This is a genomic window from Geomonas sp. RF6 (genome assembly GCF_021044625.1).
GTDB lineage: Bacteria > Desulfobacterota > Desulfuromonadia > Geobacterales > Geobacteraceae > RF6.
The window spans coordinates 2,047,931-2,103,383 of record NZ_CP087999.1 but is presented as its reverse complement, the minus strand read 5'-3'; the positions used below and the strand labels follow the sequence as shown (position 1 = coordinate 2,103,383).

General features: G+C 61.8%; 57 protein-coding genes (1 of these 57 only partly in view). 22 read left to right on the top strand and 35 right to left on the bottom strand.

All coding sequences use genetic code 11. The features are described 5' to 3' along the window. From LPW11_RS09040 to LPW11_RS09010, 7 genes are all read right to left on the bottom strand, one after another. Positions 1–1,823: the 5' portion of a tetratricopeptide repeat protein gene (locus LPW11_RS09040; RefSeq protein ID WP_230997795.1), read on the bottom strand. 304 nt of this gene lie to the left of the window's left edge; the window shows 1,823 of its 2,127 coding nt (coding positions 1–1,823); its start codon is at positions 1,821–1,823; its stop codon lies off the left edge, out of view. Between the two features lie 206 nt (positions 1,824–2,029). After that, the gene (locus tag LPW11_RS09035) at positions 2,030–3,058 is read right to left on the bottom strand and encodes a response regulator (protein WP_230997794.1); all 1,029 of its coding nucleotides are present in this window, start codon (positions 3,056–3,058) and stop codon (positions 2,030–2,032) included. A gap of 10 nt (positions 3,059–3,068) precedes the next feature. Beyond that, on the bottom strand, positions 3,069–3,575 hold the full coding sequence (locus LPW11_RS09030; protein WP_230997793.1) for a chemotaxis protein CheX: 507 nt from the start codon (positions 3,573–3,575) through the stop codon (positions 3,069–3,071). Next, a complete protein-coding gene (locus LPW11_RS09025) occupies positions 3,572–3,934 on the bottom strand; it encodes a response regulator (RefSeq protein ID WP_230997792.1) in 363 nt (120 codons plus the stop codon). Before LPW11_RS09025 ends, LPW11_RS09030 begins: the two co-directional genes overlap by 4 nt. A gap of 149 nt (positions 3,935–4,083) precedes the next feature. Continuing rightward, on the bottom strand, positions 4,084–5,118 hold the full coding sequence (locus LPW11_RS09020; RefSeq protein WP_230997791.1) for a sensor histidine kinase: 1,035 nt from the start codon (positions 5,116–5,118) through the stop codon (positions 4,084–4,086). Between the two features lie 374 nt (positions 5,119–5,492). Continuing rightward, entirely contained in the window at positions 5,493–6,326 is an 834-nt protein-coding gene (locus tag LPW11_RS09015) for an MBL fold metallo-hydrolase (protein WP_230997790.1), read from the bottom strand. Between the two features lie 102 nt (positions 6,327–6,428). Then, entirely contained in the window at positions 6,429–6,857 is a 429-nt protein-coding gene (locus tag LPW11_RS09010) for a C-GCAxxG-C-C family protein (RefSeq protein ID WP_230997789.1), read from the bottom strand. A 275-nt stretch (positions 6,858–7,132) separates the two neighbouring features. On the opposite strand from LPW11_RS09010, the gene LPW11_RS09005 reads away from it, so the two are divergent. Both LPW11_RS09005 and hemL read left to right on the top strand, forming a co-directional pair. Beyond that, a complete protein-coding gene (locus LPW11_RS09005; protein WP_230997788.1) occupies positions 7,133–7,672 on the top strand; it encodes a DNA-processing protein DprA in 540 nt (179 codons plus the stop codon). A gap of 75 nt (positions 7,673–7,747) precedes the next feature. After that, a complete protein-coding gene (hemL, locus tag LPW11_RS09000) occupies positions 7,748–9,031 on the top strand; it encodes a glutamate-1-semialdehyde 2,1-aminomutase (RefSeq protein WP_230997787.1) in 1,284 nt (427 codons plus the stop codon). A gap of 216 nt (positions 9,032–9,247) precedes the next feature. Here the strand turns inward: hemL and LPW11_RS08995 are convergent, their stop codons facing one another. Further along, complete coding sequence (locus LPW11_RS08995) at positions 9,248–10,294, bottom strand: general secretion pathway protein GspE (RefSeq protein WP_230997786.1); 1,047 nt, start codon at positions 10,292–10,294, stop codon at positions 9,248–9,250. 274 nt (positions 10,295–10,568) lie between these two features. Between LPW11_RS08995 and LPW11_RS08990 the strand changes: the two genes are divergently transcribed. The 5 genes from LPW11_RS08990 (at position 10,569) to LPW11_RS08970 (ending at position 13,076) form a co-directional block, all read left to right on the top strand. Continuing rightward, entirely contained in the window at positions 10,569–10,814 is a 246-nt protein-coding gene (locus LPW11_RS08990; protein WP_230997785.1) for an AtpZ/AtpI family protein, read from the top strand. Further along, the gene (locus LPW11_RS08985; protein ID WP_230997784.1) at positions 10,795–11,172 is read left to right on the top strand and encodes an ATP synthase subunit I; all 378 of its coding nucleotides are present in this window, start codon (positions 10,795–10,797) and stop codon (positions 11,170–11,172) included. Before LPW11_RS08990 ends, LPW11_RS08985 begins: the two co-directional genes overlap by 20 nt. Before the next feature lie 5 nt (positions 11,173–11,177). Then, entirely contained in the window at positions 11,178–11,867 is a 690-nt protein-coding gene (atpB, locus tag LPW11_RS08980) for a F0F1 ATP synthase subunit A (protein ID WP_230997783.1), read from the top strand. 96 nt (positions 11,868–11,963) lie between these two features. Continuing rightward, on the top strand, positions 11,964–12,239 hold the full coding sequence (atpE, locus tag LPW11_RS08975; protein WP_230997782.1) for an ATP synthase F0 subunit C: 276 nt from the start codon (positions 11,964–11,966) through the stop codon (positions 12,237–12,239). A gap of 123 nt (positions 12,240–12,362) precedes the next feature. Next, positions 12,363–13,076: a phosphatase gene (locus LPW11_RS08970; RefSeq protein WP_230997781.1), complete on the top strand. Its 714-nt coding sequence runs from the start codon at positions 12,363–12,365 to the stop codon at positions 13,074–13,076. Positions 13,077–13,246: 170 nt separating this feature from the next. Here LPW11_RS08970 and LPW11_RS08965 read toward each other — a convergent pair whose 3' ends face one another. Further along, positions 13,247–14,824, bottom strand: coding sequence for a peptide chain release factor 3 (locus tag LPW11_RS08965; RefSeq protein ID WP_230997780.1), 1,578 nt, complete (start codon positions 14,822–14,824; stop codon positions 13,247–13,249). Between the two features lie 130 nt (positions 14,825–14,954). On the opposite strand from LPW11_RS08965, the gene LPW11_RS08960 reads away from it, so the two are divergent. The 3 genes from LPW11_RS08960 to LPW11_RS08950 all read left to right on the top strand — a co-directional run bounded on the left by LPW11_RS08960 (position 14,955) and on the right by LPW11_RS08950 (position 17,078). Beyond that, on the top strand, positions 14,955–15,671 hold the full coding sequence (locus LPW11_RS08960) for a PilZ domain-containing protein (protein ID WP_230997779.1): 717 nt from the start codon (positions 14,955–14,957) through the stop codon (positions 15,669–15,671). Between the two features lies 1 nt (position 15,672). Continuing rightward, a complete protein-coding gene (locus tag LPW11_RS08955) occupies positions 15,673–16,446 on the top strand; it encodes a TatD family hydrolase (protein WP_230997778.1) in 774 nt (257 codons plus the stop codon). 134 nt (positions 16,447–16,580) lie between these two features. Continuing rightward, the gene (locus LPW11_RS08950) at positions 16,581–17,078 is read left to right on the top strand and encodes a ferritin family protein (protein WP_230997777.1); all 498 of its coding nucleotides are present in this window, start codon (positions 16,581–16,583) and stop codon (positions 17,076–17,078) included. Between the two features lie 173 nt (positions 17,079–17,251). Here LPW11_RS08950 and LPW11_RS22400 read toward each other — a convergent pair whose 3' ends face one another. Further along, positions 17,252–18,010 (bottom strand): lytic transglycosylase domain-containing protein, encoded by a 759-nt coding sequence (locus LPW11_RS22400; RefSeq protein WP_331001607.1) that lies wholly within the window; start codon positions 18,008–18,010, stop codon positions 17,252–17,254. Between the two features lie 17 nt (positions 18,011–18,027). Further along, positions 18,028–19,431, bottom strand: a complete 1,404-nt coding sequence (locus tag LPW11_RS08940; RefSeq protein WP_230997776.1) for a sigma-54-dependent transcriptional regulator — start codon at positions 19,429–19,431, stop codon at positions 18,028–18,030. A 281-nt stretch (positions 19,432–19,712) separates the two neighbouring features. Between LPW11_RS08940 and LPW11_RS08935 the strand changes: the two genes are divergently transcribed. From LPW11_RS08935 to LPW11_RS08915, 5 genes are read left to right on the top strand one after another with little or no spacing between them, the layout of a single operon-like run. Next, positions 19,713–20,207 (top strand): chemotaxis protein CheW, encoded by a 495-nt coding sequence (locus LPW11_RS08935; RefSeq protein WP_230997775.1) that lies wholly within the window; start codon positions 19,713–19,715, stop codon positions 20,205–20,207. 23 nt (positions 20,208–20,230) lie between these two features. Beyond that, positions 20,231–22,105 (top strand): chemotaxis protein CheA, encoded by a 1,875-nt coding sequence (locus LPW11_RS08930; RefSeq protein WP_230997774.1) that lies wholly within the window; start codon positions 20,231–20,233, stop codon positions 22,103–22,105. Between the two features lie 10 nt (positions 22,106–22,115). After that, entirely contained in the window at positions 22,116–22,991 is an 876-nt protein-coding gene (locus tag LPW11_RS08925; RefSeq protein ID WP_230997773.1) for a CheR family methyltransferase, read from the top strand. A 10-nt stretch (positions 22,992–23,001) separates the two neighbouring features. Further along, complete coding sequence (locus LPW11_RS08920) at positions 23,002–23,904, top strand: HDOD domain-containing protein (protein WP_230997772.1); 903 nt, start codon at positions 23,002–23,004, stop codon at positions 23,902–23,904. Positions 23,905–23,911: 7 nt separating this feature from the next. After that, positions 23,912–24,985 carry a protein-glutamate methylesterase/protein-glutamine glutaminase gene (locus LPW11_RS08915; RefSeq protein ID WP_442899821.1) on the top strand — a complete coding sequence of 358 codons (1,074 nt, stop codon included), beginning with the start codon at positions 23,912–23,914 and terminating at the stop codon, positions 24,983–24,985. 5 nt (positions 24,986–24,990) lie between these two features. On the opposite strand, the gene LPW11_RS08910 is transcribed toward LPW11_RS08915, so the two are convergent. The 12 genes from LPW11_RS08910 to LPW11_RS08855 form a co-directional block, all read right to left on the bottom strand. Beyond that, on the bottom strand, positions 24,991–25,272 hold the full coding sequence (locus LPW11_RS08910; RefSeq protein WP_230997770.1) for a hypothetical protein: 282 nt from the start codon (positions 25,270–25,272) through the stop codon (positions 24,991–24,993). 44 nt (positions 25,273–25,316) lie between these two features. Further along, entirely contained in the window at positions 25,317–26,327 is a 1,011-nt protein-coding gene (locus tag LPW11_RS08905; protein ID WP_230997769.1) for a retropepsin-like aspartic protease, read from the bottom strand. Between the two features lie 95 nt (positions 26,328–26,422). After that, entirely contained in the window at positions 26,423–27,799 is a 1,377-nt protein-coding gene (locus tag LPW11_RS08900) for an MATE family efflux transporter (RefSeq protein WP_230997768.1), read from the bottom strand. Positions 27,800–28,070: 271 nt separating this feature from the next. After that, positions 28,071–28,484: a F0F1 ATP synthase subunit epsilon gene (locus tag LPW11_RS08895; RefSeq protein ID WP_230997767.1), complete on the bottom strand. Its 414-nt coding sequence runs from the start codon at positions 28,482–28,484 to the stop codon at positions 28,071–28,073. A 68-nt stretch (positions 28,485–28,552) separates the two neighbouring features. Next, the gene (gene atpD / locus LPW11_RS08890; protein WP_230997766.1) at positions 28,553–29,965 is read right to left on the bottom strand and encodes a F0F1 ATP synthase subunit beta; all 1,413 of its coding nucleotides are present in this window, start codon (positions 29,963–29,965) and stop codon (positions 28,553–28,555) included. Between the two features lie 47 nt (positions 29,966–30,012). Beyond that, entirely contained in the window at positions 30,013–30,879 is an 867-nt protein-coding gene (gene atpG, locus LPW11_RS08885) for an ATP synthase F1 subunit gamma (RefSeq protein WP_230997765.1), read from the bottom strand. 18 nt (positions 30,880–30,897) lie between these two features. Then, positions 30,898–32,406, bottom strand: coding sequence for a F0F1 ATP synthase subunit alpha (gene atpA / locus LPW11_RS08880; RefSeq protein WP_230997764.1), 1,509 nt, complete (start codon positions 32,404–32,406; stop codon positions 30,898–30,900). Positions 32,407–32,415: 9 nt separating this feature from the next. Continuing rightward, positions 32,416–32,958, bottom strand: a complete 543-nt coding sequence (gene atpH, locus LPW11_RS08875; RefSeq protein WP_230997763.1) for an ATP synthase F1 subunit delta — start codon at positions 32,956–32,958, stop codon at positions 32,416–32,418. Then, the gene (locus LPW11_RS08870) at positions 32,955–33,554 is read right to left on the bottom strand and encodes an ATP synthase F0 subunit B (protein WP_230997762.1); all 600 of its coding nucleotides are present in this window, start codon (positions 33,552–33,554) and stop codon (positions 32,955–32,957) included. Before LPW11_RS08870 ends, atpH begins: the two co-directional genes overlap by 4 nt. Position 33,555: 1 nt before the next feature. Beyond that, a complete protein-coding gene (locus LPW11_RS08865) occupies positions 33,556–33,981 on the bottom strand; it encodes an ATP synthase F0 subunit B (RefSeq protein WP_230997761.1) in 426 nt (141 codons plus the stop codon). Between the two features lie 437 nt (positions 33,982–34,418). Next, positions 34,419–35,258, bottom strand: a complete 840-nt coding sequence (locus LPW11_RS08860; RefSeq protein WP_230998267.1) for a ParB/RepB/Spo0J family partition protein — start codon at positions 35,256–35,258, stop codon at positions 34,419–34,421. Further along, positions 35,251–36,027: a ParA family protein gene (locus tag LPW11_RS08855; RefSeq protein ID WP_230997760.1), complete on the bottom strand. Its 777-nt coding sequence runs from the start codon at positions 36,025–36,027 to the stop codon at positions 35,251–35,253. The genes LPW11_RS08860 and LPW11_RS08855 overlap by 8 nt, the downstream gene beginning before the upstream one ends. Before the next feature lie 225 nt (positions 36,028–36,252). On the opposite strand from LPW11_RS08855, the gene LPW11_RS08850 reads away from it, so the two are divergent. The 4 genes from LPW11_RS08850 (at position 36,253) to uvrC (ending at position 39,940) form a co-directional block, all read left to right on the top strand. Continuing rightward, on the top strand, positions 36,253–36,501 hold the full coding sequence (locus LPW11_RS08850; RefSeq protein ID WP_230997759.1) for a cytochrome c3 family protein: 249 nt from the start codon (positions 36,253–36,255) through the stop codon (positions 36,499–36,501). A gap of 190 nt (positions 36,502–36,691) precedes the next feature. Beyond that, entirely contained in the window at positions 36,692–37,552 is an 861-nt protein-coding gene (locus LPW11_RS08845) for a LysM peptidoglycan-binding domain-containing protein (protein WP_230997758.1), read from the top strand. Between the two features lie 84 nt (positions 37,553–37,636). Further along, positions 37,637–37,981, top strand: coding sequence for an RNA recognition motif domain-containing protein (locus LPW11_RS08840; RefSeq protein WP_230997757.1), 345 nt, complete (start codon positions 37,637–37,639; stop codon positions 37,979–37,981). A 90-nt stretch (positions 37,982–38,071) separates the two neighbouring features. Beyond that, entirely contained in the window at positions 38,072–39,940 is a 1,869-nt protein-coding gene (gene uvrC, locus LPW11_RS08835; protein ID WP_269145398.1) for an excinuclease ABC subunit UvrC, read from the top strand. Positions 39,941–40,012: 72 nt separating this feature from the next. Here uvrC and LPW11_RS08830 read toward each other — a convergent pair whose 3' ends face one another. The 3 genes from LPW11_RS08830 to LPW11_RS08820 all read right to left on the bottom strand — a co-directional run bounded on the left by LPW11_RS08830 (position 40,013) and on the right by LPW11_RS08820 (position 42,816). Further along, a complete protein-coding gene (locus LPW11_RS08830; protein ID WP_230997756.1) occupies positions 40,013–40,597 on the bottom strand; it encodes a GTP-binding protein in 585 nt (194 codons plus the stop codon). 146 nt (positions 40,598–40,743) lie between these two features. Next, entirely contained in the window at positions 40,744–41,235 is a 492-nt protein-coding gene (locus LPW11_RS08825; protein ID WP_230997755.1) for a roadblock/LC7 domain-containing protein, read from the bottom strand. A gap of 171 nt (positions 41,236–41,406) precedes the next feature. After that, positions 41,407–42,816, bottom strand: coding sequence for a phosphoglucomutase/phosphomannomutase family protein (locus tag LPW11_RS08820; protein ID WP_230997754.1), 1,410 nt, complete (start codon positions 42,814–42,816; stop codon positions 41,407–41,409). Positions 42,817–43,563: 747 nt separating this feature from the next. Between LPW11_RS08820 and LPW11_RS08815 the strand changes: the two genes are divergently transcribed. Next, positions 43,564–44,139, top strand: a complete 576-nt coding sequence (locus tag LPW11_RS08815) for a peptidylprolyl isomerase (RefSeq protein ID WP_230997753.1) — start codon at positions 43,564–43,566, stop codon at positions 44,137–44,139. Positions 44,140–44,734: 595 nt separating this feature from the next. Here the strand turns inward: LPW11_RS08815 and LPW11_RS08810 are convergent. The 9 genes from LPW11_RS08810 to LPW11_RS08770 form a co-directional block, all read right to left on the bottom strand. Continuing rightward, positions 44,735–45,415 carry a cytochrome C biogenesis protein ResB gene (locus tag LPW11_RS08810; RefSeq protein ID WP_230997752.1) on the bottom strand — a complete coding sequence of 227 codons (681 nt, stop codon included), beginning with the start codon at positions 45,413–45,415 and terminating at the stop codon, positions 44,735–44,737. Positions 45,416–45,424: 9 nt separating this feature from the next. Then, positions 45,425–46,144: a cytochrome c biogenesis protein gene (locus LPW11_RS08805; RefSeq protein ID WP_230997751.1), complete on the bottom strand. Its 720-nt coding sequence runs from the start codon at positions 46,142–46,144 to the stop codon at positions 45,425–45,427. A 73-nt stretch (positions 46,145–46,217) separates the two neighbouring features. Continuing rightward, a complete protein-coding gene (gene def / locus LPW11_RS08800) occupies positions 46,218–46,724 on the bottom strand; it encodes a peptide deformylase (RefSeq protein ID WP_230997750.1) in 507 nt (168 codons plus the stop codon). Continuing rightward, positions 46,724–47,290, bottom strand: a complete 567-nt coding sequence (locus LPW11_RS08795) for a glycine cleavage system protein R (protein WP_230997749.1) — start codon at positions 47,288–47,290, stop codon at positions 46,724–46,726. Before LPW11_RS08795 ends, def begins: the two co-directional genes overlap by 1 nt. A 244-nt stretch (positions 47,291–47,534) precedes the next feature. After that, on the bottom strand, positions 47,535–49,880 hold the full coding sequence (locus LPW11_RS08790; protein WP_230997748.1) for a DNA translocase FtsK: 2,346 nt from the start codon (positions 49,878–49,880) through the stop codon (positions 47,535–47,537). Between the two features lie 229 nt (positions 49,881–50,109). After that, positions 50,110–51,786, bottom strand: coding sequence for a ribonuclease J (locus LPW11_RS08785; protein WP_230997747.1), 1,677 nt, complete (start codon positions 51,784–51,786; stop codon positions 50,110–50,112). A gap of 127 nt (positions 51,787–51,913) precedes the next feature. Further along, positions 51,914–52,309: a soluble NSF attachment family protein gene (locus LPW11_RS08780; RefSeq protein WP_230997746.1), complete on the bottom strand. Its 396-nt coding sequence runs from the start codon at positions 52,307–52,309 to the stop codon at positions 51,914–51,916. Between the two features lie 67 nt (positions 52,310–52,376). Then, a complete protein-coding gene (locus LPW11_RS08775; protein WP_230997745.1) occupies positions 52,377–52,559 on the bottom strand; it encodes a hypothetical protein in 183 nt (60 codons plus the stop codon). Then, positions 52,560–53,255: a lysophospholipid acyltransferase family protein gene (locus LPW11_RS08770; RefSeq protein ID WP_230997744.1), complete on the bottom strand. Its 696-nt coding sequence runs from the start codon at positions 53,253–53,255 to the stop codon at positions 52,560–52,562. Positions 53,256–53,713: 458 nt separating this feature from the next. Between LPW11_RS08770 and LPW11_RS08765 the strand changes: the two genes are divergently transcribed. Then, a complete protein-coding gene (locus tag LPW11_RS08765) occupies positions 53,714–54,580 on the top strand; it encodes a glutaminyl-peptide cyclotransferase (protein WP_230997743.1) in 867 nt (288 codons plus the stop codon). Between the two features lie 196 nt (positions 54,581–54,776). Further along, positions 54,777–55,220, top strand: coding sequence for a single-stranded DNA-binding protein (locus LPW11_RS08760; RefSeq protein WP_230997742.1), 444 nt, complete (start codon positions 54,777–54,779; stop codon positions 55,218–55,220). Positions 55,221–55,453: the final 233 nt, after the last annotated feature.

Sequence of the window (55,453 nt, the reverse complement as noted above, 5' to 3'; positions counted from 1 at the left end):
AGCGGCGAGGCGGGGGCCGCGGCGGCGAAGCGGGCGAGGGCGCGCTCGGCGCCCCGGTAGTCGCTGGCGGAGAGAAGCGCTTTCCCGAGATAGTAGTCGCTCTCTGCATGGACCGGGGGGGGGGAGCCTTTCGCGGAGAGGAAGCGCAGCCAGCCGGAGGTCTCCTTCAGGTTGCCGCGGTCAAAGGCGAGGCGCCCGAGGAGCTCCTTCATCCTCCCCGTCGCCGGGTGCGCCGGGTAGCGGGCCACGAAGGCCCTCGCGTTCCCCTCCGCCACGCTTTGCCTCCCCAGCGCCATGCCGTCCTCCACCAGGTGCTGCATGAGAAGGGGGGCGGCCTGGGCGGCGAAGGTGCGCTCGGCGAGAACGGCGAAGAGGTCGAGCTCGCGGGAAAGCTGGCCGCTGTCGTGGAAGGCCCGGGAGACCTTCGGGGCGAACTGCGGGTCCTGGAAGGCGCGGGAGAGGTAGTCGCGGTTCTCCGTCACGAGCTTCACAATCCCTTCGCGCCCCTCGCGCCCCCCGTCCTGCGCCAGGCCGTTGGTGAGCTCGTGGTAGGCGATGTACACCAGTTCCTCCCGCATGTTGCGGACGATGGTGACGAAGATCCCGCGGGGGTACATCTTCTCGTAGGTTGCGGCGTGCTCCAGCGCGTCCTGATACGGGCCGTAGAGCGCCTGCAAGAGGGCGACCTTGAAGAGCGCCTCGTCGCGCAGCGGCAGCGATGCCGCCTCGCTGGCGATAGTGCGGTACTTCTGCAGAAGGGGCTTCAAGCCGTCGCGCGGGATGGTGAACATTTCCCGGTCCGCGAGCTTCATGCGCGCGCTCGAAGCCGCGACGCTTCCGGGGAAGCGCTCCGCGACGAGCTTGTACAGGTGCAGGGCGATCTCCCCGTCCCCGTGGCGGGCGGTCATCTGGGCCAGGTGATTGATCAGTGCCGGCTGGTAGGCGTCGCCGGAGTAGGCGGCGATCAGCCGCCCCATGAGGTGGCGCCCGGCGAGGTACTCGCCGCTGCGGGCGAGCGCCTCCGCGTACTCCTCCGTAAGGGAGGGGACCTGCGCCAGGAACTCGGGGCAGAGGAGCTCCCCTTCCCGGTACGACTTCAGCGCGGCGTCGTAGCGCTCCATGAGGGAGTACGCCTCCCCGATGCGGTACGCCGCGAGCCCCTTCACCTGCCCTGTCTTCGCCAGAAACGGCGTCAGCACCTCGAGCGCCTCCGCCCCCTTCTCGCGGTACAGCAGCCCCTCGCCACCCTCGAACTGCTCCACCTCCGCAGGACTCAGGAGCTTCTGCAGTATCTTCCGGTCGGTCGGCGCAAAGGGGAGCGCGGAACGGGAGGGGGGAGTAAAGTCGCGCACGAAGCGCTCGGTGCCGGAGAGGATCGGCTCCCGCCCGGGAAGTATCTCCGGCGGGGGCGCCGTGGAGCTCTGCGGGCCGATGTCGAGGGAAAGGGAGAGGGCTCCGTAGTAGAGAGGGCGCACCGCGCCCCCCCCCTTCAGCGGAATCTCCACCTGCAGGTCCGGACCGTGCTGCGAGAAGTGCAGCCCGGAGAAGTACGGACCGGAGACCCCCCGCAGCTTCTTGAACGCGGGGGAGTCGGTCCCGGAGAACTTCAGCCGTCCCGCGGCAGGGAGGCGGCTCACCTGATAGGAGGGGGGCTCCAGAAAGTAGAGGGTGACCCTGGTGTATCCGGAGCGCGGCACGACCTTCACGCGCAGCAGACGGTTTTCTCCCTCTGCCTGCGCAGGGCGCGGGTACGCTCCCAGGAGCAGGATAAGGAGAAGCCACAGGTAGCGGCCGGGAAGAGGTAGTTGCCTATCGGTAAGCATGAGGTGGGTAAGGCAAAAGGCGTGCCGACGCTGGAGGAATGGGGATTTGCGCGGCAGCAAAGGGAAAAGGGGGGGGAGAAGCCCCCCTCTCCGGAAACGGCAGTCAAAAAAACCTCGATGACGATATTTTTTTGACAAAGGGTTCGGAAACCGCTCCGCAGGCGCTGTCGGGGCGTGTCACGGTCCGGGGGAGATGGGGAGAGGCCTCAGAACGGCGAAAGGACTTTTCCGAGCTTCGACTGGAGCTCCTCAGCGGTGAAGGGGTGCATGAGGATGCCGCGGGCTCCCGCCTTCATCGCCTTCATAAGGGAGGTGCGAGTCCACTGCGGCGCGCAAAGAAGAACGGAACCCCCTCCTTTGCCGACCAGCGGCACCACCTTGTCGCAGATCGCCAGATCCGGGTCCGCTGTCTGCCGCAGCGAGATCACCGCCGCCCTCACATCCGAGGCTGCGCAGAGGGCGGAGACGTCCGCCATGAGGGGGGCATCGATGAGCTCCAGGCCGCACGCCCCGAGGTGCCCCATGATCGTCCTGCGCTCCCCTTCGTCTGCTGCGAGGACGAGGACCGTCTTCGCAGGCTGCGGCTCCCCCCCCTCTTCCGGCGCTCCCTCCTGGGCCTCTTCGGCCGCTACCTCCTCCTGGGGCGCTGCCTCCTCCACCGGCTGGGGGTCGAAGAGTTCCGCGAGCGCGTGGGGGACCATGATGTCCACCCGGTTCATCTCCTGCCCGGCGATCTCCAGGGGGGCGCGGAACATGAGGTACCCTCCCTCCGGAAAGGGGAGCTCGTCGGTGAGCTCGTCCACCTCCGGCACGTACTTCTGCGGGGGGAGGAGTTTCAGGTGCACCTTCTGGGGGAGCTTCGGCTGGAAGATGGAGTTGAAGGAGCCGATGATCTGGTTGGCGATCTCGCCGAAGGCGTCGGTGTCGTCCGGCTCCTGGATGCAGAGCCGGCGCTTCTCCTGGATGCGCGCCGGCGGGATCCCGAGCAGGATCGAGCTCATGACGATGGAATCGGCGAGGGCGAAGATGAGGTAGAAGTGACCGGGGTAGGCCTCGCGGGACTCTACCCCCACCACATACAGCGCATCGTCCATCCCCCCGAGGTAGCTCTTGCGGTCCGTGTTGAGGACGTCCGAGGGCTGGACAGACATCGGCTGTCCGAGCAGCATGCTGCTCTCCTCGCTCGCCTGCGTCATGGCGGCATCGAGCATCTCCTGTAACTTTTGATACGCCATGGAGAACCCGCTACCCTTCCTTCTGCAGTTTCAGCCCGACCAGGAAGCGCTCACCCTCGTTTATGAAGGGGATGATGACGCACTCGCTCTCGGACATGGAGTTGATGGTGTAGTCCTCCCCGGCGATGACGGTCGGGATGGAGAGGTTGATGTCCAGCCCCCCCTTGGAGAGGATCTGCTTCACGTAGCCGCCGAGCATGTTGGCGATCTCGCCGAGGGCGTCGTTCACGTCCTCGCCCACATCGTCGACATCCATCCCGAGCATGTTGGAGGTGATGCGCAGTGCGAACGGCTTCGGGCAGTGGATGGAGAGGATCCCGGTATAGGTCCCCGCCAGTCCCACCATCCCGGTCACGCTGCAGTGAAAGGAGGTGACAGGCTCCTTCAGGGGGTAGGAATCCTGCAGTTCCATCATCACCATGGTGTTGAACACCTCTTTCGTGGCGTTGATGACGTAACCGGCGAGATCCTCCTCCTCGATGCTGACGGCTTCGCAAATCGTCTTGTTGAGGGTCATAACAGTCCTCCGAGCTTCTCATGGAGCTGGTCGGGGGTGAAGGGCTTCTTGATGGAATCGCTGGCGCCGTTGGTGAGCGCCTCCTTCAGGATGTCCTCGCCACCCTCCGTGGTAATCATCACGATGGGAACCTTGCTCCCCTTCGCCCGGACGCTCTTGATGAATTCCAGACCGTCCATGTTCGGCATGTTGATGTCGGAGAGGATAAGGTCGATGGTCTTCCCCTCCATGGCGTTCAGCCCCTCGATGCCGTCCCCTGCCTCGTAGATCTCGTCCACCGCGAGACCTGCCTGGCGCAGGCTGCGGGAGATGATCTTCCTCATTGTGGAGGAATCGTCCACAATCAATACGTTGCCCATGCTCTCCTCCTTCATAGCTGTCGATTGCCCCCGGGGTCCCGGGCGGCTGCTTGTTTTGGTGCCGGCAGCCGCCGCGGCGCCCTCGCTCCCGGCGCGCCGTCAGGTGCGGCTTCTTGGAAGCTAATCGGCGGCTGTGCCGGAAACTTTAGTCAATTACCGTTCGCTTCGTTCCCCTCCAGCGGGATGCGCACCGAAAAACGGCTCCCCCCGCCGCTCTGGCTCTCCACGCTGATGCTACCCCCGTGCGCCTCCACTATCGCCTTGCTGATGGTGAGCCCCAGCCCGGTCCCCTTGAATCCCTGGGCCGACGAGGAACGGTAGTACTTGTTGAAGATGAGAGGGAGCTCGTCCTGGGCGATACCGATGCCGGTATCCTTCACCTCCACTACCAGATCCTTCTCCTCCACCGCGCTGTGCACGGAGATCGATCCGCGCCGGGGGGTGAATTTGACCGCGTTTCCGATGAGGTTCGCAAAGACGCGGCCGATCTGCTTCCCGTCCAGCCTGAGCACGGGGAGGTCGTGGGTGATGACCTTTTCAAAGGAGGAGCCGTGCACCTGGGCGTCGCGCGCACCGTCGCTGCAGCACGCCTCGAGAATCCCGCCGAGGTCGCAGGGACTCTTGTCGATTTGCAAAAGACCCGCCTCGAGCCGGTAGGCGTCGAGGACGTCGTCGATCATGGCGAGCATCTTCCCGGCGCTCTTTTCCATCTCCTGCACGCACAGGTGCAGGGTCGGATCGATCCTCTCCTCCTTTTGCGCCGTGAGGGTCTGGATGTAGCCGGTGATGACGGTGAGGGGGGACTTGAGGTCGTGGGTCATCATCGCTACGAACTCCTCGCGCTGCCGCATCTCCTGGCGCACGGCGGTGATGTCCCGAAGCTCGTACATCTCCCCCGCCGACCCGTTGTCCCCCAGCGGGGTGGAGTGCACAGCCACGATGGCGCCGTCGACACTCATCTCCACAGGGATGTCCCTGCAGTTCTCGCTCAGCATCCGGTAGATGTGGGTGCGCAGCGGGAGCATGTCCACCCTCCTGCCGACGACCTCCCCCCGGGGTACCTGGAGTATCTCCTCCGCCCTGCGGTTCAGGAGCACGATCGTCCCCGTCTGGTCCGTGTACACGACTCCACTGTCGACCTTTTCCAGGAGCATCGCGGCCACAGCATCTCCTTGCGCGCTCATACAAGACCCTCCTCGTTACCTGATGTTCGCTGTCGCTTATCGGATGCGGCATCGGGAGCTTGAGCCTTAAAGCGTTATGCCAGATGAAGTTTACCAGAAATTAAGTAAGGTCCCATGAGGAGGAGGGTGCTGCTCCTTCATTGGGTGTGGGGGGATCCGGAGAAGGGGAGGGGGTGCCGCTGGGGGAAGGGTAAGAGCTCCAGCTTACGGCTAGGCGTGCTGACAATGTAGGCCGGATAAGCGGTAGCGTTTCCGGCATTCGCTGCCGCGCGGCTGCGTCGGTGGTGGAGTGCCGGGAACGCCTGGCGGCTTATCCCGGCCTACATTGACCACATTGACGCGCGAGGCTCAAACCCCATCACAGGGTGAAGCTGCTACAGCTCGCACTCGATGGTGTAGCCGACCTGGGCGGGGCGGAATGCGCCGGGGAGGTCGCGCTCCAGACGCGCGGCTGCGCTGAATCCGGTGCAGTGGCCGCCGCAGACTTTCCGCACTCCGTAAGCGCGCAGCGCCTTCACCGTCCCCTCAAGCTGCTGTGCGGAGGAGAACGCGAGGTGGCAGCCGCCGATGATCCCGTACACCTCGGCCACACCGGTGCGCTCGCGGGCGAGTTCGATGGTGTTCACGACCCCCGCATGGCAGCAGCCGAGGAGGAGGAGAAGCCCTTTGCGCGTCACCAGGACGAGGGACTGGTCGTCCGGCACGGTGTCGCGCTCGACGCCGGCGGCATCGCAGCAGAGGGAGGGATCCCCCTCCTCGAAGGGGGTGCGGCGCGGAACTTCACCGGTGCAGTAGAGCCCGGGGAGGAGCTCGCGAAAATCGCGCTCGAGGGAAAAGGTGGCGCCAAGGCCGGCGAGAAAGTCGCGACTGTAGGGAATCCCCACGGAGCGGCACTCACCTTCGTGGATGGTATAGCGGGGGGTGAAAAGGGCGGGGTGGGCGATGAGCTCCTTGCGGCCGCAGCTTTGCAGGAGGGGATAGAGGCCGCCGGTATGGTCGTAATGGCCGTGGGAAAGGACGACGCGCTCGACGCGCCGCAGATCGAGATGCATGCGCTGGGCGTTGTGCAACAGCGTGAGGCCTCCTCCGCTGTCGAAGAGGAGCATTTCGCCGCCGCACTCCAGGAGGGCACAGAAGCCGTTTTCGCCGAGCGTCCCGGAGAGGCGCCCTGCGCTGTTCTCACATATGACGGTGATGCGGCATTTCATGCTCCCTCCGATCTGCCGAAAAAGGTGACTCTTCCAGCTTTAGGGAGGTATCATCTTTCGCCGCCCCTGTCGAGACCGGCGACGCAGAATATGGGCAATTGACTACAGCGGGGCGTGCCCCATAAGGAGCTCCGCCACCTTCGCTGCCACATTGGCGGTAAGGGCCTGGCAACCGCTCTTGCCGTTGGCGGTAATGCTCCTGCAGCAGGTGGTGCGATATTCCGCTTTGAACCAGGTATGAAGATCGGTGGTCAGCTTTGCCACAGCCTTTCTGTCGCCGGACAAAACAAGACCGAAAGCAATGGTACCGCCGGAAACCGCTCCGCAAAGGCAACCGGAGGCGGAACCCCCGCCGAATCCGCTGGCAAGCCGCACCACATGATCCGGAGTCTCGGGGGAGAAACGCTCCCTCACCGCGGCGAGGACCGCCTCTGCACAGTTCATCTTACCGGAACGAAATAAGGCATCTGCCCGTGCGCCGACCCGGGCCACTACGTCATTAATCTCACCTGCCGCCAGCCTGCTGAACATCTGCTTCTCCAGCCTCCTTGCCGTCTCCGGTTTTGTAGCTGCCCCCGTGCATCAGCGCTCTGCTCAGGGGCTTAGACGGGGGCCAAGATTACACGTTGCAGAGATGGCGGTAAAGCATTTTCCCGACGTAAACATTTAAATTCCTGTCATTGTTTCTGCCTCACACCCGCCGGCGCCTGCGCTTGCCAACTCCGCACTCGCAACAGCTAGATGCCATTGTGACACCTATCCCATGTGGTAACGTTACGCTCTGAAGCTCAATGGGGGGGTGCACAATGGATCTTAGCCTCATGCACAGCGTCGGGAATCTGAAATTGCTCTCCCTGCACAAGGTGGCCTTCCTCTGCTCGCGCCACTGTCCTGCGGCTGTCAGGGAGAGAGCAGTCGCGTGGGCGGCGCGGGAGAGGGAGCGCGGCACCTGCGTCCTCTCAGGATTCCATTCGTCGATTGAAAAGGAGGTGCTGCAGCAGCTGCTGAAAGGGACCCAGCCCCTCGTCGTGGTCCTTGCCAGGGGGTTCGGCAGGGCGCTCCAGGAGGACTTCGACGTGCCGCTCGCGGAGGGGCGCCTGCTCCTCCTGACCCGCTACGCAGAGAGCGTCACCCACGCCTCGGAGGAGTCGTGCTACCAGCGAAACCGCCTGATGATCGAAGTTGCGGAGGAGACCGTCGTAGGGTACGCCGCCCCCGGCGGAAAGCTGGAGAGACTGGTACGTGACTTCGCCGCTCTCAAGCCGATCCACTTTCTCGAGGAGCACTCGCCTCCTGCCCCATCGACTGAGCCTCCGAAGCCCCTTCCCGCCGACCTTATTTCTTGACAGATCTGCGCAAGCTGTGCTACCAGACCGCAGATTAAGCACTCAATTTCCCAAGCCAGGTGAGGAGTCTCGACCATGCAAAACAGCCGATCCAGTCAACTTTTTCAAAAGGCGCAGCAATCGATCCCCGGTGGGGTTAACAGCCCCGTGCGTGCCTTCAGGTCGGTAGGCTCCGACCCCCTCTTCATCAAGAAGGCCCTCGGTCCCCGGATCTTTGACGAGGACGGCAACGGCTTCATCGATTACGTCGGCTCCTGGGGTCCGATGATCCTCGGCCATTGCCACCCCCAGGTCGCGGCCGCCGTGAAAGCTGCAGTCGACAGCGGCTGCTCCTTCGGCGCCCCGACCGAGCTTGAGATCACCCTCGCCGAGATGGTTATCGCAGCGGTCCCCTCCATCGAGATGGTGCGCATGGTGAGCTCCGGCACCGAGGCGACCATGAGCGCCATCAGGCTCGCCCGCGGCTACACCGGCCGCGACAACATCATCAAGTTCTCCGGCTGCTACCACGGCCACTCCGACTCTCTTCTGGTGAAGGCCGGCTCCGGCGCCGCCACCTTCGGGGTACCCGACTCCCCGGGGGTACCGGCGGACTTCGCACGCCACACACTCACCGCCACCTATAACGACCTCGACTCGGTGCGCGCCCTCATCGCGGAGAACAAGGACACCGTCGCCTGCATCATCGTGGAGCCGGTCGCGGGGAACATGGGAACCGTTCCGCCGCGTGAGGGATTCCTCGAAGGGCTGCGTGAAGTGTGCACCCAGGAAGGAATCGTACTGATCTTCGATGAGGTCATGTCCGGCTTCCGCGTCGCCTACGGCGGAGCACAGGAAGTGTACGGGGTCACCCCCGACATGACCACCCTCGGAAAGATCATCGGCGGCGGTCTGCCGGTGGGCGCCTTCGGCGGGAAGAAGGAGATCATGAGCCTCCTCTCCCCGGCAGGTGGCGTGTACCAGGCGGGCACCCTCTCCGGGAACCCGCTGGCTATGACGGCGGGGATCGAGACGCTGAAACTGCTGCAGCAGGACGGGTTCTACCAGAAGCTGGAGGAAAAGAGCGCATTCGTGGCACAGGGGATCGCCAAGGCAGCGCAGGACGCCGGGGTGCCGATCTATTCCACCCGCGTCGGGAGCATGTTCTGCGCCTTCTTCTCCCAGAACCCCGTGTACGACTGGGAAAGTGCCGCGGCCTGCGACACCGCCGCCTTCGGAAAGTACTTCCGCGCCATGCTCGGCGAGGGCGTGTACCTTGCTCCCTCCCAGTTCGAGACCGCCTTCGTTTCCATCTCCCACACCGAGAAGGACCTGGAAGATACCATCGCGGCAGCTGCGCGCTGCTTCAAGGCGCTGTAACTGATTGAACGATGAAGGTAAAAAGGCGGCGTCCCTCTCCGGGGCGCCGCCTTTTTTTGGTTCTTCCAACCGCTGCCTGGGGTCCCCCTCCCTTGACGGGAGGGGGACAGGGGGTGGGTGAAGCTGCCATCTGCTGGAATGGTGGCACCTTCCCCCCCACCCTGTCCCTCCCCCGCAAGGGGGGAGGAGAGGACGTCCTGCACCCGGCTCTTCTGTTCACGATCCCATGATTTTCTTCCGCAATGCCTGCACCTTGAAAGCGAGCGCCCCTTTTTCCGCGACCTGCTGCAATTCCTTCATCCCGCCGCTCAGCTTGCTACCACGGTCTTCCGCATAGATGAAGGCGACCACCTCCCCGTCGATGAGGAGTGGGAGGAAAAGGACCGTCTGCGGCACCTCCCCGCCGAGCTTCTCGAGGAGGCGCGTGTCGATGCATTCCTGCGGGAGTTCCCCCAGGTAGAAGTGCTTCTCCTGGACCGCCTTCTGGAGGAAGGGGAGCCTGGAGAGGTCCGCGACGTACCCGCTGAAGCCATCGATCTCGCACCCCTGCGAAATGGCGCGCACCCCGGCAACGCTCCCGCTGCGAAGGATCAGGAAGGCCGCCCGGCGGTACTCCCCCGTGAGGTAGTCAAGAAGCGCCGTCACCACGTCGCGCCGCTCCTTCACCTCGGCGAGCCGCTCGCACAGGGCATGGAAGGAGACCCGCCATTCCTTCCCTCCGGGGGCGACGGAGCCGCAGGTCGCAGCGCCCTTCCCCTCGGCACCTTCCCCTTCGGTCTGGGCGATGTACCGGGACCGCAGCCCGCCGGCAACGGGAATGTAGCGCACTTCCCTCTTGATGCCGTAGTAACGCTCCAGCGCCATGGAGAGACTGAGTTCGGTGGCGACGCAGGGGACGATCACCAGACCGGTGACGAAGCCGATTTCCTCTATCGCCACGAAGTCGCTCGGATCAACCATCGCCAGGGTCAACCTCTTGTTGTTCAGCGCGACCGGCAGCACGCGGTGCTTGATCACCAGCTCACGCGGCACCAGCGCGACGACTTCCTGCGACACGCTGTTCAGCGCGCTCCCGTCCACGCAGGTGACACCGAGTTTCTCGTGCAGCAGGCGGACAAGGTCCCGCTCCTCGATGAGCCCCATCTCCACGAGATTGGTGCCGAGCCTCCCGCCGAACGCCGCCTGCGAGCGCAACACCTCCTCCAATTGGGACGGGGTGAGCATCCCCGCATGCAACATCATCTCGCCAAGTCTCACAGCCATGAAGCACCTCCTCGAGCGCCTCTGGATTGGGAATCTTGCCAACCGCAAGTTTATCAAAGGAGAAATGTGGCACCATAAAATATTTTAATGGAATTCCAACTTCGGCTCTCTCACGGAGCGCCGGACAGGGGTATGACAACAGGGGCGGAGCCTTGCTTGACGCGGGGCGCCGCCTTGCCTCATAATCAAAAACGATTGACAGTACAGCTGTTACTGTGCTATTTAGCCTAGGTTTTCTTCCGCCCCTTTAACAAAGGGTGGCATGGGAGCAGACATGGATGAGGAAAAGAAGAGCCTGCTGAAGACTCTTGGGATGGTCTCCACCATGGGGATCTCGTTCGCGGTGGCGATAGCCATCGGGGTCTGGGCAGGGCTGAAACTGGACGCGTGGCTTGGAACAAAGCCGTGGTTTTTCTTCATCTTTCTGTTTTTCGGCATTGCGGCCGGCTTCCGCAACATCTACATAATAGCCGGAAAAGAAATGCGCAGTGACGGAACGGATGAAGATAAACGAGGATAACATTTTCCCGGTTCTGGTAGCCGGGACGCTCATAGTTACAGCAGCAGTGAGCGCACTTTCAGCGTTTGTGGCATCCGGAAGGTTCGCACTTTCGGTCCTCGCGGGAGGGGTGCTCGCAACAGCAAACTTCTGCTGGCTCCGCGCGGGGCTGGCGGCGGTACTCGGGATGGCCGAAGGGCCTGCTGCCCGCTTCGCGGTGATGAGGTACCTGCTGCGGCTCGCCATCGTGGGACTTCTGCTGTACGTACTGGTCGTACCCCTCAGGGCCGATGTCATCGGCCTCCTGCTGGGGCTCTCGATCCTGGTTTTGACACTGATCACGTTTTCCCTATATATCTGCACCCGTAAAGGAGGCTAGCCGCAATGGTTCACCCGTATTTATTTCTCCAGCCCGCCCGCGAGATCCTGGAGCCGCTGCACGTATCTGAGGCGGGGGCTGATGCCATCGCCTATACCTGGCTCATCATGATTGCCCTGGTGGCGGTGTCGGTGATCACCACCTCCGCACTCAAGTCTGTCCCCTCCGGGATGCAGAACTTCATGGAAGTCGTGGTCGGCGGGATTGAAAACATGCTCAACGAGACGATGGGAGAGCACGGCAAGCCGTACTTCATGCTCATCGCCTCGCTGGCCCTCTTCATCCTGGTCTCCAACCTGATCGGCCTGATCCCGGGCTTCTATCCGCCGACCGCCAACATCAACACCACTGCGGCCCTGGCCGTGGTCGTGTTCATCACCACCCACATCGTCGGCGTCAAAGAGCACGGCGTGAAATACGTGAAGCACTTCATGGGGCCGATCATCTGGCTTGCCCCGATGATGATCTTCATCGAGGTGATCGGCCACCTGAGCCGCGTCATCTCCCTCACCCTCCGTCTCTTCGGTAACATGAACGGCCACGAGATGGTTCTGATCATCTTCTTCGGTCTGGCTCCGTTCCTGGTACCGGTACCGATGCAGCTCATGGGGGTTCTGGTTTCCTTCATCCAGTCCTTCGTCTTCATGCTGCTCGCCATGATCTACATCCAGGGCTCCCTGGAGCACGCGCACTAAATTTGACGACTGCGGAGGGGCCGCACGGTCCCTCCGATAAAATTTCAATTCCTATACTGTTTAGGAAAAATCAAACCCACAGAAGGAGAAGTAAAGATGAACTTTTTCACTTGGTGCATCATCGCAGCAGGCTTCGGCATGGCAATCGGTACCCTCGGCACTGCAATCGGCCAGGGCCTCGCAGTAAAGAGCGCTGTTGAAGGCGTTTCCCGCAACCCGGGCGCTTCCGGCAAGATCCTCACCACCATGATGATCGGTCTCGCGATGATCGAGTCCCTCGCGATCTACGCGCTGGTTATCTGCCTCATCATCCTCTTCGCTAACCCCTACACTGCAACCGTTCTGCAGAACCTGGGCGCTGTAGCGAAGTAAGTAACGCCTCCAGCTTGCTGGTATAAAGGGATGGGTCTCGCGACTCATCCCTTTTTTTATTCCTCTTTCTCGAGCCTTTTCCCTGCCTTGACTTTTGCCAGGCCGTATGGAACCATTCCGCCCATGAAGATCATCGCCGACCTGCACACCCACACCGTCGCCTCCGGGCACGGCTACTCCACCGTCAACGAGCTCGCCCAGGCCGCAGCAGAAAAAGGGCTGCAGGCTCTAGCCGTCACCGACCACGGCCCGGCCATGCCGGGGGGCCCCCACCGCTACCACTTCATGGCCATGCGCTTTATCCCCCGCTCCATAGCCGGCGTCAGGATCCTTCGGGGAGTGGAGGCGAATATCCAGGACGTGCAGGGGGGGCTGGATCTGGAGGACGAGATCCTGGAGTCACTCGATTTCGTTATGGTCGGACTGCATGAGAGATGCGGATATGAGGAGGGGGGGATGGCGCGCAACACGGAGGCGGTCCTCGCTGCGATGGAGAACCCGCGGGTGCGCTGCATCTCCCACCCGGGAAACCTCCTCTACCCACTCGATTACGAGGCTATCGTGCGCGGCGCGGTGGCAACGGGGACGGCCCTGGAGCTCAACAACTCGTCTCTGGGGCCGAGCAGGAAGGGGAGCTGCATGAACTGCCGGGAGATCGCCAGGCTCTGCGCAAGACACGGGGCGCCGCTCCTCATCGGCAGCGATGCCCACATCGCCCAGGGGGTCGGCATTTTTGACGATGCCGTGCAGATGGCGGTGGAAGAAGGGGTCCAGGAGAGCCAGGTGATGAATGCCTCGCTGGAGAGGCTTCTGGTTTTCCTGGGGCTGGAGGGGTAGACATCAGCTTGTGCCGGAAACGCTTCGCTTATTCCGGCCTACATGTACACGCCGTCACAGTGAGATGCCTGCGGCGGGTTTTTGACAGCAGCTGCAGTGCGCAAACAGAAAAAGGCCCCGGGAATGACACCGGGGCCTTTTTCTGTTTATGGAGATCAGGAGATCAGGTTCTAGCTGTGCTCGCTCGTTGCCTGGAAGGTGAGATCCTTCCAGTTCTCCATGGTGTTATCCAGGCGCCACTGGCTCCCGGCCAAGTAGGCGAGCTTCCCTTCCCCGTCGGTATAGAGGCTCATCGCCTCCCTCTTCTGGAATTCATCGAGCTTTTTCCTGTCGCCGCTCACCCAGCGCGCCGTGACGTAGGAGACCGGTTCGTACACGGCCTTCACGCCGTACTCATGCTCCAGGCGGTGCATGACCACGTCGAACTGCAGCACACCCACCGCTCCGACGATCCAGTCGGCGCCCATCAGGGGGCGGAAAACCTGCGTCGTCCCTTCTTCCGCGAGCTGCACCAGCCCCTTTTCCAGCGCCTTTGACTTCAGCGGATTCAGGATGCGCACCTTCCTGAAGTGCTCCGGAGCGAAGTTGGGGATTCCCGTGTACCTCAGGTCCTCCCCCTGCGTGAAGGTGTCGCCGATCTTGATCGTCCCGTGATTGTGGATGCCGATGATGTCGCCGGCATACGCCTCGTCCACGTTGGTGCGGTCCTGCGCCATGAAGATCGTGGCGTTGGCGATCTGCACCTCGCGCCCGAGCCGGAGGTGCTTCACCTTCATGCCGCGGGTGAATTTGCCGGAGCAGATCCGGAAAAAGGCAATGCGGTCGCGATGCGCCGGGTCCATGTTGGCCTGTATCTTGAAAGTGAAGCCCGTGAACGGCTCCTCGTACGGAGAAACGGTGCGGGAAGCGGACTCACGCGGCAGAGGCGCGGGGGCGTTCTCCACGAAGCTGTCCAGGAGCTGCTGGACCCCGAAGGTGTTGATGGCGCTGCCGAAGAAGACGGGGGTCTGCAGCCCGGCGAGATACGCCTCAGCCTCAAACGGGTGCGCGGCCGCTTCCAGGAGTTCCACGTCGGCGCGCAGCTCGTCGACCTGGCTCCCGAGAAGCTCGTCGAGCCGCGGGTCGTTCAGACCGCTCAGCGAAATGACCTCACCGACGCCATGGTGAGCCTCCGGGTCATAGACGGTCAGTTCGCCGCTGTAGAGATGGTAGGTCCCGCGGAAACGTTTACCCATCCCCACCGGCCAGGTCATCGGCGCGCACTGGATCCCGAGATTGCTCTCTATGTCGTCCAGAAGCTCCAGCGGCTCGCGCCCTTCACGATCGAGCTTGTTGATGAAGGTCATGATCGGGGTATGACGCAGGCGGCACACCTCGAGGAGCTTCTTCGTCTGGCTCTCCACCCCTTTCACGGAGTCGATGACCATGAGGACGGAGTCGACGGCGGTAAGGGTGCGGTAGGTATCTTCGGAAAAGTCGTTGTGGCCCGGAGTGTCGAGCAGGTTCACCTCGTAGTCCCGGTAGGTGAATTTCATGACGGAGGAGGTGACGGAGATGCCACGCTGCTTCTCCATCTCCATCCAGTCACTGGTCGCGTGACGCGCCGACTTCCTCGCGCGAACCTCCCCCGCCTGCTGTATCGCCCCTCCGAAGAGGAGGAGTTTTTCGGTAATAGTCGTTTTACCCGCGTCCGGGTGGCTGATGATGGCGAAGGTACGCCTCTTTTCGATCTCCTCGCGGTAGCTCACTACTGACGACTCCTTGCTTAAAAAACGCTGGACAAAAGAAAGGCGAAGAGGGTATCTTCGCCGCTAAAACTGCCCAATAATCGCATGCCTGCCTCAAAAGGGCAATGATTTTTTTCCCAGGATAGACCATATGGACGAAGACTACCAGCGGTTCCAGATTGCCGGCGAGACAGAAGACAGCGCCCGCATTCTCTCGATCCTCAGCGCGATACAAGAAGGAAAATTGAAGAACGACCTGAGACTGGTGAACTACTTCCACGAGGTTCCCCTGAGCTACGCGGCGACCGTCGTCTCGGTCGCTCCCGGCGCTGTGGAGCTCGAGGTGCACCAGCACCAGGCCGTGGCGATATCCCTCGCGAAGCTCACGGTGCTGAAGAGCAGCCACTTCCCGCAGGACGTCATCGCCTCCGTCGTCGACGTGAGCGTGAAGCACTCCCTGGTGCGGATGAACCGCTTCGCCTTCGGGATCCTGCGGGCCGAGCGGCGCATGTCGGTGCGGGTGCGGCTCGACGACCACATCCGGGCCGACTTCTCCTCCCCGGACGAGCAGGCTTCGGGGACCCTCGAGGACATGTCGCTGAGCGGCGTCTCCGTGGTGATCGACGGGACGTCCCGCCCCTTCGCCGGAAGCGTCAAGGGCGATCTCACCGTGGAGCTACCCACCGGCACCGTAACTGTGCAGGCTTCCCTCCTGAAGCTCCGCCAGGTGCCCAAGGGGTGGCGCGCCGTCTTCCAGATCAGCGCCGGACGGGTGGAGGAGGAGTCGATCGCGAGATTCATCATGCAGCGCCAGGTTGCGATCATCAGGGAGCTCAAGGACCACCCAGAACTGAAGCGCTCGGCATGACATGCTCATAGACACCCACTGCCATCTCGATGACCCGTTGCTGAAGGAATCGCTGCCGCTCCATCTCCAGAGGGCGAGCTCAGCGGGAGTCATCGCCTGCGTCATACCCGGGATCGCGCCGGCCGGGTGGAAGGCAATCCTCTCCCTCTCCCGCGACTGCGACGCTGCCCCCCGCCTCTTCCCCGCCTTTGGGGTGCACCCCATGAACGCCCACCTGCTCGACCAGAAAGCTCTCTGGGAACTGGAAACTCTCGCCCCCTCCGCAACCGCGATAGGGGAAATAGGGCTCGACTACAGCGAAGGGATGCCGGCCAGGGAGGTGCAGCAGCACGCCTTCCTGACGCAGCTGCGCCTCGCGCGGCGACACGACCTTCCGGTGCTGATCCACTGCCGCAAGGCCTTCGGAGACCTTCTCGAGCTGCTGCGCGGGGAGGGGGTGGCGCAATACCGCGGTGTCATGCACGCCTTTTCCGGCAGTGTCGAAACCGCCCTCCAGTGCGTCAAAATCGGCCTCGCCATCTCCGTCTGCGGCACCATTACCTACCGGAATGCCGTAAAGCCGGTTGCGGTGGCCGCCGAAATCCCGCTGCAGCACCTCCTCATCGAGACAGACGCCCCCGATCTCCCCCCCGAGCCGCACCGCGGCGAGACGAACCTCCCGGAAAACCTGCGCCTTACCGCCCGGCATCTTGCTTCGGTCAAAGGGGTGACAGAAGAGGAAGTGGCGCACGCAACGACGCAGAACGCAAAAAGCCTCTTCCGCCTCCCCCTCTAGCGCCTCCGTTCAGATGTCTACACTCCATTTTCCGCACAGTTAGCCCCCTCACTCCCCATCTCTCCACCATTGACGCCCACACCCGGACGGATATACTTTCCTGCGTCAGCGCACCCTTTCAGGAGGTGGACGCCATGGGAAGAGAATACACGGTGCAAGAGGCTCTCAAGCTCGCCATCGAAGCGGAAAAGGACAGCATGGAGTTCTACAGGAAGGCCCGAATGGTGACGAAGGATGAGAGGTCGCGGCGGGTATTCGATCTCCTGGCGACAGAGGAGATGGAGCACCTGCACGCCTTTCTGAACGAGTACCAGGGGGGTGAGGCGCAGGGGGTGGCGAACTTCCTGAAGGTGCCGACGCCGCGGCGCTCCCCGACGCATGTGGCGCTGCAAAAGGCGTTCACCCCGGACATCCAGGAACAGAAAGCGCTGGAGATCGCCCTGCAAAAGGAAAAGGCGTGCGTGGAGCTGTACAGCATGCTGGCAAGGGATGTGGTCGACCCCCTCGTGCGGCGCATCTTCGAGGCGGTGGTCAGGGACAGCCAGGGGCATTACGACATCATCGAGGACGAGTATATGCGGGTGATGCGGATGGTGGACCGCTCCGATCAGGATACCTACGTGCGGGAGTGAAACTTCAAATCCCCCCTGTCCCCCCTTCGCAAAGGGGGGAACGTGAGGGGTCGTGCAGCGGTCGTGAAAACATATCCCCGGGGTCCGGCGGAATCACTGATACCCCGAACCAAGAACAAAAAGGCGCCCTGGTCAGCAGACCGGGCGCCTTTTTCATTCTTCTGTAGATGCCGTCAGGCGGTGTACTCGGCGTAGTACCCTTTCACCTTCCTGAGGTAATCTCTCGTTTCCCTGGGGAGAGTGCCGGTGCTTCTTTCCAGGTTCCCGGGCCCCCAGTTGTAGGCGGCGAGCGCGGAGTCGACGTCGCCTCCGTAGCGCTGCAGGAGGTCCTTCAAAAATCTCGTCCCCGCCATGACATTCTGCTCGGGGTCAAACGAGTCGCGCACCCCGAGCATCTTCGCGGTGGAGGGCATGAGCTGCATAAGCCCCTGCGCCCCGGCCGACGACACGGCTCGCGGGTTGAAACCGCTCTCGGCCTTGATGACCGCCCGGATCAGTGCGCGGTCGACGCCGTAATGGCGCGAGGCCTTCTCTATGACGTCGTCGGCGCCGGTGGCCGCCCCTCGGCCGGCTCCGGGGTCTATCCCCTCTACAATCCCCTCGGCCGGCGCTTCTCCCGACTCCCCGACGGCGCTGGCGACGGACCCGCCGGTCTCGCCCTTTGCCAGATTGGCCAGAAAGTTGTCCAGCGCCCTCATGGTGGCACTCGGGGCGGCGGCCTTGTTCGTCCCGCCGTCGTTGCCGAGGGCTAGCGCACTGCCCAGCATCTTCACCCGCAGGATCTCCGCCGCGAGCTCCGGATTCGCCTTCCCATCGCTGCCGCGCCCCGCAGACTCCAGCGCTTCCTCGAACTGCGCAGCGGAAGGGGTCGTGTGCCCCTTGGGCTGCGTTACGTCAAAAGTCTGCCGTGGCTCGATGGGGTTTATTGACATGATGCCGGGGACCTCTTTCAGGCCGACGGCGAGGAGGGGGGATCACCGTAGACCAGCTTTTTCTTTTTGAGCTTCTCGATGAGGGTGGTGCGCTTCAGATTCAGGAGCTCAGCCGCCTCTTTCTTGTTCCCGCCGCTCTTTTGCAGGGCCTGCAGGATCAGGCGGTTCTCGAACTCCTCGACGGCGCTGTTGAGACAGAAGCCGGCTTCGGGGAGGACCACCTGCTCCGTCCTTGCAACACTCCTGCCACCACGATACTTCTCCGGGAGGTCGTGCGCCGTGATGATGCCGCTCCCCTTGATGATCACCAGGCGCTCCACCAGGTTTTCGAGCTCACGCACGTTACCCGGCCACTCGTAACCCATGAGGAGGTCCATGACCTGCTTGTCGAAGCCGGTGACCTTGCGCTGCTTGCTGCGGTTGAACTTCTCCAGAAAGCTGTTCAGAAGGAGCGCGATGTCGGCCTCCCGCTCCCTGAGCGGCGGCAGGTGGATCGGAATGACCGAGAGGCGGTAGTAGAGGTCCTCGCGGAAAGCCTTTGAGGCGACCATGCTCTCCAGATTCTGGTTCGTCGCGGCGATGATGCGGACGTCCACCTTTTTCGGCCTCGTGGCGCCGACCGGCTCCAGCTCCCGGTTTTGCAGCACCCTCAAAAGCTTCACCTGCAGGTTCGCCTTCATGTCCCCGATCTCGTCGAGGAAGAGGGTCCCCTTGTCCGCCATTTCGAAGCGGCCGATGCGGGTCGCCACGGCGCCGGTGAAGGAGCCCTTCACGTGGCCGAAGAGTTCGCTCTCCAGGAGGTCATCCGGGATCGCGGCACAGTTCACCGCCACGAAATTCTTGGAGGAGCGGTTGCTGAGGTCGTGGATGGCGCGCGCCACCAGCTCCTTACCGGTCCCCGACTCACCCTGGATGAGGACGGTCGAGTCGGCGGTGGCGACCTTCTCCACCATCTCGAAAAGAGAGAGCATCTTCTCGCTTTCGCCGATGATGTTGTTCAGAAGCGCCCGGTTCTTTATGCACGGCTTCGAGCGGAAGCTCTTGCTCTGCAGCGCCTGGTGCTCCAGGCCGCGCTTCACGTGCGTTTCCAGGTCTTCCAGGTTGAAGGGCTTCTCTAGGTAGAAGAAGGCGCCCGCCTTCAAAAGATTGGCGGTCATCTCGAAGTTTGCGAAAGCACTGTATGCGATGGTGACGATTTCCGGGCGCACAGACTTGAGCTGCTTGATGAACTCCAGGCCGTTGACCCGGGGCATCATGATGTCGGTGATGACCATCTGCACGTCGTTTAGCTCGATCTTTTGCAGGGCATCCTGCCCGTCGAACGCCTGGAAAACCTGGTACCCCTTGTAGCTCAGGAAGGCAGCCACAAAGTCCCGGGTCTTCTTGTCGTCGTCCGCGATCAGTATTCTCGGTGTTTCCATCATCACTCCGATTTCGGATTAAAGTTGCTTGCGCTCAAACCGATACAGGATCATAGCGCGCCACAAACTATAGCGGGATCGGACGCCAATGTCAATAAAATGACGTGATCCATGACACCGTTTCTGAATTTTTGTTGCGCGCATTTTGACGCCTCGTCAAATAGTTACCGCTGTGCCTCCCGGACCGGCGGAAAGATTTTGCTTCAACAATTTCGGCTCAAAGCCGATAGGTATCTTTAGTACGTACCCGTGCGGAAGAATTACCATTTCAGGAGGTCGCCATGCAGACCGCGCTTAAGGTAAAGGGAGAGGAGTCGGTGGGGGAGCTGATCCAGCTCGTCAGCTTCAACCTCGAGAAGGAAGAATACGGCATCAACGTGCTGATGGTAAGGGAAATCATCCGCATGCTCAATATCACCCGGGTCCCCAACACCCCCCACTACGTGGAAGGTGTCATTAACCTTCGCGGCAAGGTCATCCCGATCATCTCGCTGCGCCGCAAGTTTGACCTGCCTGAGGCAGAGTGGGACAAGCGCACCCGCATCATGGTGATGGAAGTCATGGGGGAGCTCATGGGGTTCATCGTGGACGAGGTCTCCGAGGTGATCCGTATCTCCGAAAAGGAAATCCAGCCTCCCCCTCCGGTGGTCTCCACCGGGATCGAGCAGGAGTGCATGGCCGGCGTCATCAACCAGGCGGAGAGGCTCCTCGTCCTTCTCGACCTGGAGAAGATGTTCTCCGCGGATGAGCGCCGTATGTTCGGTTCGGTCGCCTAGCTGACGCCTCTGGGAGCGAAGACATGTCTATTGAATGCGAAGATCAAGAGCTGTTGGAAGGTTTCCTCGCGGAGACCACAGAGCTTTTGGAAAAACTTGACGACGATCTGGTGACACTGGAGAAGACCCCCTCCGATGCGGACCTCCTGAACCGGATCTTCCGATCGATCCACACGGTGAAGGGCGCCTCGAGCTTCCTCGGCTTCGACCAGCTGGTGAAAGTCACCCACAAGACCGAGGACGTGCTGAACCGCCTGCGCAAGGGGGAGCTTACCGTCGACCCGGAGATCATGGACGTGATCCTCGAGGCGGTGGACCTGGTGAAGACCCTGGTGAACGACATCAAGCAGGGTGAGATGGTGGAGCGGGAAATCGAGGGGACGATCGCGAAGCTCCTCCCTTTCCTGTCGGAAGGGGCTGGAGAAGCGAAGGTCCTCGCTGCCGCTCCCGCCACACCGCCAGCGCCGCCGGCGCCGGAAGTTGAGGCCGCCGCTCCGGCATCGCCCGCCGAGGCCGCACCTGCCGCTCCGCCCGCCGAAGCGTCCGCTCCGGCACCGGCTGCAGCAGCCGCACCCGCCCCTGCAGCAACCGCTGCTCCCCAGGGAAAGACACCGGCGCCGGAAGCGCCCGCCGTCAAAAAGCCCGCACCGGCCCCTGGAGCCCCGAAAGGGGAGGAGCTCGCCGACAACTCCACCGTCAGGGTAGATGTCAAAAGGCTGGACGACCTCATGAACCAGGTGGGGGAGCTTGTCCTGGAACGAAACCGCATGGTGCAGCTCTACGCCGATTACCAGGCGGGGCTGGACGAGACCGGCTTCAGCGACGACTTCGGCAAGCTCTCCAAGCGCCTCAACTTCGTCACCTCGGAGCTGCAGATGCAGGTCCTCAAGATGCGCATGCTGCCGGTGGAGAAGGTGTTCAAGAAGTTCCCGCGCATCGTGCGCAACCTGGCGCGCGACCTCGGCAAGGAGGTCGACCTGCAGATCATCGGTGAGGAGACCGAGCTCGACCGCTCCGTCGTGGACGAGATCGGCGATCCGCTCATCCACCTGATCCGCAACGCCCTCGACCACGGGCTGGAGACCCCCGAGGAGCGGCTCGCGGCCGGCAAGGAGCGAAACGGCACAGTCGTTCTCTCAGCTGCCCACGAGGGGAACCAGATCGTCATCAGCATAAAGGACAACGGCCGCGGCATCGATCCTGAGAAGGTCTCCAGGAAGGCGCTGGAAAAGGGGCTGGTCACCGAGAGCGAGCTCGCCGGCATGGGGCAGCGGGAGATCCTCGATCTCCTCTTCCTCCCCGGCTTCTCCACCAAGGAGAAGGCGACGGACCTCTCCGGGCGCGGCGTCGGGATGGACGTGGTGCGCACCAACATCCGCAAGCTGAACGGCATCATCGAGATCAAGAACGATGTGGGGAAGGGAAGCGAATTCATCCTGAAGCTCCCCCTCACCCTCGCCATCATCCAGTCCCTCCTCGTGGAGGTGGAAGGGGAGGTGTACTCCGTACCGCTCGCCTCCGTCATCGAGACGCTGAGGGTCGAGGAGGCCGACTTCCACATCATCGGCGGGCAGGAGGTCCTGAAGCTCAGGGACTCCGTCCTGCCACTCCTGCGGCTGCAGAAGATCTTCGGCTCCAGCAGGAAAGCGTTCAGCAGCACCGAGAAGAGCACCTGCTATGTGGTCATCGTTGGGATTGCGGAGAAACGTATCGGACTGGTGGTTACCAGGCTCCTCGGGCAACAGGAGGTTGCCATCAAGAGCCTCGGGAAGTTCCTGGCCAACCTGCCGGGTATCGGCGGTTCCACCATCATGGGTGACGGCAGGGTCGCACTGATCGTCGACCCCATGGGGCTTGTAGGGGACGGCGAGTCTACCGGCGCACGCATATCAGTCTGAGGGGACGATAATGACACCGGAAACAAAAGCGCTGGAACAGAAAGGTATCTCCCTGAAGATCTCCGACAAGGACTTCGAGCAACTCAGGGACTACATATATAACGTCTGCGGGATCTATTTCCACAGCACGAAAAAATATTTTCTGGAGAGCCGCCTGTCACGGCGCCTGGAGGCGACCGGCTGCAGGAGCCACAGCGACTACTATCAGTATCTGAAAAGCGGAACGACCGGCGGTGTGGAACTCAGGAAGCTTCTGGACGAGGTAACCACCAACGAGACCTGTTTTTTCCGCAACCCCCCGCAGCTCACCGCACTGGAGAACAAGTTCCTGCCGGAGATCGTGGCACAGAAGGGAAAGATCGGCTTCAAGAAGCTGCGCATCTGGAGCGCCGGCTCCTCCTCCGGGGAAGAGGCGTACACCATGGCGATGATCCTCCTGGAGAAGCGCAGCACGCTCCTGAAAGACTGGATCATAGAGATCGTGGGGACCGACATCAACGAGACGGTCATCGCCCAGGCGAAACTGGGGGTGTACAACAGCTACTCGGTCCGCAACACCCCCGACTACTACCTGAAGAAGTACTTCAAGGAGGAGACCCCGGGGAAGTTCCACCTCGCCCCCGAGGTGAAGCGGCTCGCCAACTTCTCGCAGCTGAACCTTTACGACGACAACAAGATGCTCTTCATGAAGAGCTTCGACTTCATCTTCTGCGCCAACGTGCTCATCTACTTCGACACTGCGAGCAAGAGCAAGGTCGTGCAGCATTTCTACAACAACCTGCAGCCGTACGGCTACTTCTTCGTGGGGCAGTCCGAATCGCTGCACGGGGTCAACGACAAGTTCAAGACCGTCCACTTCCCAGGTGGCTTTACCTATAACAAGTGAGGATGATGGTATGGAAAAAACAGCCATGATACAGACGGCTCAGGAAATGGTGGAGAGCTTTGTGGACCTCCCTACCATTCCCCAGGTGGCCACCAGGGTCATCGAACTCCTGGACCGGCCGGGAGTCGAGCTTGATGAGGTGGCCGATATGATCCTCGCCGACCAGGTGCTGGCGGCGCGCGTCATCAGGATGGTCAACTCCCCCATCTACCGCCCAGCCCACGAGATAAAATCGGTGAAGCGCGCCCTCATCTACCTCGGCTTCCGTCACATCCGCGAGCTTGCCTTCACCTGCTCCTTTGTCGACATCTTCCAGGGGCGGGACGGCATCTTCGACATCAAGTCCTTCTGGGAGCATTCCTTCGGCGTCGGGGTGGTGGCGAAGATCATCGCGCAGCGCGTGCGCTACCCGGACACCGAGAAGGCGTACCTTGTCGGTATCGTGCACGACATAGGGGAGGTCTTCCTCTCCTACTACAAGCAGGACACCTTCCGGCTTCTTCTCGACTCCGTGAAGGGGCTCCCCTTCCGGCTCGGCGAGAAGGAAGTGGAGTTCTTCGGCACCTCCCACAACGAGGTCGGGTACTGCCTGGCGAGAAAGTGGAATTTCCCGAAGGACTACTGCGAGGCGATCGCGCTGCACCACGCCCCTGGGGAGGCGATGCTCGACCCCACGCTGTGCGCCATCGTCAATCTCGCCGACCTCTTCTGCTCGGTCTGCCAGCTCGACTACGGCGGGAGCTCCTGGGTCTCCTTCAACCTGGCGGAGGAGCCCGCCTGGTCCATACTGAAAGGGTTCGCCCCCCATCTCGCGGACCTCGATGTAGAGCGTTTCTGCTATGAGCTCGAGGACCGCGTGCCGGAGATACAGGAGCTGGTCCAGTCCATATTCCAAGGGATAGGAGCGAAATAGCACCATGATGCCGACACCACGAGAAAGCAAGCTTCGGGTCCTTATCGTAGACGACTCGTCCTTCATGCGGATGGCGATTCGCGGCGTGCTCTCCCGCGCGCCCAACGTCGAGATCGTGGGCATCGCCTCCGACGGGGTGGAAGGGGTGGAGAAGGCTCTCGCCCTGAAGCCAGACCTCATCACCATGGACGTGGAGATGCCGCGCCTGGACGGCATCAGCGCCCTGAAACAGATCATGGCGAAGCAGCCGACCCGGGTGCTCATGGTCTCGACACTGACATGCGAAGGGGCGAAGGCCACCTTCGAGGCGCTGGAGGCGGGGGCTGTGGACTACGTCTCCAAGAACGTCAGCGACTCGAAGGACGCGCAGAGCACCTTCCAGGGAGAGCTTCTCTCCAAGGTGCGTGAGGCCTCAGTTTCTGCTGTGCCGAAAAAAGCTCTTGGGATCGAGAGGCCGCGCATCGTGCGTCCCGCAGAGGTGCGCCCGTCGCGCTTTGCCCACAGGAAGATCGGCTTTGTGGGGATAGGCGCCTCCACCGGAGGTCCCGTCGCGCTCCAGGAGGTTATCTCCCGCATCCCGGTGAACTTCCCGCACGGCATCGTCGTGGCCATTCACATGCCGAAAGCCTTCACCGGCCCCTACGCCGACCGCCTCAACGCCAGGTGCTCCCTCTCCATCAGGGAAGCGGCGGACGGCGACATCGTGCGCGGCGGCGAGGTCCTCATCGCCCCCGGCGGGCGGCACACAGCCATCGTGCGCCAGGGAAACAACCTGGTGGTGCGCACCTCGCCGACAACGGAACACCCGCAATACATATACATCCCCTCCGTCGACCACCTGATCACCACGATGTCGGAGGCGAGCAACGGCGCCATGCTCGGCGTCATCCTCACCGGAATGGGGAATGACGGTTTGAAGGGGATGAAGCATCTGAAGGGGAAAGGGGGGGTTACCCTGGTGCAGAACGAGGAGACCTCCACCATCTACGGGATGCCGCGAGCCTGCATCGAAGGTGGCGTGGCGGATGTGGTGCTCCCTCTGGAGCAGATCGGTTTCGAGATAGGAAAGATAGGGAGCTAGCCCCTCTAGCGCCTGCAGTACAGCGCTACACCCTCCGGCAGCGACTCCGCGCGGCAGCCTGAGAAGCCTTCCCTCTTGACGCGGAAAAGGAGTGCGGTCGCCGCTATCGGCAGACAGCGCGGAAAGAAGACCCGCACCTCTCCCCCTTCCTTTCCTGCCCCCCGCAGCGGCGAGTACGGACAGGAGGCGCTTGCCAGACTGCGCGACGGACGAAGCAGCGCGTCAAAAATGACGGTGGCCGTCTCCGCCAGCGAGCTTTCTTCCCCTTCCCTCTTTTTCTCCGTCATAATCCCTACCCTTGGTCAATAATTTGAAGCTGCTGCACCGCCTGTCAAAACCAGCGGATCACCTCATTCTCCACGTCGATCTGGTAGCGCTGCCTGCCGAGGAAATCCATCCCCAGAAAGCCGTCAAAACCCTGGTCGCTCCCGTTGTACGGAAAGAACTCCAGCTCGAAGGAAGGGAGCGCCCGACTACCGACCGCCACGACATCGACGGTCGCCAGCTTCGAGTGCAGCACCCTGCCGTCCGCTACCTCCACCAGCGACCCCCTGGCACGAGTGAGGTCCACTCCGAGTTTCGCCGCGAACTGCTCGCCGAGTGCAGTTCGGGTCGACCCGGTGTCGAGGAGGAGGGTAACCTTTACCGACTCCCCTCCGTTTTTCACGATAACCGGCACCAAGACCTGGCTCGCCACCACCTTTATCTTCGTAAGGTGCTCCCCCATTTCCACCTTCATGGCGCGCTTCGCCGGTGCCTCGGCGCCCGGGGCTCCGTTCTCATGGGGAACCGGCGGTCGATACGGCGTGATCTCCAGTGGCTGCGACACCGTCGTCTCGCTCCGCGCCCCGGGCCCCCCGTCCCTGCTAAGGACCGAGGTACGCTTCGGAGGCTGCAGGGAAAGGAGGAGGTAGCTTATCAGCACGACTGAAACGGCTGCCGTGCCGGCTATGTACCACCCTATCCCTGACGACCCCTGCGCGGCGCCCTCTTCGCGCTGCGACTGCGACAGTACCTGTTTCGCGTAGCCGGTCAGCTTCTTCTCCAGCACCGGGTCGGAACACCCTTCCGCGACCTCCACGAGCAGACTCACCAGATCGCGCGTCCCGCTCTTTACCCGCACCAGCGGGAGGGCGAGAAAGACGATGAGGTCCAGCGCCGCGCTTTGCCCCTTCAGATAGCGCTCCGACCTCCCCGGCTTCCCCATCTCCGCAAGTACCAGGTCGTTCAGCTGATAGAGCCCCTGAACGAGAATCTCGGTACGCGCCTCCTCGTCATGGGTGGCAGAAAGCTCCCCTTCCACCTGCGCCCGTATCTCCTGGCAGCGCTGAGGGATGTCCATGGCAGGCTCCGGAACGATGATCGCAGAGGCCGCTCCCCCTCCGCGAATGCAGTTCATATTCTAGCGTAGAAAGGAGCGGGCGGGAGGGTGGTCCATCATTCCTTCATGCCGTACAGCGCCCCCCTCCTCCCCACCAGGCTGTCGACGGTGCGCCCCACGAACCAGAGGGAGACGACGGCGGCGATCCAGGTGATGACGAGGAACCCCCACCATACGCCGTACAGCCCCCAGCCGAAGCTCTCTGCAAAGAGGAAGAAGACCGGGACAGGGAGGACGACCTGCCGTACCATCCCGATCACCAGGGGGAAGAGGGGCCTCCTGAGCCCCTGGAGCGCCGAGACGCTGGAGTAGAGGATCGAATAGGCGATGAGGACGAAGCACTCGATCCTCAGGAAGGAGACCCCGGTAGCAATGACGGCGGGATCGCTGGTAAAGAGCTCCATGAGGGGCGCTGCACAGAGATAGATAAGGCCGGTGCCCAGGAGCATGAAAAGGGATCCCCCCCCGTAAGCCAGGCGGATCGTCTGCATCACCCGCTCCACCTTTCCGGCGCCGCTGTTCTGGGCCACCAGCGCAAGGACCGCAACGTTCATCCCGAGGGCGGGGAGAAGCGCCAGCTGCTCGATGCGCGTCCCGATCCCGTAGGCGGCGACCGCACTCCCGCCAAAGCGCCCGATGAACCAGGTGATGACGAAGATGCCGCTGGCAATGGTAAGGACGTTGAGCCCCGAGGGGAATCCCTGCTGCGCGAGCGCCAGGTAGGCGCGCCCCTGGGGGATCAGCTGCCACCATCGAAAGCCCGCCAGCATCCCGCTCTTCGCCACGCGCCTCAGGAGGTAGCAATTCCCCAGAAACTGCACCACAACGGTCGACCAGGAGATGCCCGCAACGCCGAGGGGCGGAATGCCGGCGCTTCCGAAGAGGAACCAGGGGTCGAGGACCAGGTTTACCAGAAAGGAGCAGATAAGGAAGTTGCGGTAACTGCGGCTGTCCCCGGTGGCGTTCAGGATGGCATTCAGCACGAAGTTGATGATGAAGAAGACGCTCCCCACGAAAAGGGGGGAGATGTAGGAGACGGCGAGGGAGAGGGTGGTCCCCCCGGCTCCCATGATGCGGAAGAGGTGCGGGGCGCTCAGGAGTCCTACTATGGTGACCAGTACGGAGTTGGCCAGAGCAAACGATATCCCCTGGCTCGCCAGGAGGCGCGCCTCCTCCCGGTTCCCTCCTCCCAGTGCATGGCCTATGAGGGCGGTGGTGCCGGTAGAGATGCCGGAGCCGTTGGCTATGATCAGGAAGAAGACGGGGAAGGAAAGAGAGAGGGCGGCCAGCGCCTCGGTGGAGACCTGCCCGGCATAGAAGGTGTCCACCACGTTGAACATGGTGTTGAAGAAGAAGCCGGTGCCGGCGGGAACGGCCAGCTTTCGCAGCAGTGCCGGGATCGGATGGCTTACCAGTTCGTGCTGCACGTGCATGGGACCTCTGGGCTCAAACGGGAGTGAACCCAGTGTAGCACAGACGGCTTCCGGGGCGAAGTTCTCAACAATCGTACATGTGGTACATGTAGGCCGGAATAAGCGCAGCGTTTCCGGCATTCGCCGGCGCGGGCTGCGTCGGTGGTGGACTGCCGGGAACGCCTGCGGCTTATCCCGGCCTACATGGACCGAATCTGCAGCCGGCGAGGCCAGCAAAAAAAAAAAGAGCGGACACGAGGCCCGCTCTACCAAACTCAATTGTATGTCACTCTTACGACTTTGCCTTCCCTGCGACCTGAACCCTGATCACCGCGCGCTCGAGAGCGGCTTCGGCGACGCGGAAATTGTGGTCTTCCGGGGAGAGGGTCTTCAGAGCCTCTTCAGCACGGCCCATGGCAGTCCTTGCGCGCTCCAGGTCGATCTCGTCGGCACGCTCGGCGGTCTCCACCAGCACGGTGACCTTGTCGTCCTCGACCTCGAAGTACCCCCAGTTCACAGCAAGGTGATGCACCTTCCCGTCCTGCTTGTAGGCAAGCTCGCCGATCTTCAGGGAGGTCAAAAAAGGCGCGTGGCCCGGGAGTACCCCGAACTCGCCGAGTGCACCGTTGGCGGTGATCTCGTCCACCTCTTCCGAAAGGACCTTCCGGTACGGCGTAATCAGCTCAATCTTCAGTTTTTCAGCCATATTAACCTCAAAAGGCGAAAGGGGAGGGGAAGGCATGCGCCCTCCCCTCTACTTGTGCCTGTAATTAATTACACAGCAAGCTTTTTGGCTTTCTCGATGGCCTCTTCGATCGGGCCGACCATGTAGAAGGCCTGCTCGGGCAGGTCGTCGTGCTTGCCGGCAACGATCTCGGCAAAGCCCTTGATGGTGTCCTTCAGCTCGACGTACTTGCCGGGGGAGCCGGTGAAGGCTTCCGCGACGTGGAACGGCTGGGAGAGGAACCTCTGGATCTTCCTGGCGCGGGCAACGACCAGCTTGTCCTCCTCGGAGAGCTCGTCCATACCGAGGATCGCGATGATGTCCTGGAGATCCTTGTACTTCTGGAGGACGTACTGTACCTGGCGGGCAACCTTGTAGTGCTCCTCGCCGATAACCTGCGGGTCGAGAATCCTGGAGGTGGAGTCCAGCGGGTCCACTGCCGGGTAGATCCCGAGCTCGGCGATCTGACGGGAAAGAACGGTCGTCGCGTCGAGGTGGGCGAAGGCGGTTGCCGGAGCCGGGTCGGTAAGGTCGTCGGCCGGTACGTAGATCGCCTGAACGGAGGTGATGGAGCCCTTGGTGGTGGAGGTGATGCGCTCCTGGAGCTCGCCCATCTCGGTTGCCAGGGTCGGCTGGTAACCAACGGCGGAAGGGATACGGCCGAGGAGTGCGGAAACCTCGGAACCCGCCTGGGTGAAGCGGAAGATGTTGTCGATGAAGAGGAGAACGTCCTGCCCTTCTTCGTCACGGAAGTACTCTGCGATGGAGAGCGCGGAGAGAGCAACGCGGGCACGTGCCCCCGGGGGCTCGTTCATCTGGCCGTACACGAGGGAGGCCTTGTCGAGAACGCCGGACTCCTTCATTTCCATCCAGAGGTCGTTCCCTTCACGGGTACGCTCGCCGACGCCTGCGAAAACGGAGAAACCGCCGTGCTGCTTCGCGATGTTGTTGATGAGCTCCATGATGAGAACGGTCTTGCCGACGCCTGCGCCGCCGAACAGACCGATCTTGCCGCCCCTTGCGTACGGTGCGAGGAGGTCGACGACCTTGATGCCGGTGGTGAACGCCTCGACCTTGGTGGACTGCTCAACGAAGGCCGGAGCGTCGCGGTGGATGCCGTACTCTTTCTCGTTCCCTACCGGACCCATCTCGTCCACCGGCTCGCCGATGACGTTGAGGATGCGCCCCAGGGTCTTGCGACCGACCGGAACGGAGATCTGCTTGCCGGTGTCCAGAACCTTCTGGCCGCGCACCAGACCGTCGGTGGAGTCCATTGCGATGGTACGGACGGCGTTCTCACCCAGGTGCTGAGCAACTTCCAGAACCAGGTTGTTCTCCTGGTCGTCGATCGCCGGGTTGGTCACCCTGAGGGCGTTGTAGATCGGCGGCAGTTTGCCGGGCTCGAACTCGACGTCGATGACGGCGCCGATGACCTGCGATATTTTTCCGAAGTTCTGACTCATTGTAACCTCTTCCTCCTGCGGCCTTGGAGGCCACTATTTTTAAAGTGTTAGCCTTTAATCGATTCCGAACCGGAGATGATCTCCATGAGCTCCGTGGTGATGGCTGCCTGACGCGCACGGTTGTACATGAGGGTCAGTTTGCCGATCATCTCGGTTGCGTTCTTGGAGGCGCTGTCCATCGCGGTCATCCTGGCGCCGTGCTCTGCTGCGACCGACTCGAGGAGGGCCTTGAAGACCTGGACCTCGATGTGCTTCGGAAGCAGTTCGTCCAAGAGCGCTCCCTTGGACGGCTCGTAGATGTACTCGCGGGCCGGCTCATCTGTTTCGGCAGCCACCGCAGGTGCAATCGGAAGGAGCTTCTCCAGGGTGATGTCCTGGCTCATGACGCTTCTGAAGGCGTTGTACAGGACGTAGACTTCATCGTACTCTTCTGCCAGGTACCCCTCGATGAGCTCGGAGGCCACCATTGCGGCGGTCTGGTAGTTGAGGGCGGCGAAGATGTTGCCGTGGTGCTTGCGGACGGTGTGGCGGTTCCTAAGGAACTCGTTCCCTTTTCTCCCGATGGTGACGAGGGAAATCTCCTTGGACTGCCCGGCACGCTCGTGGATGAAGCGCTCCGCCGCCTTGGAGATGTTGGCGTTGAAGCCGCCGCACAGCCCGCGGTCAGAGGTGACCACCACCAGAAGCACCCTGCCGCCGTCCCGCGGAGTCATCAGCGGGGAGGCGTCAGCATCCTGCGTGAGCGCCAGGCGCTCCAACACCTCGGCGAGCTTGCCGGCGTAGGGGCGCGCCGCGACCACGTTTTCCTGGGCGCGACGCAGCTTCGCCGCCGAGACCATCTTCATGGCCTTGGTGATCTGCCTGGTATTTTTGACAGAAACGATACGTTTCTTGATTGCTTTCAGGTTCGCCATTACGCTTTCCGTCCTTGATTAGGCAGTAAATTCCTTCTTGAACTCTTCCAGCGATGCCACGATCGTAGCCTTCAGGGCGTCGTCGATCGCCTTCTTCTCACGGAGTTCCTTGAGAACGTCGGCCTTCCTCGCGTCGAAGAAAGCGTACAGTTCCTGCTCGTAACGACCCAGCACGTTGACCGGGTAGTCGTCGACGAAGCCGTTGTTGGCTGCGAAGATGACCAGAACCTGCTTCTCGTTCGGGATCGGACGGTACTGCGGCTGCTTGAGGATCTCAACCAGACGGGCGCCGCGGGCGAGCTGCATCTGGGTCGCCTTGTCGAGGTCGGAACCGAACTGGGCGAATGCCGCCATCTCGCGGTACTGGGCGAGTGCGAGGCGCAGCGTACCGGCAACCTGCTTCATCGCCTTTACCTGTGCGGAGCCGCCGACGCGGGAAACGGAGAGACCGACGTTGATCGCCGGGCGGACGCCGGAGTAGAAGAGGTCGCTCTCCAGGTAGATCTGACCGTCCGTAATGGAAATAACGTTGGTCGGGATGTACGCGGAAACGTCACCTGCCTGGGTCTCGATGACCGGCAGAGCGGTCAGGGAGCCGGCACCGCACTCGTCGGAAACCTTGCACGCACGCTCGAGGAGACGGCTGTGGAGGTAGAAGACGTCGCCCGGGTATGCTTCACGCCCCGGCGGACGGCGGAGAAGGAGCGAAAGCTGGCGGTATGCCACTGCCTGCTTGGAAAGGTCATCGTAGATGATGAGGGCGTGCTTGCCGGAGTCGCGGAAGAACTCGCCCATGGTGACGCCGGTGTACGGTGCGATGAACTGCAGCGGTGCCGGCTCGGAAGCGGAAGCGGCGACGACGATGGTGTAGTCCATTGCGCCGTGCTCTTTCAGCTTGGAAACGACCTGGGCAACCGTGGAGCGCTTCTGGCCGATCGCGACGTAGATGCACACCACGTCACCGCCCTTCTGGTTGATGATGGTGTCGATGGCGACGGCGGTCTTGCCGGTCTGGCGGTCGCCGATGATGAGCTCGCGCTGGCCGCGCCCGATCGGAACCATGGAGTCGATAGCCTTGAGACCGGTCTGCATCGGCTGGTGAACCGACTTGCGCTTTACGATACCGGGGGCCTTCACTTCCACCTTGCCGAAGGTGGTGGTGTTGATCGGGCCGAGGCCGTCGATCGGCTGGCCGATAGCGTCGACAACGCGGCCGATGAGGGCCTCGCCAACCGGAACCTCAACGATCCTGCCGGTCAGCTTGACGGAGTCGCCTTCCTTGATCTCGGAGAAGTCACCGAGGATCGCAGCACCGACGTTGTCCTCTTCGAGGTTGAGCACCATGCCGCTGATGCCGCCCGGGAACTCGAGGAGCTCGCCGGCCATCGCCTTGTCAAGACCATGAATACGTGCGATACCGTCACCGATGGAGATAATGGTGCCGGTCTCGGCCACCGCTACCTCGGTGCCGTACTCCTTGATCTGCTTCCTGATAATCTGGCTGATTTCTTCCGCTTTGATTTCCATAGAACCGTCTCACCCCTTCTGTAATATATCCTGAAGTCTAGCTAACTGTGTCTTCACGCTTCCGTCGAATACCTTATCGCCGATCTTGGCTACCACGCCGCCGATGAGCGACGGATCAACTTCCAGCTTGAGCTCAACCTTCTTGCCGGTTGCTTTCGCCAGAGCGCCCTTGATCTCCTCGACCTGGGCCGGCTCCAGCGGGAGACCGGAGGTCACCACCGGGCGGATAACGCCGGAAAGCTCGTCGGCGAAGGCGCCGTAGCGGGTTGCGATCTCCGGAACGACGGAGATGCGGCCGCGCTCAAGAAGGAGCATGAGCAGGTTGGATACCGTGGTGGAGAGTCCGAGCTTCGCGACCATCTCCTTCAGGATCTCAGCCTTCTTTTCAACACCGTAGGCGGGGTTGGCAAACACCGCTCCCAGTTCACGGTTCTCGGCGAGAAGTCCGCTGAAGCGGGTGAGCTCAGTGTTGTACTTCTCCACTGCCCCCTCTTCAGAGCCTATCTGCACGAGGGCTTTTGCATAACGTTTGGCAATAGCGTTTGCGCTCAATGTAGAGTCACCACCTTGGAAATATAGTCGCCCACCAGTTTGTCCTGGTCGCCCTTTGCAATGTTTGCTTTGATCTTCTGCTCTGCGAGTTCAACCGCGAGCTTCGCCGCTTCGGCACGGAGTTCAGCCCTCGCCTTCTGCACTTCCTGGTTGGCGGCAGCCTCAGCCTGCTCCAGGATGCGGGCGGCGGTGGTCTGCGCCTCGGCGATGATGCGCTCCTTCTCGAGCTCACCCTCACGCTTCATGTTTGCCGACATCTCCTCGATGTCCTTGTTGGCGCGGGCCAGCTTGTCGCTGTACTCGTTGAACTTCGCCTCGGCGAGCTCCCTTGCGGCGACCGCTTCCTTCAGCTGACGCTCGATGGTGCTGCGGCGTGCGGCGAGGGTCCCCTTCATGTCCGCCTTCTTGATGGCGTACACGAGGATGCCGGCGAGGACCGCAAAGTCGACGCAGCGCCACATGAAGTCCTTCATCTGGGCGGCCTTGTCGACGTGGTGCGCACCCTCCTCGGCGCAGTAGCCGATGGCGCACAGCCCCACGATAAGGGCGAAGGGAACGGCTGCTACCGCTATCCGGGTAATCTTCTTTCTTTGCATGCTACAAACTCCTCCCCAGGACTTTCTCACAGATCTCGGCAGACAGGGTCTGAGCGCTGTCCTTCAGGAGCTGGCGTGCATCTTCAGCTTCCTTGGCCACGCGCGCCTTGATGGCGGAGACCTTCTCGGTGGCCTCGTCCTTCGCCTTCTCGAGGATTGCCGTCTCCTGGGCGACCGCTTCCTTCTTCAGGGCGCCACGCTCGTCGGCGGCGCTGCTGCGGATCGCACGCAGGCGTGCCTCGTACTCGGCCATCTTTTCCTGCACCTCGGCGTCAACGGCAGCACTTTTCTCCTTGGCCCCGGAGATCTCGGCAGTTCTCTGGGCAAGCACTTTTCTGACGGGCTTGTACAGGAACTGATTGAGCAAAAGCATCAGGACCAGGAAATTGACCAGCTGGATTACAAACGTGATGTCTAAGTTGATCACCAAACCACCTCTTGCCGTTTCATTTTTGAGCTATTCAATGATGCGAATACAATATAGCCTTGGCGCAAAACAGGGGATAACTAACACAAAACCCCCGTACTGTCAAGCAGTCTATCGGGTTTTAATTCACCCGCGGTATACACGAGAGGTCGTCGTTGAGCTGTCGTATCGGGAAGGGATCCTTCAGTGAAGGAAAGAAGTATGAAGGGTGGAGCGACGGACTCCGGACGAGCTTCAGTTGCCCTCAAGGCGTCGACAGCCGAGGGCAATGCAGCTGCATGTTATCAGTGTTTCGCACCGGGCGAAAGCATAAAATTAAAAAAAAGGAACAAAGTCTCGTCTGAAGCTGGTGAAGGATTAAGATCAGCCTCCCTCACACTCAGGAGCGGCTCCCGTTTATGAGCTTTTGATGGCTCTGAGCATGCGGGGCCCGCGCCCTAGAGGTTGAGCAGGTCGATGATCCTCGTCAACTCCTTCATGTCGCCGAAGCTGATCTCCAGCTTTCCACCGCGGCCGCTGCGGCGGATCGCCACCTTCGCCTGGAAATGCCGCTGCAGGCGCTCCATGAGGTCCTGCTCCTCCCCGTCGCGCGCCGGCACCCTCTTTTTGGGGGCGGCCGCCGACTTCGCCTTCTTCACCAGCGCTTCCGCCTGACGCACGGAGAGGTGGTTCTTCACGATCTCGTCGCGCGCTTCCTTCTGCGCCTCCAGGGTCTCCAGGGTGAGGAGCGCCCGGGCATGCCCCATCGATATGCGGTCTTCGGCGAGGTCGCGCTTGATCTCGTGCGGGAGTTTCAGGAGCCTGAGGGCGTTGGCGATCGTCGAGCGCTCCTTTCCCACCCTCTTGGCGAGCTCTTCCTGTGAAAGGGAAAAGCGCTCCAGGAGCTGGCGGTATGCCTCGGCCTCCTCCACCGCGTTCAGGTCCTCGCGCTGGATGTTCTCGATCAGGGCCATTTCCAGGGCCGTCTCCTCGGAGACGTCCTGGATCACCACCGGCACCTCGCGAAGCCCCGCCTTCTGCGCCGCGCGCCAGCGCCTCTCCCCCGCGATCAGGAGGTAGTGGTCACCCTTTCGCACCACGACCAGGGGCTGGATGATCCCCTTTTCCCGGATGGACGCCGCAAGCTCCTCGAGCTTCTCGTTCACGAAGGTCTTGCGCGGCTGGTCCTTGTTCGGCTTTATGTCCTCGATCGGGCAGGAGAAGTACTTTTTCCCCTGCTCCTCCACCACCGGCAGGAGCGCTCCCATTCCTTTCCCGAGTCCCATCTTTTTAACCACCATGTGCAGCCTCCCGAACTATGATCTCCTTGGCCAGTTCCATGTAGCTCATGGCACCGCGCGAGGTGATGTCGTAGAGCACGATCGGCTTGCCGTGGGAGGGAGCCTCGGAAAGCCGCACATTGCGGGGAATCACCGTGGCGAACGTTTCCTTTTTGAAGTGTGCCCTGATCTCCTCGCTCACCTGGCGCGACAGGTTGTTGCGCGCGTCGAACATGGTGAGGAGGATTCCCTCGATGTAGAGCGGACTGTTCAGCCCCTGCTGGATCAGCGAAATGGTCTTCAGAATCTGTGAAAGCCCCTCCATCGCGTAGAACTCGCACTGCAGCGGGATCAGGACGGAATCCGCCGCAGTCATGGCGTTGATGGTCAGAAGGGAGAGCGAAGGGGGGCAATCTATAAAAATATAGTCGTAGGAGTCGGAGAGAGTCGCCAGCACCTTCTTCAGCCTGCGCTCGCGCCCGCTCATGCCGGCGAGCTCGAGCTCGGCCCCGGCGAGGTCGGAGGTGGCGGGGAGAAGGTGCAGATAGGGGAGCTCCGTCTGCAGCACGATGGAGGAAGGGGCCGCGTCGTTGATGAGGCAGTCGTAGACGCTCTCCTCGAGGGCACCCTTGTCGACCCCTACGCCGCTTCCGGCGTTCCCCTGCGGATCGAGGTCCACCAGGAGCACGCGCCGTTCGGCCACGGCGAGAGAGGCGGCGACATTGACTGCCGTCGTGGTCTTTCCCACCCCTCCTTTTTGATTTGCCACACAGATTATCTTTGCCATTTTCAGGTTCCAGGTTGTTGTACCGCCGCCGATACGGGGAAGGCAGCCAGCGAAAGACCAGAAAAATTAACACACCGCCGACGCTATGGAAAGTCTTTTCTCACCCCGAAGGGCGTCCTCGCTTTGGCTGTCTTTGACTTAGGTCAAGGCAACTCCCTTCTGTTGCCGCTACTGTGCCTTCAGCAATGGGCTCGCCACTGCAGATCAAAGAACGAAGGAGTCAACGTGAAGACATCTACCCTCCTGATAACGCTGCTACTCGGTGCAGTGCAGGCGCAAGCCTTTGAGTGCAACGAATGCCACAGCAAGAATCCCGCGATGGTGCGCATGCACCAGGCATTGAAGGGTAAGAACTGCTTTGACTGCCACAAGATCGGCGAGAAGCTGATGGGAAAAGGGGTACCGCGCAATCGCGAGGCGCAGATGAGCCGCCGGGTCAGCGATCCCCTCTGCACTTCCTGCCACAAGAACTAGCCTTCAAGAGTCCCCCTTTCGAGGGGAGGGCGGGGCGGGGATGTCGTAGATCCGCGTAGTCAAAAGCATCCCTCTCCTGCTCTCCCCTCGAATCCTTTCGCCCCTCCCCCGCCGCACCGTTCGAAACAAGTTGCCAATTCCTTTCGCCTCTCCTAAGATGGCCTGTTGTAATTCAGCGGAGGCCGGGTCTATGGCAGACATCCTGGTGATCACAGACCAGCAGAGAGTATCCGAACTCTTCACCCGGGCGAGCAGCGCGCTGGAGAACCGGCTGCGCATTGTGCCCACGCTCGCGCAAGGTGAAGAGGAGATAGCCGCCGCGCCCCCTTCCCACGCCTTCGTGCAGGGCACGATCTCCGGCGTGAGCGGGGACGAGGTGCTGGCGTACCTCAACAGGCTCCTCCCTCCGACGACGAAGGTCGTGCTGCTGGCTGCCGACCGCGACAGTGCCGACCGCATCCGATGTGAAACGCTAGTTACGGCGCAGGACGACGCGGCGCTCGAGCGAGCCATCACGGCCTGCATAACATTGGGCGCCATAGAGTCGGCACGTGAAAAGGGCGATGCTGCGGCTCCGGCGCCCGCTGAAGCCGCAAGGGACCTGCTTTTCTCCGCGCATCATGATGAAGGGGATGGAAGCGGGCGCAGCAGCCGCGGCGTGTGGTATGTCGCCGCCCTCATAGCCGCCATCGGGACTGGAGCCATCGCCGCCCATCTCGTCAAACATCCCGCCCCTCCAGCCACCGTCGCGCAGGTAACGCCGCAGCGAATAGCTCCGGCGGCGCCGCAGGCAGCGACTCCCGCACCGGCCCCGCAACCAGGGTCCGCCCAGGAGAAGCTGCGGGAGGTACCGGCCGCTGCGCCGGCGGATCGACGTATTTCGCACCTGGTGCGGGAGGGGGACACGATCTGGAAGATTCTGGCGTCCCACGGAATCGGCGAGAGTGCCGGAGCCCCGCTCCTTCCGGAGATAAAGCGGCTGAACCATCTAAGGGAACTGGAGCGGCTGAAGCCGGGGCAGACTCTGGTCATCCCCCTCGACAAACGGTGAGTGTCACCGAGAGGCGCGGGACGGCCGCCCCTCCGGTGTGCTAGAGTAAATTGCATTGCAGTCATCAGAAAGGAGCAAGAACAAATGGCCAAGGAGCTATACGTCGGCAAACTGTCGTACGACGCCACCGAAGAGGACCTGAAGAGGGTCTTTTCCGTCTCGGGAACCGTTACCTCGGTCCATATTATCACCGACCCCCACACGGGGCAGTCGAAAGGGTGCGCCTACGTGAGGATGTCCACTGAAGCCGAGGCGAAGGATGCCATCCTTTCCCTCGACGGCGCCATCGTCATGGACCGCACCATCACCGTCTCCATCGCGACGCCGCAGAAGCACACGACCGCCGGGTACAAGCCGGGAAGCCGCGGTGCGGGGAAGCGCCCCGGCGGGTTCAGCCGTGGCGGCTCCGCAAAGCCGGGGAGGAAGTAGGCACCTTGTGCGTGAGCGGGGCCTCCCTCCCGCCATGCACGCCGCATTTTCAGTACGAATCCACCTTTGTTGCCCACGCAGTGTGAATCAGTGATCCTCTCCGATACCATCAACAATTTCCCCAACTCCCCCGGCGTCTACATCATGAAGGACGAGAAGGGGACCGTCCTCTATGTCGGGAAGGCGCGCGACCTCAAGAAGCGGGTGAAGAGCTACTTCAAGCCTGCCCAGGACGCGCGCTACCAGATCCGCTTCCTCATGCAGCGCGTCTGCGCCCTCGAGTACATCGTCACCGACACCGAAAAAGAAGCGCTGATCCTCGAAAACACGCTCATCAAGCAGCACCGCCCGCGCTACAACATCAACCTGCGCGACGACAAGACGTATTTCTCGCTGCGCATGGACATGAAGGAAGAATTCCCGCGCCTCTCCATCGTGCGCAAGGTCCCTTCCGATGGCGCCCGCTACTTTGGCCCATACTCCTCGGCGGTGGCGGCACGCGAGGTCATGAAGCAGCTGTACAAGATCTTCCCGCTGCGCCACTACCCGATGGAGGCGTGCCGACGCCGCAACCGTCCCTGCCTCTTCTACCAGATGAAGCAGTGCGCCGCCCCGTGCCACAACAAGATCACGGCGGAAGAGTATATGGCGCTCGCCGAGGGAGCCGCCCTCTTCCTCGAGGGGAAGAACACCGAGATCGCGCGGATGTTCCGCACGAAGATGAACAAGGCGTCCGAGGAGATGCAGTACGAGGAGGCGGCCCGCTACCGAGACCTCGTCCGCTACATCGAGATGACCGTGGAGCGCCAGAAGGTCGTCGCGCGCGGCGGGGACAGCGATGTTTTCTCCTTTTGCCGGGAAGGGGACGACGTGCAGATCGCCCTTCTGCACATCCGCGGCGGCGCCCTCACCGGAAGCCGCAACTTCTGCTTCGCCTGGGAGATGGAGACGGAAGAGGGACTCGCCTCCTTCCTCAACGAGTACTACGGCCAGGGAACCCCGATCCCGCCGGAGATACTCCTCCCGATCCCGATCCCGGAGCCGGACGCTCTGGAGGAACTTCTCTCGGAGGTTTCCGGAAAGAGGGTGCGCATCGCGGTGCCGCAGCGCGGCGCGAAGCTCGATATGGTGAAGCTTGCCGAGAAAAATGCCCTGACCGCGGCAAAGGAGCGCGCGGCGAAGGAGGGGGAGACGACGAAAGTGCTGTCGGAGCTTGCCGACAAGCTCGCCCTCCCCGCCCCCCCGTCGCGCATCGAGTGCTACGACATCTCCAACATCCAGGGGGAGATGGCGGTGGGGAGCCGCGTCGTCTTTGTGGACGGCAAGGCGCAGAAATCGCTGTACCGGCGCTACCGCATCCGCGAGGTGCTGCAGTCCGACGACTTCGGGATGATGCGGGAGGTGCTGTCGCGCCGCTTTTCCGGCGGCGAGGAGAAGGAAGCCTTTCCCGATCTCATCGTGGTGGACGGCGGCATCGGGCAGCTCAATGTCCTGACTTCGGTCCTGAGGGAGCTGGACGTCTCAGGGGTGCAGGCCGCGGGGCTCGCCAAGAGCCGGGTCGAGCGGGAGATGGAGCAGGCGGAGATAAAGAGAAGCGAGGAGAGGGTCTTTCTCCCCGGGCGGAAGAACCCGGTGTCGATGCGCCAGAACTCCCCCGCGCTCCTCCTGCTGGCGCGGATTCGCGACGAGGCGCACCGCTTTGCCATCACCTACCACAAAGCGATACGGAGCAAGAAGATCACGACCTCGGAGCTGGAAAATGTGCCGGGGATCGGGCCGAAGAGGAAGAAGGCCCTGCTGATGCATTTCGGGAGCCTGAGGAAAGTGCAGGAGGCCTCCCTCGCAGAGCTCGAAGCGGTTCCGGGGCTGGGGGGGAGCGCCGCGCAGGCGGTGTACGAGAGGCTGCATCCAGCGGTACCGCTGTCAGACCAGTCAGACCAGTCAGACCAGTCGGACTAGTCGGACGAGCCACAAAAAGGTGGCCCAAAAGCGAAAAGCGGCGAGGTTTCCACCTCGCCGCTTTTTCTTTCTCTACCCTTTTTTCAGATCGTGCAGTATGAGCTTTGCCACCGCCTTCAGCGTCTCGAAGACCCCCTCGCCGGTCGTGGCGCACGCCTCGAAATCGGGCACTCCCGTCGGATTCAGTTCCCGCCTCAACTCCTCCACGCTCACCAGGTTCGGCAGGTCGCGCTTGTTGTACTGGACAACGTAGGGGATCTTGTCCAGATCGTACCCCTGCTCCTCCAGGTTGATGCGCAGGTTCTCCACCGACTCGATGTTGGCATCCATCCGCTCTTCCTGCGAGTCCGCCACGAACACCACCCCGTCCACACCTTTCAGGATCAGCTTTCGCGACGCATCGTAGAAGACCTGCCCGGGAACCGTGTAGAGATGAAAGCGCGTCTTGAAGCCGCGGATCTCGCCCAGTGCCAGAGGGAGGAAGTCGAAGAAGAGGGTACGCTCGGTCTCGGTGGCGAGGCTGATCATCTTCCCCTTCGCTTCCGGCGCGGTCTTCTGGTAGACGTACTGCAGGTTCGTCGTTTTGCCGCAGAGGCCGGGGCCGTAGTAAACGATCTTGCAGTTGATTTCTCGGGAAGCGTAGTTGATGAAAGACATCCGGCGTTACCTCGTTCTTCTATAATGTCCTTCCCGTCGCCGGTGCCGCCAGGGGGCGGTTGCGACAGGAATCACCATGACCATGGTGCGGGCCGGTTTCCTTCTCAGGAACCTGAACGTGTGCAGGAGCGGGAGATGGTCCCGTGTCAGTTGAAAAGATTGTCGATGTCGTCGTCGGTGATCTCGGCAAAGGGGAAGTCGCTCTCGCCGCTCTTCTCCTTCTCTGCCGCCTTTTCCGTCAGTCGGCCGAAGATGGCGCTCAGCTCCTCGGAGGCCTTCTTCACCCTCAGGCGAACCAGGCCCAGGGAAGAGCGGCTGTCGAAGAGGACGACCAGAATTACCCTGCCGGCGACGATGGAGATGTGAAGGTTGTCCTTCTCCCCTTCGTGAAAGAGGATGGAGAATTCCTTCTCGCCGATGAGCTTCGCGAGGCCGCCGGTGGCGGCGATGTTCCCTGCGGTCAGGGAGGCAAGGGAGGTGGTGTCGAAACGCTCGGTCTCGCCGCACCCCGTGATAAGTTGGCCGTTCTTGTCCACCAGGAAGATGACCTTGGCGTTCGCTTCCCGCAAAAGCTTCTCAATGACAGCATTTATCTGTTGGAATTCCTCATCGTACATAACCATCTGAGGATTCGCCATGGTGACTCCTTGTGTGGAAATATTTTCGGCCAGCGGACGTTATAGCAAATGTGCTGGGCCATTTCAAGATTCTTGGGCGCAGGAGGCAAGTCGGTGAGGGGGACAGTCCCCTTAATCAGGGGGACTGTCCCCTTTCACTGTCCCCTTCGACGCTCCACTCGACTGCGGCTGCTATACCCCCGCGATCCCCCGCGCGGCGCTCAGCAAGGAGTTCACCTGCTCGATGTTCCCCGCCTCGCTGTACAGCCTCAGCACCGGCTCCGTCCCGGAGGGGCGGATCAGGAGCCAGGAGCGATCGGCAAAGATGAACTTGAAGCCGTCCCTGAAGTTCGTCTCCACAACCTTCAGCCCCGCGATGGTATCGATCCCGCCGGCGGAGAGCTCGCGCACCAGCCGCTCTTTCGCGGACTGCTCTATACCGAGGTCGATGCGGGAGTAGTAGAAGTGCCCGATCTCGTCCATCGTCTCTTCCAGGAGCTGGCGCAGCCCCTTGCCGCTCGTCGCCATCGCCTCGAGGAGGAGAAGCCCCATGAGGATCCCGTCGCGCTCCGGGATGTGCCCCTTGACGCCGAGGCCGCCGGACTCCTCGCCACCCATGAGGATGTCGTGTTCCAGCATCAGCTCGCAGATGTGCTTGAAGCCGATCGGGGTCTCGTACAGGGGAAGCCCGTACTTCTCCGCGAGGAGATCGATCATCCTCGTGGTGGAAACCGTCTTCACCACACCCCCCCGCACCCCTTTTCGCTCGTAGAGATGGCGCAGGAGGACCGTGAATATCTTGTGCGATGAGAAGAACTCGCCGCTCTCGTCGACGGCGCCTATGCGGTCCGCGTCACCGTCCAGCGCGAGCCCCACCTTGAACTTGCCGCTGGCGACGAGGGCGCCGAGCTCCTCGAGGTGCTCCGCAATCGGCTCAGGCGGATGCCCGCCGAAGGAGGGGTTCTCGGTGCCGTTTATTTCCACGAGCCCCGGGACCAGCTTCGGCAGGATGCCGCACCCGGCGCCGAACATCGGATCGACGACCGCAGCGATCCCGCTCCCCCGGATCGCCTCGATGTCCACGTAGCGCTCCAACTGGGCCAGGTACGGGGCGGAGGCATCGAAGCGCCGCACCATCCCGGAGGCGAGCGCGTCGGCGAGCGGGATCGACTCGACCCTGCGGCCGCTGGCCATGTTCTCCGCCACGACAGCCTCGAGCGCCTTCGTGGTGCTCGGGCGTGCGGAGCCGCCGAATGCTTCCTTTATCTTGAAACCGTTGTAGCGGGGGGGATTGTGACTTGCGGTGATCATGACGCCGGCGCCTGCGCCGCGCTCGAATACCGCCCAGGAAACCGCCGGGGTGGGGGCGTGGCCATCGGAGAGCTCCACGCGGATATCATTGCCCGCCGCGATCTCCGCGACCCTCTCGGCAAATTCCCTGGAGAGGAAGCGCCTGTCGTACCCTATCACCAGCCCCTTCTGCGCCAGCCCTTCACGGTGCAGGTAGTCCATGGTGGCCTGCGCCACCAGTGAGAGATTGTCAAAAGTAAAGGTGTCGGCGATGACGCCACGCCAGCCGTCGGTTCCGAATTGTATCTGCACGCCAGCTATACCTCCTGGTAAGTTTTTTTGGTCGCCGTCGCGGCGAGTCACCTGCTTTTTCCGGTCTCAGGGAACCAGAATTCGAGTGCCCCAAAGGAGTAGGCACGGCTATCACGTCCCCCCCTTTGCGAAGGTTCATCCGAGAACTCCGGGGGAGCGTGAGTACATTGCCACGAAGCACTGTAAAAGGCCTGACGTTCCCCCCTTTGCGAAGGGGGGGCAGGGGGGATTTGATCTTCAAGTCTCGTCCAGGCGCAGCCCCTTTAACAGTACATCTCGGTCATCGGACCGTAGTGCTGCCGCACCCTAAAGATCAACGACATAGGCACCACCAGTTTTTTTGCGAACTGGGATCAAAGATATTGCTCTTGAGACCACAGCAGTTGCGCACTTTGCGGGACGCTGGTGGCCAAGGCAAATCCCCCCTGTCCCCCCTTCGCAAAGGGGGGGACGCGAGGCCCGCGCCTCTTTGCAAAGGGGGGGACTAGAGTTCGCGTGCATCGGTGAAATGCTTTCCTATAGTATAAGCGAGATGGCGCCGCGGGAGTGAGTGCGATCTGTAAAGCGCGAGCCGCCGCTGAAGCCGCGCGGGCAGGCGCTTGGCAAAAACAGACCCGCCATTCTCCATGGCGGCAAAAACAATGTCAAACCTTTTGTGCACCTTTGGGAGGCCGGAAGAGTTGACCACGGGATAGAATTGCTTTATAAACGCTCGGCAAGATATCAAACGAAGAGGGGGAATGAGTCATGCTTAAAAGAGTGATCTGTACGCTGATCCTGGTTCTTTGCTGCGCTGGCAGCGCTCTTGCGATCGTGAAGGTGAAGAACCCGATGCTGGTCATTGAGACGAGCCTCGGCAACATCAGGATCGAGCTCTTCCAGAAGGAGGCCCCGATCTCCACCGAGAACTTCCTCGAGTACGCGAAGATCGGCTATTACAACGGGACGATCTTCCACAGGGTCATTCCCGGCTTCATGATCCAGGGGGGCGGGTTCACCAAGGACATGGCGCCGAAGGCGCCGGCACGACCGTCCATCAAGAACGAAGGCGCGAACGGGCTGAAAAACGACCGGGGCACCCTTGCCATGGCGCGCACCAACGACCCCGACTCCGCGAAAGCCCAGTTTTTCATCAACGTGGTGAACAACGACTTCCTGAACCATTCGGCAAACAACCCCGGATATGCCGTATTCGGAAAGGTCGTCTCCGGTATGGACATAGTCGACCAGATAGCCGCCACCCCCACCGGGAACCAGCGCGGCTTCCCCGACGTACCGACCACGCCGATCATCATCAAGGGCGTGCGGATCATCTCCAAATAGGAAAAAGAGAAAGGGCGCTGCGAGGCGCCCTTTCTTCGTATCAGCTTTCCTCCGCAGAAAAGCTGGAAGGCTTTTGTCCGCAGATTACGCAGATTTCCGCAGATTTCAAAATCCTACCCCGAGTCCCTTTGCCCCGTCGTTCCTATCGTACCCCATTTCAAATCTGCACAACCTTAAAGGGCTTTGTCCGCAGATTACGCAGATTCCGCAGATTTTTAAACCCTACCTTAAGACACTTGCCCCGCCGCTTCTTTCGCTAGCCCGCTTGATCAGTCGCGAATCTGCGTATATGTAATCTGCGAAATCTGCGTAATCTGCGGATAAAAGGTTTTCGCCTTACCTCCCGCGGCGCCCCCTTTTCCTCGTCGTTCCTACCGTTACTTCGCTTAATCAGTCGAGAATCTGCATGTATTCAAATCTGCACAACCTTAAAAGGGCTTTGTTCGCAGATTACACAGATTCCGCGGATTCATTTAAACCCTACCTTAAGACGCTTGCCCCGCCGCTTCTTTCGCTAGCCCGTTTGATCAGTCGCGAATCTGCGTATATGTAATCTGCGAAATCTGCGTAATCTGCGGATAAAAGGCTTTTCGCCTTACCTCCCGCGTCGCGCCGCCAGTAGCATGATGTTGCCGACCGTGAAGATCAGCGCTCCCGCCAGTGCCGGGATCGCGCCCGGTTCGCGGTGCACCTCTACCAGCGCCGCGGGTTCCGGCTCCAGTGCCACCTGCTTCACGTAGATCCCGTAGCCGCGGTGAAAGACCGGGTGGTTCGGGCGGCTGTCCAGCAACCTGCCATCGGGGGCGCGCAGCTCGATCCCGTAGTCGCTCATCATCCCCATCGCCCCCTGTGTCGCATGGATGCGCTCTATTCTGTAGGAGGCGCCGTCGGGAAAGGCGAGGGAGCCGCCCTGGCGCAGTTGCACCGGCTCCTTGAAGCTGCCGTAGGCGGAGCAGAGGTGGGCGAACGCGACCAGCAGAAATCCCGCGTGCATGAGGTGCGGCCCGAGCCCCCTCCCCTTCCGCTTCAGCGCCTCGACCGTGCACAGGATCGTGTTGACGGTGAGAACGACCAGAAGGAGGAGCGCCAGCCAGAGCCACCAGGAGAACGGAAGAGGGATCTCCTTTAGCCAGACAAAGAGGGGCACGTCGTTCAGCCCCCCCTGCTCGGAGCTTCCCGGAGAGAAGGAGCCGATGGCGAGGAAAAGCATGACCAGCGCCATGAGCCAGAGGCCGAGCGTGAGGGAGGAGAGTTTTTCGTAGCAGGTCTTGAGCACTGGTTCCCCCTAGAAGCTGTGCGAGCTGCGCATCAGCATGCTCACGCCGAGGTAGGTGAAAAGGGTGACCAGAAAGCCGACGATGCCGAGCCAGGCGACGGCGCGGTCCCAACTCTGCCCCTTGTAGCGCAGGTGGAGATAGCACGAGTAAAAGAGCCACAGGATCGCAGTCCAGAGCTCCTTCGCCGTCCACAGCCAGTAGGTCCCCCACGCGTAGTACCCCCAGATACCGCCGCTCACCATGGAGAGGGAAAAGAAGCTGTATCCCACCAGTGCGGCCCGGTACTGCAGATCGAGGAGGATCTTGCGCGGCTCGAAAAGAAAGGCGCCGCCAAAGAGCGCGGCCACCCCGAAGAGGGCGTAGGCAAAGAAGGCGAGCGCCACGTGCAGCTCGAACCAGTAGGTGTCGAGGATCGGCGGGAGCGGCATGTTGAGGGTCGGAAAGGGAAGCGCGAGGAGCGCGAAGAGCCCGGCAAGTGCGCCGCAGCTCCAGCGAAAGCCACGCTGGTCCTCGAGGTCCTTCAGGAAAAGAAAGGGAAGGGACATCACCGCGATGGAGGTGGAGAAGAAAGCGAGGGTATCCTGCGGGCCGATCAGCGGGAGCCTCCCCAGCGTCACCCCGCGCAGCGCCAGATAGCAGAGCTCCACGGCCACCGCCGCCAGAAAAACAAACCGCTGCCCCGCCCCAAAGAGGTAGAGCGCGGCACTACCGATCAAAAGGTACTTCAACTGAAAGCCCCCTGCGACTGCAACCAGCGTACTGATCAAACCCCTTCGTAAGGGGAGGGTGAACGCGCGCCATCTACTTGTAGTTCTTCCGCCTGAACAGGCCGGTTTTCAGGGAGGTGATCCTGTCCAGGAAAAGGAACCCGTCAAGGTGGTCGATCTCGTGCTGGATCGCCACCGCCTCGAAGCCTGTCGCCGTGATCTCCCTCGTCTCCCCGCCCGGCTCCAGAAAGCGCACGGTAACCTCTGTCGCCCGCTCCACGTCGCCGGTGTAGTCGGGAACGCTCATGCACCCTTCGCGCATGACCGCGGCGCCGCTTCTGGCAAGGATCTCCGGATTGATCATGAGGAGCGTGCCGTGGTTATTCTCCTTGCCGCGGCGGTTTTCGGAGACGTCCACGACGCAGACCCTGAGGGAGACCCCGATCTGCGGAGCGGCCACCCCCACCGAGCCGGGACCGGCGTGCATGGTGTCGACGAGATCCTGGACAAGGGAGAGCACTTCAGCGTCAAGCCCCGGTGCGAGCGCCGTCGGCGTCTTCAGGATCGGGTCCGGGTAGAGCACGATAGGACGGACAGCCATTACAGTGCGACCGGCGTGATGAGGCGAACAGAGATCTCCACGTTCAGCTCTTTCCTCAGGTTTTCCAGGAGGAGTGCCGCGTCGTCCACGCTCATCCCCTCCGGCAGCGCCGCCTCCAGCATGAGAACGTACACCGGGGACTCCGGCGTTCCGATCAGCTTCGTGTTGAGGTCCGTGATGTTCACGCCGCGGTCGGCAAGCTCCCGCGTCACCTTGTACACGATGCCGGGCTTGTCGCTGCCGTACACCGACACGAGGCAAAGCTCCCCCTGCGGCTCCTGGTAGCAGACCTCGTCATCCTTCAGCTCGCGGATAAAGGCGGAGAGGTCGGTCGTGGCGCTGATGCTGGAGAAGCCTTCCTCCAGCAGCTCGCGCTGGAAGGGAAGCTCGTGCGAGAGGATGTAGATAGTAGCGAACTGCCCCCCGAGCATGGTGCAGCTGGAATCCTCGATATTGCAGCCGAGGCGGTAGAGGATCTCCGCAGTCTGCGCCACGATCCCCGGGCGGTCCTTGCCGATGATGGTAACCGCGTAGTGCGCGAGGTTGGCTTTGCGACAATCAGTCATGGTAGCTCCCTTTATAAAAAGGCTTCTGTCCACAGATTACGCAGATTTACGCAGATTAAAAACCTGAAGACGGACGATGTTAGCCTGCTAAGGATTAGGTATGCCACGTATCTTAGATTTTGTTTGATTCAAAATCTGCGGAATCTGCGTAATCTGCGGATGACAAGCCTTTCCTCTTCCAAGTAATTGAAGTGCGCTTTTAAAATCTGCGTGAATCTGCGTAATCTGCGGACAAAACCCGCCTCTAGATTTTGTTCACGTAGACTTCACGCGGTTTGCTCGTGCCGTCGGAGGGGCCGATGACCCCTTCCTGCTCCATCTTCTCGATGATCCGCGCGGCGCGGTTGTAGCCGATCCGCAGCCTCCTCTGGATCATGGAGATCGACGCCTGCCGCGCCTCTGCAACCAGCGCCAGCGCGTCGTCGTAGCGCTCGTCCACTTCCTCCTCGTCGGCGCCACCCTTCTCGTCGCTCGCCTTCATCTCCAGGATCGACTTCTCGTACACAGGTTTTCCCTGCTTCTTCAAAAACTCCACCACCCGCTGCACTTCGGCGTCGGAGACGAAGGCCCCGTGGGAACGGAGCATCTTCGAGGTGCCCGGCGGAAGGAAGAGCATGTCCCCCATCCCCAGCAGGCTCTCCGCACCGTTGGTGTCGAGAATGGTACGGGAGTCGATCTTGGAGGAAACCTGGAAGGAGATCCTCGCCGGGAAGTTCGCCTTGATGAGGCCGGTGATGACGTCGACGGACGGGCGCTGCGTGGCGAGAATGAGATGGATCCCGGCGGCACGGGCCATCTGCGCCAGTCGGGCGATCGACTCCTCGATCTCGCGGCCGGCCACCATCATGAGGTCGGCGAGCTCGTCCACGATCACCACGATGTACGGGAGGTGCCCGTGCTCCAGTTCATCCTCCTTGGCGAGATACTCCTGGATCGCGGCCTCCCGCGCCTCCATCTCGTCAACATCTTCCTGCTCGAGCGACTCGTGCAGCTCGATCGGTTCGTCCTCCGAAACCTCGGGGGCATTCTCCTTCTTCTCGGCCTTCTCCTTCTCGCTGCGCTCCAGCTCCGCGTTGTAGGAGCCGATGTTACGCACCCCCTTGTCCGCCATCAGGCGATAGCGGCGCACCATCTCCTCCACCGCCCACTTGAGGGCAAGGGAGGCCTTCTTCGGGTCGGTGACCACGGGGAGGAGCAGATGCGGTATCCCCTCGTACACGGAGAGCTCCAGCATCTTGGGGTCGACCATGATGAGGCGCACGTCGTTCGGCGTGGAGGTGTACAGAAGGGACAGGATCATGGTGTTGATCGCCACCGACTTGCCGGAGCCGGTGGAGCCGGCGACCAGGAGGTGCGGCATGCGCGCGAGGTCGGTCACGAGCGGCAACCCGGCGATGTCCTTTCCGAGCGCCAGCGGGAGCTTCATCTTCCCGGTGTGAAACGCGTCGGAATTGAAGATCTCCTTTAGCGATACCATCTCCCGGTCTTTGTTCGGGAGCTCGACCCCGACGACACCCTTTCCGGGAATCGGTGCTACGATACGGATGGAGAGCGCCTGCAGAGCCATGGAGAGGTCATCGGACAGGCCCGCGATGCGACTTACCTTGATCCCCGGGCCGGGGGAGAATTCGTACATGGTGATGACCGGCCCCGGGCAGATCTCCACGACCTCACCCTCGACGCCGAAGTCCTTCAGCTTCTTCTCCAGGAGACGGGCGTTCATGGTCAGCGTCTCCTTGTCCTGCTTTTTCACACCCTCCGGCGGAGGATCGAGGAGCGACAGGGGGGGGGTGCGGTAATCCCCTTCCGCCTTGATGAAGTCGAAGGCCTCCTGGATCGGGGGAGTCTTCGGCTCGTCCCGCTTCTTCTCCTTCTTCGCCACCGCCATCGTCTGGGGGGGCGCCACAGGAGCGGGCTTGATGACCGGCGCGGGCTTATCCTTTTTCTTCTTCTCTGCCTTCTCCCCCTTGGACTCTTTCTCCTCCCCGAGCTCGCGCATGAGAGCCCGCCGCTCCTGGGCCAGGGCCCACCGCTCCTTGATAGCCCCGGCAGACCAGTTGGCGAAAAGGACGAGGGAGAAGCGGGAGAGGAGCATCGCCGCGGCGGCGAGCATCGGGAGGATGATGAGGAGCGCGCCGACCTTTCCGAACCCTTTGGTGAGAAGGGTTGCGGTCTGGTACCCGACGAAGCCGCCGGTCGGCACCCGCTGCCCGAAGAACTCCGTGAACTGCAGGTTGAAGGCGAAAAGTGCCGAGAGGGAGACCATGAGGAGGGCGAAGCCGACGTTCTTGTAGGTGCGCCAGCGGACCCATTCCGAGGAGAAGGCCCGGTAGGAGAGGTACAGGAGGGTGCCGGGGATAACGTAGGAGGCAAGGCCGAAGATCTGCAGCGCCACGTCCGCGAGCTGCGCACCGAAGCGCCCGCCGAGGTTGTGGGTCTCCGCCGAGGTGGAGACGCTGTTGAAGGAGAGGTCCTCGCCGTGATAGGAGGCGAGCGCCACAAGGAGGAATATCCCCCCTGCCGCCAGGAGTATCCCCTTCATCTCCTTGGTGAACTTCTCTTTCTTTTCCGCGACTTGATCAGTGCTCATATCATTCATTCTTTCTCGTGTGGCCGCATTTCACTTCCGGCCCCCGCCAGACAGGGTAAAAAGTTCATCAGAAAAATTCAGGAGAGAGTCGGCGGAACGTCCCCTCCCCCCTTGCGGGGGAGGGACAGGGTGGGGGGGAGGGTGCCATCATCAGAGCATATGGCAGCTTCACCCACCCCCTGTCCCCCTCCCGTCAAGGTAGAGGGGACGTCAGGCAGAGTTTCCCCTCCTACATCTCCATAATCAAAGGCAGAATAACCGGCCGGCGCTCCAGCGTCTTGTTGAAGAAACGGCGCAGCACCCGGCGCACCTCCAGCTTCACCTCGCTCCAGTCCGCGAGCACCTCGGTGTTTACCAGCGCGAGGGTGTCGAGCACGACCTTTTTCGCCTCGTCGAGATACTGCTGGCTGTCGTCCTCAAAGACGAAGCCGCGCGACACGATGTCCGGCCCGTAAATGATCTCGCCGGAGACCTGGTTGATCCCGATGATGACCACCACCATCCCGTCGTGGGAGAGGTGCTTGCGATCCTTAAGCACCATGTTGCCTACGTCCCCCACCCCTTTGCCGTCCACGAATACCCGCCCAGTTTCGACCTTGTCCGCGATGCACGCCTCCCCGCCGGCGAAGAGGACGACGTCGCCGTTCACCGCGAGGATGCAGCGCTCCTTCGGGAGGCCGACGCGCTGGGCGAGCTGGGCGTGCTTCACCAGGTGCCGGTATTCGCCGTGCACCGGGATGAAAAAGCGCGGCCGCACCAGGTTGTGCAGGATCTTCAACTCCTCCTGGCTGGCGTGCCCCGATACGTGCACCTCGGAGACCTTCTCGTGGATGACCTCCGCGCCCCGGCGGTACAGGTGATTGATGAGGTCCGAGATCGTCTTCTCGTTGCCCGGGATAAAGCGGGAGGAGAGGATGACGGTATCCCCCTCTTCCACCTTGATCTGCTTGTGGTCATCCATCGCGATCCGGGTAAGCGCGCTCATCGGCTCCCCCTGGCTCCCGGTGGTGATCATGCACACCTCATCCTTGGCGAGCCGCGGCAGCTCCTTCAGGTCGATGAGGAGCCCCTCCGGCACGCGCAGGTAGCCGAGCTCCCGGGCGATCTGCACGTTCGCCACCATGGAGCGGCCGTTCAGGAGGACCTTCCTGCCGCAGCGGACCGCGGCGTCCACGACCTGCTGCACGCGATGGATGTTGCTGGAGAAGGCGGCGACGATGACCCTCCCGGTGCAGCGCGGGAAGATCTCCTGGAAAGCCTCCCCCACCAGGCGCTCCGACAGGGTGAACCCTTCGCGCTCCACATTGGTGGAATCGGCCATGAGGGCGAGCACACCCTGTTCGCCGTAGCGGGAGAAGGAGGCGAGGTCGGTGAGCTCGCCGTCCACCGGGGTCTGGTCCAGCTTGAAGTCGCCGGTGTGGATCACCACCCCTTCGGGGGAGCTGATGGCGAGGGCGCAGCCGTCGACGATGGAGTGGGCGACCCGCAAAAACTCCACCTCGAAGGCGCCGAGGGAGACCTTGTCGCGCGGTCGCACCACGCGCAGGTCGACCTTCTCGTCGAGCTCGAATTCCTTCAGCTTCTCCTTCACGAATCCGAGGGTGAGGGCGGTGCCGTAGATCGGCACATTGAGGTCGCGCAGCACGTAGGGGAGCGCCCCTATGTGGTCTTCGTGTCCGTGGGTGAGGAGGATGGCGCGGACCTTGTCGGCCCGCTCCAGGAGGTAGGAGATGTCGGGGATGACCATGTCGATCCCCAGCATGTACGGCTCGGGGAACATGAGTCCACAATCGACGATAACGATGTCATCGCCGTACTCGAAGGCAGCCATGTTGAGGCCGATCTCTCCGAGCCCCCCCAGCGCTATGAAATTGAGCCCACTGCTCACATTGCAGGTTTCTTCCACTTACATTCCTTCTGTCGCGGCAGCCGTTTTATATAACGAGACGCTCTCTCAGCCGCCGGCTGCTTCGTCCGCCCCGCAAGCATCGGTGGGGGTGGACGCACCGGAGACTGCCGCGATCGAAAATTTCTTACCGTTGCCCCTGCTGCCTCTGCACCAGTCCCGCGATGCGTGCATCGCATTTGGCGATCCAGTCGGTCCCGGGGGAATAGAGGCCGGCGACGCCATAAAAGGCGCTTCTGAGGGACCGGTACGCCACCAGAGCACGGGGGACATCGCCACTGCGCTCGCACACCTCGGCTATTTCCCACAGTTTCTGGGCGGCGCGCTCCACGAGGGAGCTTCCCGGGGTGTACATGTGGATCGCCGCATCGTACCCGGCTACTGCACCGACAAAGTCCCCGGCAGCATACGCTTTCTCACCCTTGTCGAACTGGACGTGCTGACGGTACAGGGTGTTACCCCACAGCAGGACGATCGATACCACAGCGACGAGGGCGATGTTGAGAGCCAGCTTTTTTGCCATTCTGATTTCCTTGAAAATGCACGAGTCGCGCTTGTCCCGGCCTCTAAACCAGAGGAGGACGGCGGGGTTATCGTTTGAAAAAGTCCGGCGCCATGGTGAGGAGCACCCCCAGGAGCGCAATGACGACGCCGGAGAGAATCCCGAAAGCGGCCGCCTTGTCCAGCGGGCTCTTCAGGCGGTGCGCCGCAGGGAGTCCCCAAAAGATCAGCGCGAGCCCCGCGGCGATCATCAACAAATGAAGAGCCAACATCTATGCCACCTCCAGGTGAGCCGAAATCGCCTCACGCACCCGGTCCATGAGAGCCGCATCCTTTTCGCCGCTGCAGTAGACCGGCTCGGAAAAGGTGATGCTGATGGTCCCGGGATTGAGAATTGTAGTATGGGGGGGATTGATCTCCCTGCTCCCGTTTATGGTGAAGGGAACGATCGGAACCCCCGCCTTCGCCGCGAGGATGAAGGCGCCTCTCTTGAAGGGGAGGAGCGTGCCGTCCAGGGTGCGGGTCCCCTCGGGAAAGATGACCACGCTGCGCCCGGCGCTGATGACGGCTGCGGCCTGCTGGATGCTTTTCAGTGCCTTTCTGCCGTCGCTGCGGTCGAGCGGGATGTAGCCGGCGCGACGCATCGCCCCGCCGAAGAGGGGGATGCGGAAGAGCTCCTCCTTGGCGACCCAGGAGAAGCGGCGCGGAATGGCGCGGGTGAGGGCGAGAATGTCGAAGTTCCCCTGATGGTTCCCCATGTAGATGACGGGACCGTCCGTCGGGACCAGCTCCGCCCCCCGCACATCGAGGCCGATTCCCCCCCCTTTCAGGCAGCCGAACGCCCAAAACCTGGCCCAGGAATGGGAGAGGGCACCGCTTTTATCGATGAGGCCGCCGATGACGGCGCCGGCTGAGCAAAAGAGGGTAAAGGTAACCAGGAAAAGCAGGTACAGACGGGATTTAAGCATTCACACACTCCGGAATTTATCCCGGCTAACTTACTTGCTTTTACAGGCGGAGTCAAATAATTATGGCGATGAACGGTCGCCCCGACGCCGTTTAGGCCCCCCCCCTTGAAAGGGTGGAAAGTTGCGGTAAGCATTGTGCTGGAGCCCGCGGCTTAAAGATCCGCCACACCCCGTGGGCTCCCTTCGTTGCGGCCGCCGGGAGTTGGCTGAGAGCGCACCCCCATTCCAGAGCCTTCTCGACATGACCACCTTTTGCAGCCGCGCATAAAACGTTGACTTTGCGAAAGAATTGGTATATTGACCAGTACACTGGAATCCGGGGTGGAGGGCTCCGGGGGTTCTGCCCAAACTATGTTGCGGCGACCCGGACCCCGGATTCTGGGCCCATCACCGTTGAAGCCCCCCCTGATGCACAGGCAGGCTGCTCCTGTCCCGGGTTCAAAGCAGCCCCCTTTGCTATGAAAATCAAGATTGCCCCCACACTTTTTGCGTCACCCCTTCTCCTGCTCGCGTCCCTCACCCTCACCTCCTGCGCCCCCAGCGTTGAGACACTGGTACGTTCCACGACCAGGACGGCCGGAGAGGCAACCGGCGCCTCGCCAGCGGCTGCAAGACCGTTACGACGCCCGATCCCCCTCTACACCTACAAGGTCGTGAAAAGCTGGCCGCACCACAACTGGGCCTTCACCGAAGGGATCGTTTTCCACGAGGGGACGCTGCTGGAAAGCAGCGGGCTGTACGAGGCCTCCGCGCTCCTGCAGATCGTGCCCGGCTCCGGGCAAGTCATCGAGAGGCGCAGCATCCCCGGCGAGTACTTCGCCGAGGGGATCACCGTCTTCAACGACCGCATCTACCAGCTGACCCTCTCCGGCGCGGGATTCATCTACAACAGGGAAAACCTGCGCCACGTGGGGGACTTCAGCGTCGATGGAGCAGGGTGGGGGCTCACCCACGACGACACGCACCTGATCGTCAGCGACGGCTCCAGCACGATCCGCTTCGTGAATCCCGACGGCTTCACAACCGACCGGAGTATCAAGGTCACCTGCCACGGCGTCCCGCTGGCGCAGTTGAACGCGCTGGAGTACGTAAAAGGGGAGATCTTCGCCAACGTGTGGCGCACCGACTATATCGTGAAGATAAATCCCGCGACGGGGGAGGTAACGGGGTGGATAGATCTGAAGGGGCTCCTCCTCCCGGAGGAGCGCGAGCGGACAGATGTATTAAACGGCATCGCCTACGACGCCACCAACGACCGGCTGGTGGTGACGGGAAAGCGCTGGCCGAAGTTCTTCGAGATCCGGCTGGAGGAGGCGAGGTCCTGATCTTGCCTCTGGCGTCGCAAGCAGGGTGACCCCAACCTTCGCATCCCCCCTTTCTTGCCGAGGATATTCCTTTGCTTGGTCCCGGAAATTGTTGTAATATGCGCGGCACCTGAACCGCCAACGCGTCCGGCTCCGGATGGTGCCGGTGACGATAAGTTTTGGAATTCTGATAAGAGAAAAAAAGGAGAACGAAAGAATGGCCAGTCTTAACAAGGTGATGCTGATCGGAAACCTCGGAAAGGATCCGGAGCTGCGCTATACCGCATCGGGTACCGCAGTTGCTTCCTTCTCGCTGGCGACCTCGGACCGTATCAAGAACAAGAACGGCGAGTGGGAAGAGAAGACTGAATGGCACAACGTCACCCTGTGGGCGCGGCTTGCGGAGATCGCAGGCGAGTACCTGAGCAAGGGAAAGACCGTGTACATCGAAGGGCGCCTGCAGACCAGGAAATGGCAGGACAAGGACGGCAAGGATCGTTACACCACCGAGATCGTCGGCGAGAAGATGCAGATGCTTTCCGGCAAAGGCGAAGGCGGCGGCCAGCGCCAGCAGTCCCGCCCTTCCCAGGGCGGCGGCTACGGCCAGGGGAGCACCTACGACGAGCCGGTCTTCAACGCGGACGACGAGATCCCGTTCTAACGTAGGTAAAAAAATGATGTCGTAAAGAATGAGCCGTAACTCTTCGGGGTACGGCTCATTTTTCTTCTACCCTCTAAGTCGTATGAAGATGTGAAAGGAGAACGCAAATTTCTAGGGCGTCCCGTTCTTTCACACAAGTCGGGCACGCCTACTCCCCGTCCCTCTCCCACCATTCCGAGCGACCTCGTGCACGGCGGGGTACCCCCGCTGCCTCTTGGCCTGGGCTGGCGAGC

Excerpts from the sequence above, each read along its gene's own strand:
- atpB (WP_230997783.1), top strand. The coding sequence starts at position 11,178 with ATGGTTCACCCGTATTTATTTCTCCAGCCCGCCCGCGAGATCCTGGAG.
- LPW11_RS08955 (WP_230997778.1), top strand. The coding sequence starts at position 15,673 with ATGCTCATAGACACCCACTGCCATCTCGATGACCCGTTGCTGAAGGAA.
- LPW11_RS08895 (WP_230997767.1), bottom strand. The coding sequence starts at position 28,484 with ATGGCTGAAAAACTGAAGATTGAGCTGATTACGCCGTACCGGAAGGTC.
- LPW11_RS08780 (WP_230997746.1), bottom strand. The coding sequence starts at position 52,309 with ATGGCAAAAAAGCTGGCTCTCAACATCGCCCTCGTCGCTGTGGTATCG.
- LPW11_RS09010 (WP_230997789.1), bottom strand. The coding sequence starts at position 6,857 with ATGTTCAGCAGGCTGGCGGCAGGTGAGATTAATGACGTAGTGGCCCGG.
- LPW11_RS08925 (WP_230997773.1), top strand. The coding sequence starts at position 22,116 with ATGACACCGGAAACAAAAGCGCTGGAACAGAAAGGTATCTCCCTGAAG.
- LPW11_RS09025 (WP_230997792.1), bottom strand. The coding sequence starts at position 3,934 with ATGGGCAACGTATTGATTGTGGACGATTCCTCCACAATGAGGAAGATC.
- LPW11_RS08990 (WP_230997785.1), top strand. The coding sequence starts at position 10,569 with ATGGATGAGGAAAAGAAGAGCCTGCTGAAGACTCTTGGGATGGTCTCC.
- LPW11_RS08815 (WP_230997753.1), top strand. The coding sequence starts at position 43,564 with ATGCTTAAAAGAGTGATCTGTACGCTGATCCTGGTTCTTTGCTGCGCT.
- atpD (WP_230997766.1), bottom strand. The coding sequence starts at position 29,965 with ATGAGTCAGAACTTCGGAAAAATATCGCAGGTCATCGGCGCCGTCATC.
- LPW11_RS08825 (WP_230997755.1), bottom strand. The coding sequence starts at position 41,235 with ATGGCGAATCCTCAGATGGTTATGTACGATGAGGAATTCCAACAGATA.
- LPW11_RS08760 (WP_230997742.1), top strand. The coding sequence starts at position 54,777 with ATGGCCAGTCTTAACAAGGTGATGCTGATCGGAAACCTCGGAAAGGAT.
- LPW11_RS08920 (WP_230997772.1), top strand. The coding sequence starts at position 23,002 with ATGGAAAAAACAGCCATGATACAGACGGCTCAGGAAATGGTGGAGAGC.
- LPW11_RS08795 (WP_230997749.1), bottom strand. The coding sequence starts at position 47,290 with ATGACTGATTGTCGCAAAGCCAACCTCGCGCACTACGCGGTTACCATC.
- LPW11_RS08910 (WP_230997770.1), bottom strand. The coding sequence starts at position 25,272 with ATGACGGAGAAAAAGAGGGAAGGGGAAGAAAGCTCGCTGGCGGAGACG.
- LPW11_RS08870 (WP_230997762.1), bottom strand. The coding sequence starts at position 33,554 with ATGCAAAGAAAGAAGATTACCCGGATAGCGGTAGCAGCCGTTCCCTTC.
- atpG (WP_230997765.1), bottom strand. The coding sequence starts at position 30,879 with ATGGCGAACCTGAAAGCAATCAAGAAACGTATCGTTTCTGTCAAAAAT.
- LPW11_RS08770 (WP_230997744.1), bottom strand. The coding sequence starts at position 53,255 with ATGCTTAAATCCCGTCTGTACCTGCTTTTCCTGGTTACCTTTACCCTC.
- atpA (WP_230997764.1), bottom strand. The coding sequence starts at position 32,406 with ATGGAAATCAAAGCGGAAGAAATCAGCCAGATTATCAGGAAGCAGATC.
- LPW11_RS09035 (WP_230997794.1), bottom strand. The coding sequence starts at position 3,058 with ATGGCGTATCAAAAGTTACAGGAGATGCTCGATGCCGCCATGACGCAG.
- LPW11_RS08985 (WP_230997784.1), top strand. The coding sequence starts at position 10,795 with ATGAAGATAAACGAGGATAACATTTTCCCGGTTCTGGTAGCCGGGACG.
- atpE (WP_230997782.1), top strand. The coding sequence starts at position 11,964 with ATGAACTTTTTCACTTGGTGCATCATCGCAGCAGGCTTCGGCATGGCA.
- LPW11_RS08905 (WP_230997769.1), bottom strand. The coding sequence starts at position 26,327 with ATGGACATCCCTCAGCGCTGCCAGGAGATACGGGCGCAGGTGGAAGGG.
- hemL (WP_230997787.1), top strand. The coding sequence starts at position 7,748 with ATGCAAAACAGCCGATCCAGTCAACTTTTTCAAAAGGCGCAGCAATCG.
- LPW11_RS08935 (WP_230997775.1), top strand. The coding sequence starts at position 19,713 with ATGCAGACCGCGCTTAAGGTAAAGGGAGAGGAGTCGGTGGGGGAGCTG.
- LPW11_RS22400 (WP_331001607.1), bottom strand. The coding sequence starts at position 18,010 with ATGTCAATAAACCCCATCGAGCCACGGCAGACTTTTGACGTAACGCAG.
- LPW11_RS09005 (WP_230997788.1), top strand. The coding sequence starts at position 7,133 with ATGGATCTTAGCCTCATGCACAGCGTCGGGAATCTGAAATTGCTCTCC.
- LPW11_RS08970 (WP_230997781.1), top strand. The coding sequence starts at position 12,363 with ATGAAGATCATCGCCGACCTGCACACCCACACCGTCGCCTCCGGGCAC.
- LPW11_RS08790 (WP_230997748.1), bottom strand. The coding sequence starts at position 49,880 with ATGAGCACTGATCAAGTCGCGGAAAAGAAAGAGAAGTTCACCAAGGAG.
- LPW11_RS08950 (WP_230997777.1), top strand. The coding sequence starts at position 16,581 with ATGGGAAGAGAATACACGGTGCAAGAGGCTCTCAAGCTCGCCATCGAA.
- LPW11_RS09030 (WP_230997793.1), bottom strand. The coding sequence starts at position 3,575 with ATGACCCTCAACAAGACGATTTGCGAAGCCGTCAGCATCGAGGAGGAG.
- LPW11_RS08855 (WP_230997760.1), bottom strand. The coding sequence starts at position 36,027 with ATGGCAAAGATAATCTGTGTGGCAAATCAAAAAGGAGGGGTGGGAAAG.
- LPW11_RS08940 (WP_230997776.1), bottom strand. The coding sequence starts at position 19,431 with ATGGAAACACCGAGAATACTGATCGCGGACGACGACAAGAAGACCCGG.
- LPW11_RS09015 (WP_230997790.1), bottom strand. The coding sequence starts at position 6,326 with ATGAAATGCCGCATCACCGTCATATGTGAGAACAGCGCAGGGCGCCTC.
- LPW11_RS08930 (WP_230997774.1), top strand. The coding sequence starts at position 20,231 with ATGTCTATTGAATGCGAAGATCAAGAGCTGTTGGAAGGTTTCCTCGCG.
- LPW11_RS08830 (WP_230997756.1), bottom strand. The coding sequence starts at position 40,597 with ATGTCTTTCATCAACTACGCTTCCCGAGAAATCAACTGCAAGATCGTT.
- def (WP_230997750.1), bottom strand. The coding sequence starts at position 46,724 with ATGGCTGTCCGTCCTATCGTGCTCTACCCGGACCCGATCCTGAAGACG.
- LPW11_RS08995 (WP_230997786.1), bottom strand. The coding sequence starts at position 10,294 with ATGGCTGTGAGACTTGGCGAGATGATGTTGCATGCGGGGATGCTCACC.
- LPW11_RS08845 (WP_230997758.1), top strand. The coding sequence starts at position 36,692 with ATGGCAGACATCCTGGTGATCACAGACCAGCAGAGAGTATCCGAACTC.
- LPW11_RS08765 (WP_230997743.1), top strand. The coding sequence starts at position 53,714 with ATGAAAATCAAGATTGCCCCCACACTTTTTGCGTCACCCCTTCTCCTG.
- LPW11_RS08840 (WP_230997757.1), top strand. The coding sequence starts at position 37,637 with ATGGCCAAGGAGCTATACGTCGGCAAACTGTCGTACGACGCCACCGAA.
- LPW11_RS08900 (WP_230997768.1), bottom strand. The coding sequence starts at position 27,799 with ATGCACGTGCAGCACGAACTGGTAAGCCATCCGATCCCGGCACTGCTG.
- LPW11_RS09020 (WP_230997791.1), bottom strand. The coding sequence starts at position 5,118 with ATGAGCGCGCAAGGAGATGCTGTGGCCGCGATGCTCCTGGAAAAGGTC.
- LPW11_RS08915 (WP_442899821.1), top strand. The coding sequence starts at position 23,912 with ATGCCGACACCACGAGAAAGCAAGCTTCGGGTCCTTATCGTAGACGAC.
- LPW11_RS08960 (WP_230997779.1), top strand. The coding sequence starts at position 14,955 with ATGGACGAAGACTACCAGCGGTTCCAGATTGCCGGCGAGACAGAAGAC.
- LPW11_RS08775 (WP_230997745.1), bottom strand. The coding sequence starts at position 52,559 with ATGTTGGCTCTTCATTTGTTGATGATCGCCGCGGGGCTCGCGCTGATC.